This window comes from Mesorhizobium sp., from assembly GCF_004963255.1.
Classification (GTDB): domain Bacteria; phylum Pseudomonadota; class Alphaproteobacteria; order Rhizobiales; family Rhizobiaceae; genus Mesorhizobium.
Genome location: NZ_SUGA01000022.1, coordinates 1 through 55482, shown reverse-complemented (window position 1 = coordinate 55482; position 55482 = coordinate 1). Strand labels below are relative to the sequence as shown.

Here is a 55482-nt window from a genome sequence, read left to right as displayed (position 1 = left end):
GAAACAGGCGTTCGCCGGGTCGAAGGCGACGCCGATGCTTTCACCCACCACACCCCGGAATTCGCGGCCGGCCCGCACCGAGACGTTGCCGCCTTCCAGGCGGACATTGACCAGCGTCTCGTTGCCCATCGGTTCGACGACGTAGATTTCGCCGGGGAGCGCGTCGGGCGTGTCCGCCGCGGCAGCGCTGCAATCTTCTGGCCGCAGGCCAATTTCGGCGATCGAGGCGGCGCGGCAGGCGGCAAGCCGCGCGGCGTCCAGCGGAACGACCTTGCCGGCCACGATCACGCCTTGCTCGGAAAGCGCCGCCGGCAGGATGTTCATCGGCGGGTTGCCGACGAAGGTGGCGACGAAGCGGTTTGCCGGGCGGTCATATATCTCGATGGGCGGCGCCATCTGCTGCAGCTCGCCGCCATGCATGACGGCGACGAAGTCGGCCATCGTCAGGGCCTCGACCTGATCGTGGGTGACGTAGATGGTGGTGGCGCTGAGGCGCTGGCAGAGCCGCTTGATCTCGCCGCGCATGGTGAGCCTGAGCCTCGCGTCGAGATTGGAGAGCGGCTCGTCCATCAGGAAGGCCGCCGGGTCGCGCACGATGGCGCGGGCCAGCGCGACGCGCTGGCGCTGTCCACCCGAAAGCTGGCGCGGCCTGCGGTCGAGCAGGTGGCCGATTTCGAGAATGGCGGCCACCTCGCCGATCTTGGCCTTTCGCCCGGCATCCGGCGTGCCGCGGATCCACAGCGGATAGCCGATGTTCTCGGCGACCGTCATCTGCGGATAAAGCGCGTAGCTCTGGAAGACCATGGCGATGTCGCGATCGCGCGGCTGCAGCCGCGTGACGTCGCGCTCGCCGATAAAGACCTTGCCCGCGCTCGGCATGTCGAGCCCGGCCAGGATGCGCAGCGCCGTCGTCTTGCCGCAGCCCGACGGGCCGAGCAAAGCGAGGAATTTGTGATCGGGCACGGCAAGGTCGAGCGACCGCAGCACGTTAAGCGCGCCGAAGCTCTTGACCACCTTCTGGTACAGAACCGAACTCATCTCCCTCCCCGGCGCCCCATGCTTTCTTCAGCCCTTGCGCTCGTGGACGTAGAAGCCCGCGCCCTCGGCCAGCTTCTTGAGATTGCGATACCCCATCGTGGCATAGGTCAAGGGGTGCGCCTTGGCCGGGTCCTGCTCGGCCTCCACCACCAGCCAGCCGGAATAGCCGTGGTCGGCGAGGATCTTGAGCAGCGTCGGATAGTCGATCGCGCCGTCGCCAGGCACCGTGAAGATGCCTTCCATCACCGCGCCCATGAAGCTCATGTCGGCCTCGCGCGCCTTCTTCAGCATCGCCGGGCGCACATCCTTGCAATGCACATGCACGACGCGCTCCACATGCCGGCGCAGCAATTGCTCCGGGTCGCCGCCGGAAAAGGCGCAGTGCCCGGTGTCGTAAAGCAGCCCGACCGCCTCGCCGGTCGTATTCATCAGCCTGTCGATCTCGTGGTCGGTCTCGACGATCGTGCCCATGTGATGGTGGAAGGCCATGCCGACGCCGAAATCGGAAAAGCGCTCGGCAAGCCTGGTGATCTTTTCGCCATAGGCCTTCCATTCGCCGTCCATCAGCTTCGGCCGCTGCGAGATCGGGTCATGGATCGCGCCATGCCGGCCGCGCGAGGTGTCGGCATAGACGACACGTCTGGCGCCGAGATCGCGCAATAAAGTCAGATGCGGCCGGATCGCCTCGAACTCCTCGTCCACCTCCTTCTCGCAGATGCGCCCGTCATACCAGCCGGAGACCAGCGCCAGCCCGTAATGGTCGAGGATGGGCCGAAGCGTGCGGCTGTCGCGCGGGAACTTGCCGCCGAGCTCGGTGCCGGCATAGCCCGCTTCCGCGGTTTCGCCGAGGCAGGTCTCGAGCGGCGTGTCGCCGCCCAGTTCCGGCACGTCGTCATTGGTCCAGGTGATCGGGTTTATGCCAAGTCGAACTGTCGTCATTGCTCACTTTCCGCCCCGCAGCCGGGATGGCTGCGGAGTGTTCATTTCGGGAGGGAAATGGCTTCATGCCTGCGGCGGGCGATGCATCGCGCCCGCCTTGCCTGTCCGGCCGGCAGCCTCCCAGTTGCCTTGCCCTGACCTGTGTTCCCCGGTCTTGCGCCGACGTCTTTTCCCCAACGTCTGTGAGCGAAGTCTACGCCGCTCTGTCTCCATCGCGAGGGCCAGTTTTCCGGAAAATGAAGGAACCAGTTTGCGCGGGGAGGTGGGTATGGCAGGATGGGGGATGGGATGGAAGTCAGCAAAAATGTCGATCGTCGGCGGGACAGCGCCCCCCTCTGCCCTGCCGGGCATCTCCTCCACGAGGGGGGAGATCGATGTCGCGCCAGCTTTCGCCAATCAGCCTACGCTGCAGGACGAGCGGGGCGTCGGAACTGCTGATCTCCCCCCAAGTGGGGGAGATGTCCGGCAGGACAGAGGGGGGCGCGAAGGAACTCGACCTGGAAGGCTCGCACGCGGTAGTCGCGTCACCCACGGCGCGAGATAAACCCATGCGCCCGCACCCCAAGCCCCAGGCCTTCCCGCTCGACACGCTCGCCGTGAACCGCGCGAGCCCCGAGCATCTGTCGCGCCAGCTCTATCACGGCCTCGTCGCCATCATCCGCAGCCGCGCGCTTCCCCCCGGCTCGGAGCTGCCTTCGACCCGTGCTTTGGCCGCCGAGCTCGGCCTTGGGCGCAACACCATCGTCGCCGCTTACGACCAGCTCGTCACCGAAGGCTATCTCGCCAACCGCCAGGGCGCGCGGCCCGTGATCGTCGACCTGCCCGAAGGCCCGCGCGAGTCGCCGCGCGAGGAACCGCCCCTGCCGCTGCGCCAACCCTCGCTGCGCGGCCAGCAACTGCTCAGCCAGCCCTATCATCACGGCAGGCCGGGCCATGTCGCCTTCCACCCCGGCATGCCGGATGCGGGGAGCTTTCCCTTCGGCGTCTGGGGCCGTCTGGTGGCGCGCCGCGCCAGCCATGGCGGCGAGACGCTGTTCGGCACCTATGACGTCACCGGCCACCCGGCGCTGAAGGAGGCGATCGCCGGCTACCTCTTCTCCGCGCGCGGCGTGCGCTGCCGTCCCGAGCAGATCGTCGTCACCACCGGCGCGCAGGCCGCCTTCGACCTCCTGGCGCGCCTGCTGCTCGACCCCGACGACACGGTGTGGATGGAGGAGCCCGGCTATTACGGCGCCAAGGCCGCCTTCACCGTGGCCGGCGCAAGGGTCCTGCCCATCCCGGTCGACCAGGAGCGCGGCTGGTCTCTGGATCCGCCGGACCCGTTGCCCCGCCTCATCTATGTGACGCCCGCCTGCCAGCATCCGCTCGGCATCACCATGCGCATGGAGGAGCGGCTGCGCCTGCTCGACATTGCCGAGACCGCCAATTCATGGGTGATCGAGGACGATTTCGACGGCGAATACCGTTTTCAGGGCCGCCCCGTGCCGGCGATCCAGAGCATGGACCGCTCTGGCCGGGTCATCTATGTCGGCACCTTCGCCAAGCTCCTGTTCCCGGCGCTGCGCCTCGGCTTCATGGTGCTGCCGCCGGAGCTCGCCGGCCGCATCGTCAACGCGCTCTCCACCACCGGCCAGTTCGCGCCGCTGCTGCTGCAGGCCGCCTTGGCCGACTTCATCACCGAGGGCCATATGAGCCGGCACCTCAAGCGCATGCGCCGCATCTACGCCCAGCGCCGCCAGCTCTTCCGCGACATCGTCACCGAGCGCCTGCGCGACGAGATCACGCTCTCCCCCGCCGAAGCCGGCATCCAGGTGGTGGGCTATCTGAGGGACGGCATCGACGACATCAAGGTCAGCCAAGCGGCGGCCAAAAGGGCCATCAACGTCTCGCCGCTGTCGAAATATTTCCAGAACACGGCGCCGACCCAAGGTTTGGTGCTGGGCTATGCGGCGTGCGACGCGGCGCAGACGCGGGACGGGGTGGAGAGGTTGGCGCAGGCGATCGGGGAGGTGCTGGGGTGAGAGCGAACCACCACCACCATCTCTCTCGCCTCATGACTCGACCCGGTCAGTCGGGGCGATCTTCAAACGCTTGCGGAGGATAGCATCTGGCAAGGTATTTGCGGCCGAATTCGTCGGGGAGATACTTTAGTATCCGGAATTCTATGATCAATGTGGCGAGGTCCTTCGACACTGGATTGAGCCCATTGAACCCTGCAAGGGCAACCTCATGAGATGACAATTGACTACGAAAGAGATTAGCATATCGCCGTTTTTCGGTTGGTGTGAGAAAGTTATCGTCTCTTATGCGAAATAAAATTGTATAGAAAAGACGAAAATACGGCCCAGTCGAACTCTCGTACCTGTCAATGACTGCCGCCTCATAAACGTCACCTACGAATTGTGGTTTAATTTCATCGATAGGCATGTTTCCAAGGCGCCATAATATCTCAAAATTAGCGCGCCGTACCGCGTCAAGGCCGGACGTCAGCGAATTGAAAAGCGGCTTGATCTTTCCTGCATCAACATAGGCCTCACCGTATTTGTATTGGAAAGCTTCTCTGGCTTCGCGAAAAAGATGAAGAACTTCAAAATAAGTGCTTTCAAACCGTTGTATATGCTGATCGCGCTGGGCGTCGTTGATCTGACGTTGCTGAAGGCGCAGTGTGAAGAATACAGCGGCGAATGCGAGAGTCGACATTAAGGCATTGAGAGCGCCGAAGCTATCGCCCCATTGACCAACTGTCGGCGCATCCCATGGGATTAACATTCGCTTTGCAAGAAACGGATGAAGCGCCCAAACTAGCCACAGTATGAATGCGCCGATAGCGACCCGACGGACTATTCGATCTTCCAAAGTAGCCCCCGTTAGCCAATCATCGGCGTCTTATACAATTTGTCTGGTGGCATTGCGACAGGTTGCAGACCACTTTTTGGTACGAGAATGTAATGATGCTTTCAGGGAGAGGGGCCGCATGATGCCGGGGAATGACCATGAATTCGGTGGGCAGCATACCGAGATAAAGCTTGCAATTGTTGAAGCTTACCTGAAGCGGTACTCAGCTGCCCTACACACTTGGTGTGACCACGTCTGGTATATTGACGCTTTTGCGGGCACGGGTAAGCGGACTGTTCGGGTCAAAGCTCGGGCGGGAGACCTTTTGGAAGAGCCGGCACCGGAGCAAGTCGAACTGCGCAGAGGCTCTGCGCAAATAGCGGTTGATATCAAGCCGCCATTCGACCGCCTAATTTTCATGGACACCCGTCGAAAACATGTTGCGGCCCTTGAAGGTCTGAAGGCCGCAAACCCTCAACTCGACATCTCAGTTCTAAAGGGAAACGCAAACGAGTTGATACAACGCGAAATCGAATGGGACGGTTGGAAACGAACTAGGGCGGTAATGTTTCTCGATCCTTATGGGATGGAGGTTGAGTGGGAGACACTCGAAAAAATCGCCGCCACCAAGGCGATCGATGTTTGGTATCTATTTCCGTTGGCTGGCCTCTACCGACAGGCCGCCCGCGACATGTCCAAGATTGACGCGATCAAGGAAGGGGCCATAACTCGCATGCTTGGATCCGACGAATGGAAAGGCGAACTCTATTCGAAGGTCAAAACATCGCTGACTGCGGACCTGCTCGGCTATCTCGATGACACCGAAACGCTTCAACGCAATGCCGATGTTGGAGGTCTGGAGCGGTATGTTAAGAAACGGCTGAAAACTATTTTTGCAGAAGTCTTAGACCCATATCCGCTTCCGGTCGTTGAACGACCACAACGGTTTTCACTGTTCTGCGCGATATCGAATCCTTCGCCAAGAGCAATTGGTCTGGCCAAATCATTCGGCAACGACATCCTCAAATCGACAAGGCCGGCATCTCGTCGTACGTGCGGCCATTAAGGATTCTGCCAGTCGCCTTCTTGTTGCGTCCACCCCACTGCTTGAAGAAGAACGCAGTGCCACTGCGTCGGCACATGTTTTCGATCTCTTCGACCCACCGTGGATCCATAGCGCGCGCGCCTGGTCCGCTCTCACCTCCAACGATCGCCCAGTGAATATCTGCTAGATTGGCGCCCCACACCGAGCCGATCAGGGGCTCCAACGAGACAAAACGAACAGCCGCCGGCACCCTTCGAAGCTCATCCAGTCGGGCGAGCACTCGCCTGTCCTCGACGCTGGTTCCAAGCCAAACGTTTGGCAGGATGGGGAAATCACCACGCGAAAGGACTTCAGCCATTATCTCCGGCCGCTTAGTCAGGATCTGGTATGTGTGCCGTGGCGTCTGTTCCATCACAGCCCATACTTTGCGGATGAAATCAGTTGGCACATCCTCATGGAAAAGGTCAGACATTGAATTGACAAATACTCGGCGCGGCTTCGACCATGTTGCCGGGGTTTTGAGGGACTTTGCATCCGCGACGACTTTTCCGGTCCATTTTGCGCGACCGCCGCTCTTTCGGGTCAAACCTTGGTATTTCTCCGATCCCATGGCTTCGAGGCGCGCAGCCATCCGCATCGCATAGCAATTCGTGCACCCTGCTGTAACGATTGTACACCCCGCTATCGGGTTCCAAGTCGCATCTGTCCATTCAATCGAGGTCTCAGCCATAGGACAATTCTCCTAGTGTCTGATCATGGTTAATCGAAGGCTATGAAATTTCCGTTTCAACAAGAGGCGGCCACTCGATTCTTGGGAGCGAAAATCGTGGCGATCGATCGAACGTGGCGCACCCGACAAGATTCGAACTTGTGACCTCTGCCTTCGGAGGGCAGCGCTCTATCCAGCTGAGCTACGGGTGCTTCCCGGGGAACCGGAAAACGAACCGGCCGGTGAGCCGGCCAGCCACGGCTTCTTAGCGGAAGCCGCAGCATGCTTCAACGGGCAATTGAGCTGGCGGGGGCTGTAGCGGTTGATTGTCCGACTGAGGATCGTCGGATAGGGCGCTCCCCTCTCCGTCTCGGCTTCGCCGAGACACCTCTCCCCACATTCGTGGGGCGAGGAACCCAAGTCCTCACCCCTCCGCCCCCACCTTCGCCGTCTTCCGCCGTACCGCGCGTGTCGCGCGCTTCACCTTCTTCGCCGCAGTCAGCTCGTGCATGGCATCGAGCTGCATCTGCTGCATTTCGGCCAGGCGCTGCCATTGGCGCGAGATGAGGTAGTCGAGCTTTTCGTGCAGGTGGCGCACCTCCAGCTCGGCCTTGAGGTTCACCCGGTAGTCGTTGAAGGAGCGCAGCCGGTCCTTCGCTTCCTGGCGCTTCTGGCTCATCATGATCACCGGCGCCTGGATGGCGGCGATGCAGGACAGCACCAGGTTGAGCAGGATGAATGGGTAGGGGTCGAAGGCGTTGGTCGTGCCGGCGACCAGGTTGATGCCGATCCACAGCAAAAGCACCGCCGCGAAGGAGATCAGGAACCACCAGCTGCCGCCGAACTCGGCCATGGTGTCGGAGACGCGGTCGGGGAAGGAGCGGTGCTCCTCATATTCCTCTTCCGAGTTCTCCGAGATCGTGTCCTGCTTGGCGATCGATTCCACCACCTGGCGGTCGAGCTCGGAGAATTCGCCGTGCTCCTGCTGCAGCAACTCCTCCATGTAGCGCATGCGGTAGCGGCCGAGCTCCTCGCGGCTGATGCGGGCGCCGCGCGGCAGGTCGGGATGGTCGGAGCGGATGCGGTCGGCGAGGCTGGGCCTCAGATCGTCGATGCGCACCAGGTCGCGTTTGCGGAATTTGCGCCCCGAGATCGCCGAGGGTTTTTTCTTGGGCTTGATCCGGGCCGTGCCCGGAACATGCGGTTCGGCGTGCGGCTCGGAATCCGGCACCTCCGGCGCTTCGAGGATTTCGTCGGCGGCTGCCTGGGCATCCTCCGGCACGGTTTCCGCCTCGAGATATTCGCCGGCGACATCGTCCTCGTTGTCGGCTTGGATCTGCGCGGATGCCTTCGGGTCGCCTGCCATGGTCGGTGCTCCTGTTCGAGGCTTTGCGGATACGATACGCCAAGCCGGCGCGGCATATCCATGGTGAGTGTGAAGCTGGTGTGACCGAACAAGTTCTTGTGATGGGGTGGACGGGCTGTTGAGGCGCATAGGTCGGCGCCGCCGGCGATTTCGCGCCCACCTCCTGGCGCAATCGTCTCCGTCGCCTGGCCTTGATCCACATCAAACTGGCCCCTGTGGCGGGCCTGATAGGCTGACTATATCGACATCAGGCCGGAGCGTTCAGGCTCTCGCCATTGGGGCATCGCCCCGCAAAAGAGGGATCGCCACCATGTACAAGAAAATCCTCATCGCCACCGATGGCTCCGAGCTCGCCCAGAAGGGCGTCGCCCACGGGTTGGAGCTGGCCAAGGGGCTTGGCGCCACCGTCACCTTCGTCACTGTCTCCGAGCCGTTCCCGACGCTCGCCTGGGGCGGCGCCATGGCCGGTTATGTCGCCGCCGACGAGCTGGTCAATTACGAGGAGAGCGCGCGCAAATACGCGGGCGAGCTGCTTGGAAAATGCAAGGCCGAGGCGGATGCGAAGGGCGTCGGCGCGAAGACCCTGCCTATCGAGAACCGCACCCCCGCCGAGGCGATCCTGGAGGTCGCCGCCAGCGAGGGCAGCGACATCATCGTCATGGCCTCGCATGGCCGCCGCGGGCTGGGCCGCCTGGTGCTCGGCAGCCAGACGGCCGAGGTGGTGTCGCTGACAACGATCCCGGTGCTGGTGGTGAGATAGGGTCCAGCGATATTCAGGTGAAGCCGGCCTGACCTGAATCTGGGCAGACCCTTGCGGCAGCGAAAGGCGAGATAGGCAGCGATGCTTCGCGCCCCCTCTGTCCTGCCGGACTGCGCGGCCCTTCGCTGTCGCTCAGGGCTTTCGTCGCTCGGAAAGCCAAGCAATTGGCTTCCCGTCCGCTGCGCGGGCCGCTCCTCAACCCCCACAAGGGGGGAGATAGGCGGTTTCGGCGCCGCGCTCATTCCTGCAGCGTTCGCGATTGGCGAAAGCAGGCGCGACATCTGATCTCCCCCCAAGTGGGGGAGATGGCCGGCAGGCCAGAGGGGGGCGCTGTCCCGCCGGCGTCTCAGACTTTCCCGTCGGCCCCGCCCGCCCTACTGCGTCGGCAGCAGTGGCGCGCCGGGCGAGGCCAGATCCGGCGACGGGAAATCGGACGCCGGCGAACCCGGCACCGTCGATGCAGGCGTCGGCTGCGGCGGCAACCCTGGCAAAGCCGAGTCCGCCTGTGGCAGGCCGGGCGGCGGCGAGGCCGGCTGCTGCCCGGAATACATCAGCCTCGGCTGCCCCGCATCCGCGACCGTCGGTCCCAGGCTCCGCTGGATCAGCGCCTCGACATGGTCGTTGCGCTGGCGCGCGCTGTCGGCGCCCATCACCACCACGATCAGGTGCCGCCCGTCGGCATTGTAGGAGGTGACGATGTTGTAGCCGGAAGCCCTTATGTAGCCGGTCTTGATGCCGTCGACGCCGCGCACGCGGCCCAGCATGTCGTTGTGGCCGCGCACCAGCCTGCCGCGGAACATGAAGTCGCTTTCGGAGAAATAGTGGAAATGCTGCGGGAAGCGCTTTTCCAGCGCCATGCCCAGCACCGCCATGTCGCGCGCCGTGGTCACCTGGCCGTCGTCGGGCAGGCCGCAGGCGTTGCGGAAATTGGTGCCGCTCATGCCGAGCGAGCGCGCCTTGGCGGTCATCATCGCCGCGAACTGATCCTCCGAGCCGCCGCCCAGATACTCGCCCACCGCCACCGCAACGTCGTTTGCCGACTTCACCACCATGGCGCGGATGGCGGAATCGACATCGATCGTCTCGCCGCGCCTAAAGCGCAGCTTGGTCGGCGGCTGCGAGGCGGCGTGGTCGGAAACCGGGATCCGCGTTTCCTTGGTCACCCGGCCGCTCTCCAGCGCCTCGAACAGCATGTAGAGCGTCATCATCTTGGTCAGCGAGGCGGGATAGCGCTGCGACCTAGAATTGACTTCGAACAAGGTCTTGCCGGTCGAGGCATCGACCACAATCGCCGCATATTTCTGCGGCTGCGCCGGCACGGCAAGCACGCTCTCAGGCGGTGCCGCCGTCGTGCAGCCGGCGACCAGCGCGAGCAAGGCCAATAGGGCGATGAGTTTCTGGAGGAAAGGGAGGGGACGGGGCAAGACTGTTCTAAACTGTTGCTGAGATGCGGCGAAGCTAACGTAACGCATGTGCCGCGTCCAACTGGTTAACGCGCATCGCAAGGCATTTGCCCAGGTTTTGGGGGTGGAGAAGGTGGCTCTTTGTCCTTCGACGTTGGCGCCGCCCCTCATCCGGCCACTTCGCGGCCACCTTCCCCCGCCGGCGGTCCGAAGGACGGGCGAGAACCGTGGCTCGCCCCGGAATGGTCAGCCGAGCGAAGCGGAGGCTGGGTGAGAGGCCGTCCACCCCGGCTCGTCCCCTTTTGCCATTCCCGCCTCCTTTCCGCTAATATGTCGCGGCTTGGTTTTGGGGGGATCGGCATGTCGGAAATCGCCACGGGTACGACCTCGCTGCTCAGGGCCTCGCTCAGCCGCACCGGCAAATGGGCGGCGAGCTTTGCCTTCATCAGCGGCGCGGTCGGTGACGTGCTCAACCCGCTCGGACCCTTTGCCGCCTACATTGCCCTGGTCGCGGCCGTCGCGGCCATCATCATCGCCATCGCCATGGTGCTGCGGCTGGTGCTGGCCGCCAAGGCGATGCCGGCGCTGATCTTCGCCACCAGTGCCGCGGCCATCGCCGGCGGCGTCTACGGCATCCAGCAGGAAACGAGTTCGCAGAACGGCGTGATCGCCAACCTCGTGCCGGCGGTCGCCGAGCTGCAGCAGTCGCTGGGCATCGTCTCGCAGAAGGTGGCGAAGATCGAGCAGACGGTCACCGAAACGCAGAAAACGGTCGAGGAGGTCAAGAAGTCGACCGACACGGTCGCCAAGACCGCGCAGGAGATCGCTTCCACCCAGCAACAGCAGACCGCGCAGGGTGCCGAGACGCAGAAGACCGTCGAGGCGGTGAAGCAGACCACGGATACGGTGGCGCAGAAGACCGAGCAGATCGCTTCCGCCCAACAGCAGCAGACCGCGCAGGGCGCCGAGACGCAGAAGACCGTCGAGGCGGTCAAGCAGACGACCGACACCTTGGCCGCCGGCCAGCAAGAGCAGCAGGCGCAGGCTGAAAAGCTGCAGGCGACGACCGAGCAGATCGCCGCTTCGATCGACACGATCGCCAAGGGTTTTGCCCAGCTCTCGGCGCAGGGCGGCGCGATCGCCGATCCGAAGCGCCCGGACGAGTTCTACCACAACGCCCGCGTCTATGAGCTCGCCGGCGACATGCTCAACGCCCGCCGCTCCTATCTCGCCTTTGCCGGCTTCGACGTCGACGCCATCGATCCCTACACGCGCTTTGCCACGCTGCTCAGGGTCCAGGATGGCAAGGCCGGCGCCCGCGAAGTGTTCGGAACGCTGGCGGAAAAGGCCAAGGCGCCGTCGATCAAGCTCGTGCATCTGTTGCAGTTCGATGACGCGCAGCGGCTCGACAAGCTCAACGCCTTCATCGCGGCCAACCCCGATTACGCGCCGGCTTACTTTCTCCTGGCGCAGGAGTTTTCCGAGGACCGCCTCGGCAGCCAGACGCTCGCCGACAAGCGCAGCGAGGCCCAGGCGCTGAGCAAATTCGTCTCCTACGAGAGGGACGGCGGCCTGCTGAAATATTTCGTCGACCAGACGCAATTGGCCGACTGGCTCGACCGCAGCCGCAGCCGGCTGACGGCGTTGGGCGATGTGCTCGACCCGTCGCGCTTCGTGCCGACGCTGACGCCGATGCGCTCCAACGCCGGCTGGTCGATGACGATCTCGCTGCCCGAGCCGGCGACGGCGATCTCCTGGCGTCTGGGCGATTCCGGCCCGTTCACCGACACCGGGGTTATGGCGATGAACGACCAGCGCACCGGCAAGCCGATGCCCAATCCGAGCTTCGAATTGCCGGACAGCACCGCCGCCACCACCATCGCCATCAAATATCTCGACATCCGCGGCCGCGAGACCGGCCCGTTCGACATCCGCTTCGACCCCGACGGCGCGCTGCAGCAGGAGAACAAGCAGATCCTCGACCAGTTCTGGACGTCGTGGATCGCGTTCGATTCCGGCGGCAATCGCGGCCTGGTCTATTTCACCCAGATGCTCTCCTACCGCTGCGCCATCAGGGAGGTCCGTTACAGCCTCAACGGCTCGGCGCTCGACAAGGAGATCAAGATGCCGCCCTGCGACGCCAAGGACCCCTACGCCATTCCCTCCGACTACCAGCCCTATTTCAAGGTCAAGGACGACGTGAAATCGATGGCGGTGCAGGTGACTTATACGGATGGCACGAAGTCGCCGGTGCGGGAGTATAAAAGGCAGTAGGGCTCCACCCTCCCCCTTGTGGGGAGAGTCGATCCGCGCAGCGGATCGGGGTGGAGGTCGAAAGGACTCTTTTTGTCAGACCCCTCCCCGTCGACCGATCTCCGCTTTGCTCCGACCGCTCGCCGACCCTCCTCCCAAGGGTGAGGAACTGATGCAAAATGCCGATCGCGCTGCTTGCACAGGAGGCATTCGACGGGCTTTGCTCCCCGCGAGAAAAAGATTCGCGGGAGGCATTCATGGACACGGTCACGATTGGCGCAAAGGGCATCTCCGTCTCGCTCGATCTTGCCGTCGGCCATATCGCCGCCATGGAGGTCGAGGCCGACGGCCGCGTCCTGAAGCCGCTGCATCGCGCGCCCTGGGTCGGCGCGCCGCGCGAGACATTACCCGCGAACCTTCCCGAAGGCACAGTCCGGCTTTCCGGCGATTTCCTCTGCGCACCGTTCTCCACCAGCGATGTCGAACCCGCGCCCCTGCATGGCTGGCCTGCCAACAGCGAGTGGGATGTCGTCGAGAACGCCGCGATTGCCGGCGGCTGGCGCGCCGTCTTCCGGCTGCGCCGCAAGGTGATGGGCGCCGCTGTCGACAAGGTTTTTACCCTGCGCGACGGCCATCCTTTCCTTTACCAGGAGCACGTCTTCTCTGGCGGCTCCGGCGCCATCTCCGCCGCCCATCATCCGATGACGGTCATGCAAGGCGGCGGCCGGCTCGCCTTCTCGCCCAAGCGCGTCGCTGTCACGCTCCCAACGCCGCTGGAGCCCGATCCGGCGCGCGGCCGCTTCATGCTGGCCTATCCGGCCCGCGCCGCCGACCTCACACAGTTTCCGCGGGCAGTCGGCGGCACGACCGATCTCACCGACTATCGCGTCGAAGACAGGCGCGAGGATTTCATCACCCTGGTCGAGGCGGATCACGGCGGCCCGGGCTGGACGGCGATCGCGCGGCGCGCCGAGCAGGACCTGGTTCTGGTGCTGAAGAACCCGGCCGAACTGCCGGTCACCATGCTCTGGTTCTCCAATGGCGGCCGCGATTACTCGCCCTGGAGCGGCCGCCATCTCGGCGTGCTCGGCATCGAGGACGGCCGCAGCGCCATCGGCCACGCCGCCTCGCTCGGCGACAATTGGCTGAAGCATGAAGGCGTGGCCACGGCCTTCGCGCTGGCCGAAGGGCGGTCGGTGTCGTTTCGCCATGTCATCGGCGCGGTCCCGTTCGCCGAGGTGGATGCGCCTGCCGAGATCGAGGCGGTGACCGATCGTTTGCGCGTCCTTGCGCCGAACGGCGCGGTGAAGGAGGCGGCGTTCGACGGCGACTTCCTGCGCATCGGGCGTTCGGCTCCGGCGTAGGGGTTCAGGCGCGGCGCCTGGGAGTTCGTCATTCCAGAGCGGAGCCCGTGATGACGAAGGGGACAGGCGTTCCGGCCAATTTCGAAAGCGCGAGGCTGCCGGACAAGCGGTCGAGCCACAGTCACCAAGAGCAGGTTTGAAATTTCCACCGACACCCGCCAAAATGCCGGCCGCAACCTTACCGAAGAGGCGCCGATGTCCGAGATCGCCCATATCACAGCCGCCATCTTCAAGCGCGCTGGCAAGGCCAAGCGCTTCGTCGTCGCCATTGCCGGTCCGCCGGGCTCCGGCAAGTCGACGCTGTCGGCGAACCTGCATGAGCTTCTGCCCGAAGGGACATCAGAGGTCGTGCCGATGGACGGCTTCCATTATGATGACATCATCCTCAACCGCCGCGGCCTGCGTCCGCGCAAGGGCGCGCCGGAAACCTTCGACTTCGCCGGCTTCGAGACGCTGTTGAAGCGCATCCGCTCGGGCGAGCCCGATATCGCCATCCCGGTCTTCGACCGTGGCATCGAACTGTCGCGCGCGGCGGCCGAGATCGTGTCCGCCGACACCAAGTTCATCCTGGTCGAGGGCAACTACCTGCTGCTCGACGAGGAGCCATGGTCGCGGCTGGCGCCATTGTTCGATTTCACCATTTTCGTCGACGTGCCGCGCAACGAGCTCGAGCGCCGGCTGATGGAGCGCTGGCGCGAGCATGGCAAGTCGGATGAGGACGCCCGCGCCTGGATCGCCTCCAACGACATGCCCAACATCGAGCGCGTGCTGGCGCGGCGCCGGCCGGCCGACATGGTCATCGGTCAATGACGGGCCATTGATCAATGACGCTGGTGATTGGTTAACCTGCTCAATTTTCGATATTTTCGGACGGGAACTTTAAGGTTTTCACGCCGTTATCAGCCTATCCCGAATTGTAGGGCGCCGGAGCAATCCCAGGGAAGCGCACACCGCTTTCCGTCCGGATTGCGAAAGAAGCGAGCAGGATCTGTCAGATGGCAACCAACAGCAGAAAGCCCGTGGCCAAAAAAACCAGGGCCACCCAATCCAGGACGACGCAGGCCAAGGCGGGCGCCGGCCCGGCGATCGCCGAGCGGTCGAAAGACGCCAAGCCGGCTTTCGGCAAGGCGGCCCCGAAGAAAGTGACGCCAGGCGTGGCCCACAAGGCCGCGCCCAAGGCGCATAGGCCGCACAAGTCGGCAACGAAGACGTCGAGCCCGATCCGCACCGTTGCAAGCGTTGCGACCGGCGCGGTGGTAGCGACGGCAAGGCTGGCTGCGTCCGTGCTTGGCAGGAAGACCAGCGCCAAGTCGAAGTAACGGCCAGAGCGCGTTTCCGTTTTCGCAAACGGTGAAGCGCCTAAAGCATGTCTCCCGAAAGTGGGAACCGGTTTCGCGATAAAGACATGCGTAAAATCAAAAAACCTAAAGCGCGGGGAGCGAATCTGAAAGATCGCGACGCGCTTTAGCCCTTTGCCGGAATGGTAAGGCCCCGTTTCACCGCCGGCCGCGCCAGGCCGCGCTCCAGCCATTCGGCGACGGTCGGGAAATCATCGAAGCCGACCAGGTCGCGCGCTTCGTAGAAGCCGATCAGATTGCGCACCCAGCCCAGCATCGACACATCGGCGATCGTGTAGTCGTCATCCATGATCCACTTGCGGCCCTTCAGCCGCGTTTCGAGCACGCCTATCAGCCGCCGCGATTCGTCGCGGTAGCGTTCGAGCGGCCGCTTGTCGGCGATCTCGCGACCGGCGAATTTGTGGAAGAAGCCAACCTGCCCGAAGATCGGGCCGATCGCCGCCATCTGGAAGAACACCCACTGGATCGTCTCGTAGCGGCGCGCCGGATCCGCGGGAATGAGCTTGCCAGTCTTGTCCGCCAGATAGAGCAGGATGGCGCCCGATTCGAACAGGCCGATCGGCTTGCCGCCCGGACCGTCCGGATCGATGATGGCCGGTATCTTGCCGTTCGGATTGAGCGACAGGAACTCCGGCGTCCAGCTCTCATTCTTGCCGATATCGACATAATGCGGCTCGTAGGGCAGGCCGATCTCCTCCAGCGCGATCGAGACCTTCACGCCATTGGGCGTCGTGGCCGAATAGAGCTGCAGGCGCTCCGGATGCTTGGCCGGCCAGCGCTTGGCGATCGGAAAGGCGGACAGGTCGGTCATCGGAAACTCCGGATAGGGATTGGCGCCGGGCGGCGCTCACAACGGGTGGCAAAGAATACGGCGGGGTGAGGAAGAACTAGGTCCCCGGCCGGCCGGGATCAATACACCAGCCACCGACGGCCGATGCACATACAGTCAACCGGGATTGTGATCAGACCGCCTTGAAGGCCAGCACCGCGTTGGTTCCGCCAAAGGCGAAGCTGTTGCTGAGCGCCGCGCGCACCGTGCGCTCGCGCGCCGTGTTCGGCGTCACGTCGAGGTCGCATTCCGGGTCGGGCTCGCGATAGTTGGCGGTCGGCGGCACGATGCCGTCGCGGATCGCCATCACGCATGCGATCATCTCCAGCCCGCCCGAAGCGCCGAGGCAATGCGCATGCATCGACTTGGTCGAGGACACTGAGAGCGAAGGGGCGTGGTTGCCGAAGACGCGCTTGATCGCGGCGGTTTCGATCTGGTCATTGGCCTTGGTGCCGGTGCCATGCGCGTTGAGGTAGTCGACGTCTTCCGGATTGAGCCCGGCATCCGCCAGGCAGAAACGCATCGCCGCTTCCGGTCCCTCGACGGTCGGCGCGACGATGTCGGAGGCATCGGCGGAAAGCCCGACGCCGGCGATCTCCGCCAGAATGGTGGCGCCGCGCGCCATCGCGTGATCGTAGCTTTCCAGCACCGCCATGCCGGCGCCTTCGCCAAGCACAAGCCCCGCGCGGTCGGCCGAGAACGGCCGGCACGTGTCGGGCGAAAGCACCCTGAGCGCCTCCCAGCCCTTGAGCACGCCCCACACCAGCGGCGCTTCGGTGCCGCCGGCAACCATCACGTCGGCGCGGCCGAGCCTGATCTGGTCGACCGCCGTGGAAATTGCATGGTTGGCCGAGGAGCAGGCCGAGGTAGCCCCGAAGACAGGGCCGCGCAGTCCGAGCGCCATGCTCACCTGGCCGGCGGCCGCGCCCGGCATCACTTTCGGCACGGTGAAGATGGCGGCGCGATTGCGCCCTTCGAGCAGGATCGCGCGGTAATTCTCTTCGATGGTCTCGAAGCCCGCGACGCCGATGCCGACGATTGCGCCCATCCGGTAGGTGTTGTCGGCATGTGCCGTCAATCCGGACTGCCGCATGGCCTCGCGCGCGGCGATCACCGCCAGCAGACTGAAACGGTCCATCGACACGACCTGCTTGCGGTCGATGCCATGTTCGGGCAGTTCCTTGATTTCGCAGCCAGTCTTGACCTTGAGGTCATGCAGCGACGGATTGTCGATCGGGCCGATCGCCGAGCGGCCGGCGCGCATGGCGTCCCACATCGCCGGCGCATCGTTGCCGAGCCCGCAAATCCCGCCGATACCGGTGATGACGACGCGTTTTTGCATGCAGTCAGGCTTTTTTCGCGATCAGTTCGCGAACCGCCTCGACCATGTCGCCGACGTTCTTCAGGTTGCTCCAGGCATCGACCGTGTTCATCTCGATCTCGATGCCGTACTTCTCCTCGAGATCGAAGATGATCTCGGTCAATTCCAGCGAATGGATGCCGAGCGTTCCGAGATCGGTGCTGGCAGTGATTTCCTCACCACCGGTGTCGGCATGCGCTTTGATCTTTTCGATGATCTCGGTCGTCAGCTGGTCAGCCATTCGGTTCCTTCCCTGTCGTTTCCCGACGCCAACTGATCAGCGCCCCTTTTGGTCCCCGGATCCAACAACGCCGTTGCCCTTACCTCGCCAGGCACCGCGCGACCGCTCCAGGGTGGCTTCCCTCTATAGAAACCAAAACGATGTCAAGCAACAAGCGATATATCGACAAAGCCGCCGGAGTGCTTAACCTGGGAACGTGGACACGATCGACAACGCCCTGACACCCGCCCTGCCTTTGGCCGGCGCTGCTTCGCCTGCCGCGCAACGTGTTGCCGGGCGAGCCAGGCTTTTCTGCGGCAAGAGCGATGGCCGGACGCGCCTGCAGCGGCTCTACCAGGACGGATCGGCCAAGATCCGCCTGCCGGCGGTGCAGGGCGATCCGCTCGAGGCGGTGCTCATCAACACGGCCGGCGGAATGACCGGCGGCGACCGCCTCGGCTGGACGATCGAGGTCGGCGCCGAGGCCTCCGCCTCCATCACCAGCCAGGCCTGCGAGAAGGTCTATCGCGCCGCCGCCGACAGGGCCGAGACAAATGTCGGCCTGCGGGTCGGTCCGGGCGGGCGCCTCGCCTGGCTGCCGCAGGAAACCATCGTTTTCGATCGTGCCGCCTTCGCCCGCACGCTGGATGTCGATCTCGCGGAGGATGCCGAAGCGCTGGTGCTCGAAGCCACGCTGTTCGGCCGGCTGGCGATGGGCGAGCGGACGGTTCGAGGCAGCTTCCACGACCGCTGGCGGGTCCGCCAGGGCGGCACGCTGGTCCATGCGGAGGATTTCCGGATCGGTCCGGATATCGCGGCAACGTTGCGGCGGCCGGCGGCGACCGGCGGCGCGCTTGCCGTCGCGACGCTGCTGCTCGTTTCGCCGCAAGCGGAAAGCCTGCTCGAGGCGGCCCGCGCGATCATCGGCGACTCTGCCGCCGGCGGCGGCGCCAGCTTCTGGAGCGTCGGCCGATCTGGCAAGCTTCTTGCGAGGCTCACCGCCGGCGACGGCTACCAGCTCCGCAAGCGGTTGGTTCCGCTCGTCGAACTGCTCAACGGACGGGCGGGCCTGCCTAAATTGTGGTCACTCTGATCTGAAATACCGGGACATCGCATGAATCTTACGCCGCGTGAAAAAGACAAGCTGCTGATCGCCATGGCGGCGATGGTGGCGCGCAAGCGCCTGGAGCGCGGCGTCAAGCTCAACCACCCCGAAGCCATCGCCCTGATCACCGACTTCGTCGTCGAAGGCGCCCGCGACGGCCGTCCCGTCGCGGAACTCATGGAGGCCGGCGCCCATGTCGTCACCCGCGCCCAGGTCATGGACGGCATCGCCGAGATGATCCACGACGTCCAGGTCGAGGCGACGTTTCCCGACGGCACCAAGCTGGTGACCGTGCATGAGCCGATCAGGTAAGGATCGATCCGGTGAGGAGGAAGACCGATGCTGGAGCTTAGGCCAAATTGCGAATGCTGCGACAAGGATCTGCCGCCGGAGGCGACCGATGCGCTGATCTGCACCTTCGAATGCACCTTCTGCGCCGACTGCGTCGATACTGTGCTGGGCGGCGTCTGCCCGAATTGCGGCGGCAATTTCGCGCCGCGGCCGATCCGGCCGGCAGGCAAGCTGACGAAATATCCGCCATCGACCAGGCGCGTGCTCAAGGCCGAAGGCTGCGGCCCGCGCAAGGCCGCTTAACCGGTCAATTGGAAAGGGCAGAAAGATGATCCCCGCCTCGACGAAACGAACCGCACTTGCCGCGATCCTTTTCCTGGTGGCCGCCATCCCGGCTGAAGCCCATGTCGGCGCAGGCTCCACCTCTTCCTTCGCCGCCGGTTTCGCGCATCCGCTGTCCGGCCTCGACCACATCACGGCCATGGTCGCCGTCGGTCTGTGGGCGGCGATGAAGGGCGGCAAGGCGCTCTGGGCCTGGCCACTTGCCTTCCTCGGCGTGATGCTGGCCGGCGGCGCGCTCGGCATGCTGCATGTGCCGGTGCCTTTCGTCGAGCCGGGCATCCTCGCTTCCGTCGTGGCGCTCGGCCTGCTGGTGGCGCTGGCGATCGACCTGCCGGTCTCGGCCGGGGTCGCCATCATCGGCCTGCTCGCTCTCTTCCACGGTCACGCCCATGGCGCCGAGGTGCCGGAAAACGCTGCCGGCCTCGAATATATGGCTGGCTTTGCCGCCGTCACCGCGCTGCTCCACGGTGTCGGCATGGCGGCCGGCCTTCGGCTTGGGTGGCGCTTCCGCGGCCTGGCGCGCGCCGCCGGCGCCGCTTGCGCGGCGATCGGCGTCGGCCTTTCCTTCGGCATGGTGTGAGGGCGCGATGATCCCCGGTGAAGTTATTGCGGCCAAAGGCGAGATCGACCTCAACAAGGGCCGGCCGACCGTCACCCTCAAGGTCGCCAACAGCGGCGACCGGCCGATCCAGGTCGGCAGCCATTATCATTTCTTCGAGACCAATGAGGGCCTGAAATTCGACCGCGAGCCCGCGCGCGGCATGCGGCTGGACATCGCCGCCGGCACCGCCATGCGCTTTGAGCCGGGCCAGGAACGCGACGTCACGCTGGTGCCGCTGGGGGGAAAACGCGAGGTCTATGGCTTCCAGCAGAAGGTGATGGGCAAGCTGTGAGGTCCGCCGCCGCGCTCAAATCACTTCGGAGGCCATCACTTCGGGGGCTTGGCGGCCGCGTAGACGACGACCTTCCCCGGATTGTCGAACTCAACGGCGAGCACGTCCTCGGCCTGCACGCGCCGGGAATCGATCGCGTTGAAGAGCAGGGCGTTCGCCTCGATCTCCTGGCGCAGCTCGGCGACATCGTCCTGATGCTGCTTCATTTTGTTCTCGATGGCCGGCGGCGGCCCGCCTTCGCTGCGCGCCGCATCGGTCAGGAACACGATGTCGACCCTGTCGAGCTTGGTGATCTTGCGCACCGTGCCGATATTGTCGCGGGTCCGGTCAATGGCGGTGATGACTTTTCCGGCCTCCGTCCTGGAGAGCGCCTCTTCCTGGCGGACATCGGAATCGACAATCGCGGCGGCAGGCTTGTCGCTGCCCAACGGCTGGGCAGCGGACGCGGCATGGGGCGCGGCGACCGCGAAAAGCGATGCGGCAACCACGGAATTCCATCTTGCAAAACGCCGGCCATTCGCCATTGCTCGCTCCTGACTGACCTCGTGGCGGGGCGAAAACAGCGAAACGGTCCGGCCTGGCCGCAGGTTCCCTTCGAAGGCCTGACGGCGGCCCGCGAGGCGGCCCGCATTCTTTTCAAAATATGGGCGGCGGACCGCAAGACGGTCCGCCCGGGCGCGCGATCAGCTCGCCTTCTTGGTGATCAGCGTCAGCGCGCCATTGGGCTGCATGCTGGCGGCAATCACCTGCGCCGAGCTCATGCCCTTGGCTTCGAGCGCGGATTTCACCTTGGGCGTCGCGTCGATCGACTTGCGCAAGGTCTGCAGGCCGGCATCGCCGCGCTGCGCGACAATTTGGTTCACCTGCGTCTGCGCATCCTTGGGCAGTTCGGTGATGTCGACGACGTTGACGCTCTGGATCGCCGGCGCCGCGGACTGGGCTTTCGGCGCGGCGGGGGCGGTCGGTGCCGGGCTGGGTTGTTGCGTCGGCTGCTGTTGGGCGCCGGCACTACCCGCCATCATCAAGGTAGCGGCTGCGGCGACAAGGATCGCGTTGCGCATGGATGTTCCTTCCATCGGATTGGGAGTGATTCCGCCCGCCTCAACGGCCTGATGGGAACGCTGAAATGGGCGCTCAAAGTGTCGGCGAGCGGGTCATTGCGTGACCATTGGGTGGCGACAATGTGTGCCACGCGCACAAACAATTGGAATTCGGGAGCAATTGCTGATGGCCAGGATAAGCCGCGCCGCCTATGCGCAGATGTATGGACCGACGGTCGGCGACAAGGTGCGGCTTGCCGACACCGAGCTGTTCATCGAGGTCGAGAAGGACCTCACCGTCTACGGCGAGGAAGTGAAATTCGGTGGCGGCAAGGTCATCCGCGACGGCATGGGCCAGAGCCAGGTGACGCGGGCAGAGGGCGCCGTCGACACCGTCATCACCAATGCGCTGGTCGTCGACGCGCTTGCCGGCATCGTCAAGGCCGATATCGGCCTGAAGGATGGCCGCATCGCCGCGATCGGCAAGGCCGGTAATCCGGATACGCAGGATGGCGTCACCATCACTATCGGCCCCGGCACCGAGATCATCGCCGGCGAGGGCAAGATCCTCACCGCCGGCGGCTTCGATGCGCATATCCATTTCATCTGCCCGCAGCAGATCGAGGAGGCGCTGATGAGCGGTATCACGACCATGCTCGGCGGCGGCACCGGTCCGGCGCATGGCACCTTGGCGACCACCTGCACGCCCGGCCCCTGGCACATGGCGCGCATGATCCAGTCCTTCGACGCCTTCCCGATGAATATCGGCCTGTCGGGCAAGGGCAACGCGTCAAAGCCGGCGGCGCTGGAAGAGATGGTGCTGGCCGGCGCCTGCTCGCTGAAGCTGCATGAGGATTGGGGCACGACGCCGGCCGCCATCGATTGCTGCCTGTCGGTCGCCGACGCCTACGACGTGCAGGTGATGATCCACACCGACACGCTGAACGAATCGGGCTTCGTCGAGAACACGGTGGCGGCCATCAAGGGCCGCACCATCCACGCCTTCCATACCGAAGGGGCCGGCGGCGGCCATGCGCCCGACATCATCAAGGTCTGCGGCCTGCCCAACGTCATCCCGTCCTCTACCAACCCGACCCGGCCTTATACGGTCAACACGCTGGCCGAACATCTCGACATGCTGATGGTCTGCCACCATCTGTCGCCGTCGATCCCCGAGGACATCGCCTTCGCCGAAAGCCGCATCCGCAAGGAGACGATCGCGGCGGAGGACATCCTGCACGACATCGGCGCCTTCTCGATCATCTCCTCCGACAGTCAGGCCATGGGCCGCGTCGGCGAGGTGGCGATCCGCTGCTGGCAGACCGCCGACAAGATGAAACGCCAGCGCGGCGCGCTGCCCGACGAAACCGGCGACAACGACAATTTCCGCGTCCGCCGCTACATCGCCAAATACACGATCAATCCGGCCATCGCGCACGGCCTGTCGAAGGAGATCGGCTCGATCACCGTCGGCAAGCGCGCCGATCTCGTGCTGTGGAATCCGGCCTTTTTCGGCGTCAAGCCGGAGATGGTGCTGGTCGGCGGCTCGATCGCCGCTGCCCCCATGGGCGATCCGAACGCCTCGATCCCGACGCCGCAGCCGATGCACTATCGGCCGATGTTCGGCGCCTATGGCAAGGCGCTGACCAACTCCTCGGTGACCTTCGTCTCGAAGGCGGCGCTCGACGCCGGCCTGCAGGGCAGGCTTGGCGTCGACAAAGCGATGGTTGCGGTCGAGAACACGCGCGGCGGCATCGGCAAGCATTCCATGGTGCTCAACGCCGCCACGCCGCATGTCGAGGTCGATCCCGAGACTTATGAGGTGCGTGCCGACGGCGAGCTCTTGACCTGCGAGCCCGCGACCGTGCTGCCAATGGCGCAGCGGTATTTCCTGTTTTGACAGGCGGCTGGTCCGATTAGCTGGCAAATGTCGTTGCGGCTCGGGCGCGCAGATCGCAATATGCTGCCAAGCAGCAGCATTGTGATCAGGCATGCCCACCGAAATCGCCTCCCAGCACGACATATTCCCGCATATCCGCATCGTCATGGGCATGGTGATCGGCCTCGGCGTCACCCGGCTGCTTTCGGGAACCGCCCGCATCGTCCAGCATCCCGGCCAGTACCGGCTCTATGCGGTGCATCTCGCCTGGGTCGCCTCGGTGCTGTTGATGCTGGTGCATTTCTGGTGGTGGGAGTTCGGCCTCTACGCCATCGAGAACTGGACCTTCGGCAAATATCTTTTCATCATCTTCTACGCCATCACGCTGTTCCTGCTCTGCGCATTGCTGTTTCCGGATTCGATGCTCGATTACACCAGCTACGAGGACTATTTCTATTCGCGCCGCGCCTGGTTCTTCGGCCTGCTCGGCTTCACCTATCTGCTCGATGTGATCGACACGCTGCTCAAGGGGCCGGAGCATTTCGCCCGCTTCGGCAACGAATATCTGTTCCGCACGCCGGTCTTCGTGGCGCTTTGCATCGTCGCGATCCTGGTGCGCGACAAACGCTTCCACATCGCCTTCGTCGCGGCTGCGCTGATCTATCAGATATCATTCATCCTGCGGCTGTTCGACACCATCGTCTGAGCGTTCGCGATGCGCTAGGGTTCTCGGAAAGGCAAGGGTTCAACCATGTACAAGGCTGTCGGATCGCGCGGCTCCCGCGTCAGCCGGGTGCTCTGGATGCTCGAGGAACTCGGACAGCCCTATGAGTTCGTCGAGGTAAAATTGCGCTCGCCGGAAGCCTACGCGCTCAACCCTTCAGGCAAGGTGCCGATCCTGATCGACGACGACCTGAAAATCACGGATTCGGCGGCGATCTGCGTCTATCTGGCCGACAAGCATGCCGATAGAGGCATGGGCGCCAATCCGGGCGTTGCCGGGCGCGCCGAGATGGATTCATGGATGCATTTCGCCCAGAGTGAGTTGGAAGCCCCGCTATGGAACAAGCTGCGTCACCGCTTCCTGCTGCCGAAGGATGTTCGCGTCGATGTCGGCCCGGCCGCGGCCTATGATTTCGCATCCGAAATAAAAGCGCTGGATCGCCGGCTTGGCGACAATCCCTATGCCTTGGGCGACCGCTTCTCGGCCGTTGACGTCTTGCTTGGCGATATGGGCGGCTGGGCGCGTGCCGGCCGCTTCCCGATCGAATCCGACCGGGTGAATGCCTATTTCGACCGTGTCCTCGAACGGCCCGCCCGTGCAAGGGCGCAAGCCAATGGCGGAGCCATGAAATGAAGCTCAACATCACCACCGATTTCACCAAGTTTCCACGCGCTGTCTCGGTGCTTGTCGCCGGTGATCCCGGACTGGCGACGCCCTATGACAAGGCCGTGCTGCCGCATGACGAGCGCCATCTGCGCCGCCGCGCCATCGAGACGGCGGCCGGCGACAGGGTGCTGGTCGACCTGCCCGAGCCGGTGGCGCTGAACAATGGCGACCGGCTGGTGCTGGAAGACGGCCGCCAGCTCGAAATCGTCGCGGCGCCCGAGGAGGTCTACGACATCCGCGCCCGCGATGCCGTTCATCTCACCGAGCTTGCCTGGCACATCGGCAACCGCCACCTCGCGGCGGCGATCGAGACTGACCGCATCCTCATCCTGCGCGACCATGTCATCAAGGCGATGCTCGAAGGTCTCGGCGCCACGGTGAAAGAGGTTTCGCAGCCGTTCAGCCCGGTGCGCGGCGCCTATTCCGGCCACGATCACGGCCATTCGCATGACCACCATGATCATGATCATCATGGCCATGACCACGACCACCATGGCCACGATCATGACCATCACCACCATGATCACGGCCACCATCACCACCATGACTGACCAGCCGTCGACGATAGCGCTGCTGCGGCTGATGGCCTGGCTGTCGCCGGCCTTTCCGGTCGGCGGCTTCTCCTACAGCCACGGGCTCGAGCGCGCCGCGCATGACGGGCTGATCGCAAATCGCGACGATCTCGCCGGCTGGCTCGAGACGCTGGTCGAGATCGGCTCGGGCTGGAACGACGCCGTGCTGTTCGCCGAAGCCTGGCGCCGCGCGCGCGATGACGGCGATCTCAACGAAGTCGCAGCACTTGCCGAGGCGCTTGCCGGATCGCGGGAGCGTCATATGGAGACAACGCTCCAAGGCGCGGCCTTCCTCAAAGCGGCATCTGCCTGGCCGTCTCCGGTGCTTGAACGACTGCCGGCTGATTGCCCCTATTGCGTTGCGGTCGGCGCCGTTGCCGGCAGCAGCGGCATCGGCCTTTCGGATGCGCTTTCCGCCTTCCTGCAGGCTTTCTTCTCCAATCTTGCGCAAGCGGCGATCAGGCTCGGCGTCGTCGGCCAGGTCGATGCCGTCGAATTGTTAGCCGGCTTCGAACCGCTGGCGCTGACGACCGCATCGCGCGCCGCCGCTTCCAGCCTGGACGATCTGGGGGGCACGGCCTTCATATCCGACATAGCGGCGATGAACCACGAAACGCAATATTCGCGGCTGTTCCGCTCATGATCGTGCTTGCCGTCATCCTTTCCTTCGTTCTGCTGGTTATCACCACGCTGCATGTCTATTGGGGCATAGGCGGCATCTGGCCGGGCACGGATCAGGCCTCCTGCGCACGCGCCGTCGTCGGCTTCCACGGCATCGATGAGATGCCGTCCTCATTCGCGAGTTTTGCTGTCGCCGCGTGCCTCGCGCTCGCGACGCTCTGGCCGCTGGCGCTGGCCGGCGTCTTTGCGACGCCCTTTCCACGGGAGGGCCTTGCGGCCACCGCGTTGATGATCGGCCTCGTCTTCCTCGGCCGCGGCATAGCCGGCTTCACGTCCTGGTGGCGCAGGCTTACGCCGGAGCAACCTTTCGCGCGGCTCGACCAAAGTCTCTATTCGCCGCTCTGCCTGTTGATCGGGCTGGGCTTTGTCATTCTCTCTATCTGGGAGTTCCCGGCATGACGTCGAAAAACGGTCCTCTTCGCATTGGCATTGGTGGCCCCGTCGGCTCGGGCAAGACGACGCTCACCGAAAAGCTCTGCAAGGCATTGCGCGACGATTTTTCGATCGCCGTCGTCACCAACGACATCTACACCAAGGAAGACGCGATGATGCTCGCGCGGCTACAAGCATTGCCGGAGGAGCGCATCGTCGGCGTCGAGACCGGCGGCTGTCCGCATACGGCCATCCGCGAAGACGCCTCGATCAACCTGCGGGCGATCGCCGAGCTGAACAAGAAATTCCCCGACCTCGACATCATCTTCATCGAATCCGGCGGCGACAACCTCGCCGCCACCTTCTCGCCGGACCTTGCCGACCTGACGCTTTATGTCATCTCGGTCTGCCAGGGCGAGGAGATTCCGAGGAAAGGCGGCCCGGCCATCACCCGCTCGGATTTCCTCATCATCAACAAGAGCGATCTGGCGCCCTATGTGAACGTCAACCTCGACGTGATGGAAAGCGACGCCGGCCGCATGCGTGGCAAGCGGCCCTTCGGCTTCACCGATCTGTCGCGAGGCAAAGGGTTGCAGGACGTAATCGACTTCATCGTCGAGCAGGGCGGGCTGCAGTCGGCGCGCCCGGCGGCTTGATCCGCTGAGCCATCGATTATCGGTTGCTGGCAGCGGCGTCGCACGGCATTCTCGTCCAAACAGGAGGATTTCCGATGAGCCTTGCACGCCTGCACAAGGAACCGCTGAGCAACCTGCCCTATTACGAGGAGCGGGTCGATCTCGCCGCCGCCTTCCGCTGGACCGCCCGGCTCAACATGCATGAGGCGGTGGCCAACCACTTCTCGCTGTCGGTCAACGAGGACGGCACGAAATTCCTGATGAACCCGAACCAGGTGCATTTCTCGCGCATCAAGGCGAGCGACCTGCTCCTGATCGACGCCAACGATCCCGAAACGCTCTCCGGTCCCAATGCGCCCGACCCGACCGCCTGGGGCCTGCACGGCGCCATCCATCGCAACGTCCCGCATGCGCGCTGCGCCATGCATGTCCATTCGATCCACGCCACCGTGCTTGCCTCGCTGGCGGACTCGACGTTGCCGCCGGTCGACCAGAACTCGGCCATGTTCTTCAACCGCCATGTCGTCGACGCCAATTACGGCGGGCTGGCCTTCGAGGAGGAGGGCGAGCGCTGCTCGCAGCTTCTCACCGACCCCAAGGTCAAAGTGATGGTCATGGGCAATCATGGCGTCATGGTCATCGGCGACACCGTCGCCGACACCTTCAACCGCATGTTCTACTTCGAGCGCGCCGCCGAGACCTACATCAAGGCGCTGTGGACCGGCCGCCCGCTGCGCACGCTCTCCGACGAGATCGCCGAGAAGACCGCGCGCGAGATGGACGACTACCCCGGCCAGGCAGAGCGCCATCTGGCCGAGCTGAAAGCGATCCTCGACGAGGAAGAGCCGGTTTATCGGAATTGATGCCGGACTCCTTCTCCCGGTTACGCCACGCCTGTGACTGGCGTGACTGATCAGGCCTCGGCTTGATTGCCACGTGGTTCCCCCAAACCGTCGCTGCCTCGCAGCGCCACCTTTCCCCCTCCGGAGGGAAAGGAATGGAGCGTTGCTGGACGAGCGTTGGCGGGCAAGAAGCTTGGCCCCTTTCCTCTGCCCCGTCGATCGGGGGAGAGGTGGCTCGGCGAAGCCGAGACGGAGTGGGGGGTCGACCAGCGCCTCGGTTGGCTATTTTCTCAGAGCCCCAACTGCGCCCGCAATTCCTCGGCGCTGTTGATCACAATCGCCCCGGCCGGGCCCTCCATCGGCGCTTCCGGCCAGAAGAGCGTCTTCATGCCGGCAGCCAGTCCGGCCATGGCGCCCGTCAGGCTGTCGTCGACGGCGAAAGCATCCGCCGGGTCGACGCCGGCGAGGTAAGCGGCGCGCAGGAAGGGTTCGGGCAGCGGCTTGCCGTCGATCACGTCGTTGCGGCTGACCGTCATCATGCCCGGATAGGTGAGGCCGACGGCGCGCAGATTGGCGTCGACGATCAGCCGGTCGGAATTGGACACCACCGCCTGCTCGACACCGAGCGCGCGCAATTCGGTGAACACCTCGATCGCGCCGGGGCGCGGCTTCAGCGTTTCGGCCAGCGGCAGGTAGTGATCGTATTTGCGCACGATCCAGTCGTCGAAGGGCAGGTCGAGGCCGAATTCGTCGCGCAGCATCTCGTAGACCGGCCATGCCGCGATGCCCAGCACCCGCTCGTGCAGATCGTGCGGCGGGGCGATGCCGACGCTGCGCAGCGCCGCCACAAGCGCTGCCTCATGCAACGGCTCGCTGTCGACCAGCGTCCCGTCCATATCCCAGAAAACGGCTTTCGGCGTCATGCGCGGCTCCCTTCGGCGATCCCCTTAATCGGTTTCCAGCCCGAGATAAACCGTCCCGTCGGCAAATGGTTCGGCGCGAGACGGCAGACCTGTTGGAGGCCTGTAGGGCGCCCAAGCAATTGCTCTTTCGATAGACAATTGCGCGCCGGCATATTCGCTGTAAGCTATGGCGCCCGTTTCAGCATTCTTGCGGGCGGGGAGGCAGGACGTGAGTTTGCGACAGGAAACCGGCAGCACCAGGTTGGATGACGCTGCGCGCGCCGGCTGGCTTTATTATGTTGCCGGCAACACGCAGGACCAGATCGCCGCCAAGCTCGGCATCTCCAGGCAGACGGCGCAGCGGCTGGTGTCGCTGGCGATGTCCGAAGGGCTGATCAAGGTGCGGGTCGACCACCCGATCGCCAACTGCCTCGACCTCGCCGCGCGGCTGAAATCACGTTTCGCGCTCGACCTTGTCGAGGTGGTGCCGAGCGACCCGACCTCGAATTCGACGACCATCGGCATCGCCGAGGCGGCCGCCGCCGAGATCGAGCGCCGGCTGCGCTCCGAAGCCCCCATCGTCATGGCGATCGGCACCGGGCGCACGCTGAAGGCGGCGATCGAGCAGCTGCCGCCGATGGACTGCCCGCAGCACAAGGTCGTGTCCCTGACCGGCAACATCTCGCCCGACGGCTCGGCCGCCTTCTACAACGTCATCTTCACCATGGCCGACCGCGTCAAGGCGCGGTCCTTCCCGATGCCGCTGCCGGTCATCGCCTCCTCGCCGGAAGAGCGCGAGATGCTGCTCAACCAGCCGATGATCCAGCCGACGCTGGCGCTGGCCGCGGAAGCCGATGTCACCTTTGTCGGCATCGGCGATCTCGGACCCAAGGCGCCGCTCTATGAGGACGGCTTCATTTCCGAAAGCGAGCTGAAGGCGCTGCAGAAGGCCGGCGGCATCGCCGAGATCGTCGGCTGGGTGTTTGACCGCGAAGGCCGCATGATCGAGGGCATCACCAACGACCGCGTGTCGTCCGCCGCGCTGCCATCGCGGGAAAAATCGCTGGTCATCGCCTTGGCCATGGGCGACCGCAAGCTGCCGGGCATTTTGGCCGCCGTCAACCGCCGGCTGGTCAATGGCCTCGTCACAGACGAGCGGACGGCCGAAGCCCTGCTTGCCGGCTGATGGCCCATAAAAGAAGCCGGCTATTGCGAGGGGCCGCGCGGGTCGTTGCCGTCGAGAAAACCCATGTCGCGCTGCAGATGCTCGGATAGTTCGCGAACGTCGATGTAGCCGCGCCTGCGGCCCGAAACCCTTGCAAATTCCCGTACCAGCGTGAAAAACCAGCCGCGTGCGGGAGTGGAAACGAGTTTTTCCTGTACCGTGACCATGATCGTCAGCCTTGAACTGGATTGATCGTTGATCCCAAATATCGGTCTGGCGGGTTCGTGCTTCCAATTAAACCTCGATCATGACCCATAAGGAGGCCTTATGCCCGATCTGACCCCTCCGCAGCTTGCGCCGCTGCCGCCGCTGCAGGCGATCCGGGTGTTCGAAGCGGTGGCTAGGCACCTGTCCTTCACCAAGGCGGCGCAGGAATTGGGCATGACCCAGGCGGCCGCGAGCTACCAGATCAAGCTGCTGGAGGAGCGCATCGGCGCGCCGCTGTTCCTGCGTCGGCCGAAGCAGATCGAGTTGACCGGACCCGGCCAGCGCCTGGCGCCCGCCGTCAGCGAAGCCTTTTCCATCCTGGGTCAGGCCTATGCCGCGGCGCGCGGCGGCGCCGACGGACTGCTCTGCGTCACCACCGTGCTGACCTTCGCCTCGAACTGGCTGGCCCAGCATCTGGGCTCATTCCAGATTGCCCATCCGGCCCTTGCCGTGCGGCTCGACACGTCGAGCCGCCTGACCGATTTCGCGCGCGAGGATGTCGACCTCGCCATCCGTTCCGGCGGCGGCAAATGGCCGGGCCTGGAGGCGCACAAACTGCTCGACGCCGACTTCACGCCGATGCTGAGCCCCAAGCTCGCGGCGAGCATAGGCGGCGTCAAAGAACCGGCGGATCTGTTGCGCCTGCCGATCCTCGACCCCGGCGACGTCTGGTGGTCGCAATGGTTCGAGGCCGCCGGCGTGACCGGCCATGATCTCGCCAAGCGGCCGGGCTCCAGCATGGGCGCGCAGGCCTATGAGGCGAACGCGGCAATGGCCGGCCATGGCGTGGCGATCCTGACCAGGGCGCTGTTCAAGAGCGAGATCGCCGACGGCCGCCTGATCCAGCCTTTCGATCTCGTGGGTGATGACGGACACGCCTACTGGCTGGTCTATCCGACGGCGCGCCGCAACGTGCCGAAGATCCGCGCCTTCCGCGACTGGATCCTCGCCGAGATCGCCTGCGCGTAAGCGAGTCCACCTCTAGCTTCCCTTCCAGCATGCCCGGTCATGTCGCCGGCTGGCGTCACGTGCCGTCATTTCTGCTGCGCTGCAGCATCGAATCCGCCTTGACATAAATCACTCCAAGTGAGTAATTGCTCAAAGCCAAGGCAAATGCTCATCTTGGTTTATGGGAGGAATTTGATGAAACTTCGCACGCTCACCCTGGGCTTGTTGTCGGCCAGCGCCCTCGCTTTCGCCGCGCATGCCGAATCCATCACCATCGCCACCGTCAACAATGGCGATATGGTCCGCATGCAGAAGCTGACGGACGACTTCACCAAGGCCAACCCCGACATCCAGCTCAACTGGGTCACGCTTGAAGAGAATGTGCTGCGCGAGCGGGTGACCACCGACATCGCCACCAAGGGCGGCCAGTACGACGTCATGACCATCGGCACCTACGAGGTTCCGATCTGGGCCAAGCAGAGCTGGCTGCTGCCGCTCGACAAGCTCGGCGACGACTATGACGTCAAGGACATCATCCCGGCCATCGCCGGCGGCCTGTCGGTCGACGGCAAGCTCTATGCCGCGCCCTTCTATGGCGAAAGCTCCTTCGTCATGTACCGCAAGGACCTGATGGAGAAGGCGGGCCTGAAGATGCCCGACGCGCCGACCTGGGAATTCATCAAGCAGGCCGCCGACAAGATGACCGACCGCGCCAATGGCGTGAACGGCGTCTGCCTGCGCGGCAAGGCCGGCTGGGGCGAGAACATGGCCTTCCTCACCGCCATGTCGAACTCCTTCGGCGCCCGCTGGTTCGACGAGAACTGGAAGCCGCAGTTCGATCAGCCCGAGTGGAAGAACACGTTGCAGTTCTATGTCGACCTGATGAAGGCCGACGGCCCGGAAGGCGCTTCGTCAAATGGCTTCAACGAGAACCTGGCGCTGTTCCAGCAGGGCAAGTGCGGCATGTGGATCGACGCCACCGTCGCGGCGTCCTTCGTCTCCGATCCGAAGGCCTCGCAGGTCGCCGACAAGGTCGGCTATGCGCTGGCGCCCGACAACGGCCTAGGCAAGCGCGGCAACTGGCTGTGGGCCTGGTCGCTGGCGATCCCCGCCGGCACCCAGAAGGCCGATGCCGCCGAGAAGTTCGTCTCCTGGGCAACCAGCAAGCACTATGCCGAGCTGGTCGCCTCGAAGGAAGGCTGGGCCAATGTTCCGCCTGGAACGCGCTCCTCGCTCTACGCCAATCCGGAGTACCAGAAGGCGGCGCCCTTTGCGAAGATGACGCTGGACTCCATCAACGCCGCCGACCCGACGCATCCGACCGTCAAGCCGGTGCCCTATGTCGGCGTGCAGTTCGTTGCCATTCCTGAATTCCAGGGTCTCGGCACCACCGTCGGCCAGCTCTTCTCGGCCGCCCTTGCCGGCCAGTCGAGCGTCGACGACGCCCTCAAGCAGGCCCAGGACGCAGCCACCGCGGCGATGACCGAAGGCGGCTACATCAAGTAAGGCTCCTCCCGGTGCCGAACGCCGGTCGCCCATCATGGCCGGCAAGGGGCCGCCCGAAACCCAGTTCGGGCGGCCACTCTTCAAAACCGGGAAGGTTCTGGGCGCAACTCTGAAAATCCGGCTGACTTTGGGAGGGTGACCGTCATGGCTACTCAACAAACCCGTTCGCTTGCCCGCTTCATGATGGCGCCATCGGTGATCCTGCTGTTCGTCTGGATGATCGTGCCGCTGCTGTTCACGCTCTGGTTCTCGTTTCAGCAATACAATCCGCTGAACCCGATGCGTGACGGCTTCGTCGGCTTCTCCAATTACGCGCTGTTCTATTCCAATCCGGCCTTCCTCTATTCGATCCTCAACACGCTCACCATCGTCGTCAGCGTGCTGGTCATCACCGTGGTCGGCGGCATCCTTCTGGCGATGCTGCTCGATCAGCCGATCTGGGGCCAGGGCATCGTGCGCATCCTGGTCATCTCGCCGTTCTTCGTCATGCCGCCGGTCGCGGCGCTTGTCTGGAAGAACATGATCATGCACCCGCAATACGGCGTCTTCGCCGACATTGCGCGCTTCTTCGGCGCCCAGCCGATCGACTGGTTCGGCCAGCATCCGCTGACCGCCGTCATCCTGATCGTCGCCTGGCAGTGGCTGCCCTTCGCCACGCTGATCCTGCTCACCTCCTTGCAGTCGCTCGACGGCGAGCAGAAGGAGGCGGCCGAGATGGACGGCGCCGGCTTCCTCAGCCGGTTCTGGTATCTGACGCTGCCGCACATGTCGCGCGCCATCACCGTGGTCATCCTGATCCAGACGATCTTCCTGCTCTCGATCTATGCCGAGATCCTGGTCACCACCAATGGCGGCCCGGGCTACGCCTCCACCAACCTGCCTTTCCTCGTCTACCAGAAGGCGCTGCTGGAGTTCAAAATCGGCCAGGCCTCCGCCGGTGGCGTGATCGCCGTCATTCTCGCCAACATCGTTGCCTTCTTCGCTATGCGCGCCGTCGGCAAGAACCTCGACAAATAAGGGAGGATAAGATGGCCCGCGCAGTCACCACCCAGCACAAGACAATCGCCACGGCCGCGGCCTGGATCGTCGCCCTGCTGATCTTCTTTCCGATCCTCTATACGATCATAACTTCCTTCAAGTCGGAGCAGGAGGCGATCCAGGGCTTCAACCTGATCCCGTCCGGAACCTTCGAGAGCTATTCGGAGGTCCAGCAGCAGAGCGGCTACTTCAAGTTCTTCTTCAATTCGGTGCTGCTGTCGGTCGGCTCGACCATTCTCGCGCTCATCGTCGCCGTCCCGGCGGCCTGGTCGATGGCGTTTTCGCCGAGCAAGCGCACCAAGGACATCCTGATGTGGATGCTCTCCACCAAGATGATGCCGGCCGTCGCGGTGCTGTTCCCGATCTACCTGATCTTCCGAGACTCAGGGCTTCTCGACAGCCGCATCGGCCTCACCGTCATGCTGATGCTGATCAACCTGCCGATCGTGGTCTGGATGCTCTACACCTATTTCCGCGAGATCCCAGGCGAGATCCTGGAGGCGGCGCGCATGGACGGCGCCTCGCTGTGGAACGAGATCATCTATGTGCTGACGCCGATGGCTGTTCCCGGCATTGCCTCGACCATGCTCTTGAACATCATCCTCGCCTGGAACGAGGCGTTCTGGACCATCCGGCTCACCACCACCAACGCCGCGCCGCTGACGGCCTTCATCAGCTCCTTCTCCAGTCCTCAAGGGTTGTTTTGGGCGAAGCTCTCGGCGGCCTCGACGCTGGCGATCGCACCGATCCTGATCATGGGCTGGTTCAGCCAGAAGCAGCTGGTGCGCGGCCTGACCTTTGGTGCCGTGAAGTAGAACGCCCACGCGGCGGACGACCAAGACCATCCCCGGGAGGAAACCATGGGAAACATCACGCTCAAGAACGTCTCCAAGTCCTTCGGGTCGACGACGATCATTCCGAACATCGACCTCAACATCGAGGACGGCGAGTTCGTGGTGTTCGTCGGCCCCTCGGGTTGCGGCAAGTCCACGCTGCTCAGGCTGATCGCCGGGCTGGAGGACACCAGCGGCGGCACCATCTCGATCGATGGCCGCGACGTCACCCGCGAGGCTCCGGCCAAGCGCAAGCTCGCCATGGTCTTCCAGTCCTATGCGCTCTACCCGCATATGACGGTCGCCAAGAACATCGCCTTCCCGCTGAAGATGGCCGGCGAGGACCAGGCGACGATCGACAAGAAGGTGAAGGACGCCGCGCGCGTGCTCAACCTCACCAACTATCTCGAGCGCCGCCCGGGCCAGCTCTCCGGCGGCCAGCGCCAGCGCGTCGCCATCGGCCGCGCCATCGTGCGCCAGCCCTCGGCCTTCCTGTTCGACGAGCCGCTGTCCAACCTCGACGCCGCGCTTCGCGGCACCATGCGGCTGGAGATCAGCGAGCTGCATCAGCAACTGAAGACGACGATGATCTACGTCACCCACGACCAAGTCGAGGCCATGACCATGGCCGACAAGATCGTCGTGCTCAACGCCGGTAACATCGAGCAGGTCGGCTCGCCGATGGAGCTCTACAAGACGCCGAAGAACCTCTTCGTCGCCGGCTTCATCGGCTCGCCCAAGATGAACATGATCGAAGGCGCGCCGGCGGAGAAATACGGCGCCAAGACCATCGGCATCCGGCCCGAGCATCTCAACATCTCGACCTCGTCAGGCGACTGGAAGGCGACGGTTGGCGTTGCCGAGCATCTCGGCTCCGACACCTTCCTGCATGTCCAGGCGGACGACATCGGCACCATCAACGTCCGCGCCGACGGCGAGGTCGCGGTCAAGCATGGCGACACCGTCTACCTGACCCCCGACAAGACCAAGCTTCACCGCTTCGGCGCCGATGGCAATTCGCTGGCCGCGTGAGGACGGGACAGTGAGGCTGAAAGGCAAATCGGCGCTGATCACCGGATCGGCGCGCGGCATCGGCAAGGCCTTCGCCGAAGCCTATGCGCGCGAAGGCGCGACGGTGGCGATTGCCGATATCGACCTCGACGCGGCGCAAGCGACGGCGAAAGCGATCGGCTCCGCCGCTTACGCGCTGCGGCTCGACGTGACCGACCAGACCTCGATCGAGGCGGCGGTGAAGGCGGTCGAGGCGAAGACCGGCGGGCTGGACGTGCTGATCAACAATGCCGCGATCTTCGACCTGGCGCCGATCGTCGAGATCACCAGGGCGAGCTACGAAAAATTGTTCGCGGTCAATGTCGCCGGCACGCTGTTCATGCTGCAGGCCGCCGCCCGCTCGATGATCGCGCGTGGCAAGGGCGGCAGGATCATCAACATGGCAAGCCAGGCAGGCCGGCGCGGCGAGCCGCTGGTCGCGGTCTATTGCGCCACCAAGGCCGCCGTCATCTCGCTGACGCAATCGGCGGGGCTCGACCTCATCAAGCACCGCATCAACGTCAACGGCATCGCGCCGGGCGTCGTCGACAGCGACATGTGGGACCAGGTCGACGCGCTGTTCGCCAAATATGAGAACCGGCCGAAAGGCGAGAAGAAGCGGCTGGTCGGCGAAGGCGTTCCCTATGGCCGCATGGGCAAGCCGGGGGACCTCGCCGGCATGGCGGTTTTCCTCGCCAGCGACGAGGCCGAATACATCGTCGCCCAGACCTACAATGTCGACGGCGGTCAATGGATGAGCTGACGGGATGAGTTGAGGGGGAGGCGCTTCACTCTTTTCCTCCGGAGCAAGCGTCGCGGGGCAGGTGAGGGGCAGCATGCTGGAACACCAGATGTTGCCCCTCATCCTCGCCCTCCTCAGGAGGCGTAAACAGTCGGGCTGCAGATCGGCCAAAGGGTAAAATGAGATGACCGTGAAACTCTCTTCCTCCAACCTCGCCAGCCTGCCGGCCAAGGTCGCCGGTCCGAAATATGACCGCTCGGCCCTGAAGGCCGGCATCGTCCATTTCGGCGTCGGCAACTTCCACCGCTCGCACCAGGCGGTTTATCTTGACGATCTGTTCGCCACCGGTGAAGGCCATGACTGGGCGCTGATCGGCGCCGGCGTGTTCGAGGGCGAGAAGATCGGCCGTTCCAAGCTACAGGAACAGGACTGGCTGACCACCGTCGTCGAGCAGGACCAGGGCCATATGAGCGCCCGCGTTACCGGCGCCATGATCGATTTCCTGACGCCTGGCGATGCGGCGGCGATCATTGAGCGGCTTGCCGATCCGGCGATCAAGATCGTCTCGCTGACCATCACCGAAGGCGGCTATTTCATCGACCCGGCCTCCGGCAAGTTCAACCCGGCCCATCCCGACATCGTCGCCGACGCGCAACCGGGCGCCGTACCGAAAACCGTGTTCGGCATCATCCTTGCCGGCCTGCTGCGCCGGCGCGCCGACGGCATCGTGCCCTTCACCGTCATGTCCTGCGACAACATCCCCCATAACGGCCATGTCACCTCGGACGGCGTCATCGGCCTTGCCCGGCTGATCGACGAGGACCTGGCGACATGGGTGGAGGACAAGGTCGCCTTTCCGAACGGCATGGTCGATCGCATCACGCCGGCCACGACCGACCGCGAGCGCCGGATCCTCGCCGACGATTTCGGCCTGGAGGACAATTGGCCGGTGTTCTGCGAGCCGTTCAAGCAATGGGTGCTGGAGGACCATTTCACCGCCGGCCGTCCGGCGCTGGAAAAAGTCGGCGTGCAGTTCGTCAAGGATGTCTCGCCCTACGAGCTGATGAAGATCCGCATCCTCAATGGCGGCCACGCGACAATAGCCTATCCGGCCGGCCTGATGGACATCCATTTCGTCCATGAAGGCATGCAGGAGCCGCTGGTGCGCGCCTTCCTGTCGAAGCTCGAGCATGACGAGATCATTCCGACCGTGCCGCCGGTGCCCGACACCGATCTGGAGGACTATTACCAGCTCATCGAGCGCCGCTTCTCCAATCCCAAGATCGGCGACACCATCCGCCGGCTTTGCCTCGATGGCTCGAACCGCCAGCCGAAATTCATCATCCCGACCATTGCCGACCGGCTGAAGGCGGGCGAGGGCGTCGCCGGCCTTGCACTGGAATCGGCCTTGTGGTGCCGTTACTGCTTCGGCACCACCGACAGCGGCGCCGTCATCGAGCCGAACGATCCCAATTGGGATCGCATGCAGGCCACCGCCAAAGCGGCGAAGGACGATCCGAAGGCCTGGCTGGCAATGGAGGACATCTATGGCGATGTCGGCCGCTCGCCCGTCTTCGCCGAGGCCTTCGCCCACGCTTTGAAGGTGCTGTGGGCGAACGGCGCGCGCGAGACCCTGGCGCGCTATCTCGCCGACAAGCTCTGAGGCTAGCGGAAGCCTGCCCGATGACGCCTGAGCTGGTCATCTTCGACTGTGACGGCGTGCTGGTCGACAGCGAGGCGCTTTCGGTCTCGGCGCTGCTCGGCATGATCGAGCTCGCCGGCGGCACGGTCAGCGAGGACGCCGCCTACGAGCATTTCCTCGGCAAGAGCATGAAAAGCGTGCGCGAGATCCTCGGCCAACAGTTCGGGCTGGAGATCAGCGACCAGCACCTGACCGCCATGCGCGTCGACCTGATGCGCAAGTTCCGTGAGGAATTGAAGCCGATCCCTGGCATCAAAGAGGTGCTGCCGAAGCTCGGTCTGCCTTGCTGCGTCGCCTCTTCCGGCACGCTGGAGCGTATCCGCTACGCTCTCGATGTCACCGGCCTGCTGCCGCTGCTGGAGCCGCACCTGTTCAGCGCCACCATGGTCAAGCGCGGCAAGCCGGCGCCCGACCTTTTCCTTCATGCCGCCGCCTCCATGCGGGCGCATCCGCGCAATTGCCTGGTCGTCGAGGACAGTCCGGCCGGTGTTGCCGGGGCGCGCGCGGCGGGCATGCACGTCTTTGCTTTCACCGGCGGCTCGCATGCCGGAAATCCCGGCTTGAAAGCCCGGCTTGCGTCGACCGAACCGGACTCTATATTCGCTGACATGCTGCAATTGCCCGATCTGATTGCAGGCCTGGGAGCGAGAGTAAAAGCATCTTGACGAAGAGTTTCGTTTGCGCGGTCGATGTCGGCACCGGGAGCGCTCGCGCGGGCATTCTCGACGCGCGCGGCAACCTGCTCGCCCGCGCCGATCATCCGATCGCCATGCACCAGCCCAAGCCCGATCATGCCGAGCATGATTCGGAAGACATCTGGTCGGCGGTCTGCAAATCCGTGCGGTCCGCCCTTGAGAATTCCGGCGTTGCAGCCGCGGATATCGCCGGCATCTCTTTCGACGCGACCTGCTCGCTGGTGGCGCGCGACAGGCAGGGCGGCCAGATCAGCGTCTCGGTCACCGGCGAGAAGCGCTGGGACACGATGGTCTGGCTCGATCATCGCGCCATCGCCGAGGCCGATGAATGCACGGCGAGCGGCCACGCCGTGCTCGATTACATAGGCGGTGTGATGTCGCCGGAAATGGAAACGCCGAAGCTGATGTGGCTGAGGCGTCATCTGCCGAAGACATGGAATGAAGCCGGCTATCTGTTCGACCTTGCCGATTTCCTGACCTGGAAGGCGTCAGGCTCGCTCGCCCGCTCGCAATGCACGCTGACGGCCAAATGGACCTATCTCGCGCATGAGGAAGAAAGCTGGCGGCGCGACTTCTTCGAGCTCGTCGGCCTCGGCGACCTGTTCGAGCACGGCAATCTGCCGGAAAAGGCGAGCCCAGTCGGCACGGATATCGGTCCGCTGACGGCGAAGGCCGCCGCCGAGCTCGGCCTGACTGAAAAATGCCGGGTTGGCGCCGGCGTCATCGACGCCTATGCCGGCGCGCTGGGTGTCCTGGGCGGCTTTGCCGGCGACGAGGAGAACATCAGCCGGCACCTGGCGCTGATTGCCGGCACATCGTCCTGCGTCATGGCGATGTCGCATGACCCGCAGCCTTTCGCCGGCGTCTGGGGTCCCTATTTCGGCGCGGCCCTGCCGACGCTGTGGCTGTCGGAAGGCGGCCAGTCGGCCACCGGCGCGCTGCTCGACCACATCATCCGCTGGCATGGCGCCGGCGGCGAGCCGGACGCGGCCATGCACATGAAGATCGCCCGGCGCGTCGCCGAGCTGCGCGCCGAGGACGGCTACGCGCTGGCCGCAAGGCTGCATGTGCTGCCGGATTTCCACGGCAACCGTTCGCCGCTCGCCGACCCGCACGCGGTCGGCGTCATCAGCGGCCTGACGCTCGATTCCTCCTTCGACAGCCTGTGCAAGCTCTACTGGCGCACTGCCGTCGGCATCGCGCTCGGCGTGCGCCATGTGCTCGAGGCGCTGAACGAGAACGGCTATCTGATCGACACGCTGCATGTCACCGGCGGCCACACCAAGAACCCGCTTTTGATGGAGCTCTATGCCGACGCCACCGGCTGCACTGTGGTCGAGCCGCTGGCCGACGAGGCCGTGCTGCTCGGCACCGGCATGGTGGCGGCAACCGCCGCCGGGCTCTACCCCGACCTCAACGCGGCCTGCGTCGCCATGCAGCAGGGCGGCAGGACGCGCCCGCCCAACAAGGAAGCCGGCGCCCGCTTCGACCGCGACTACCGCATCTTCCTCGAAATGCACCGCCAGCGGCAGATGCTCGACGAAATCAGCTAACCTGTTGCCTACGCAGCGACTTACCGGTCTCTGCGTCGAACAGATGGATGCTCTCTTCATCGAAGCTGTAGCGCACGGGCGCGCGCAACTCCGGGCATTCGCGAGCCGGCACCAGCGCGCTGATCTCCTTGCCGCCCGAGCCGAACGTCACCAGCGCGTCATTGCCATGGAATTCGATGAGGTCGGCGGTGCCTTGCAGGATGTTGCCTGCGCCTCCGTTCGCCGTCTTGAGATCCGGGGGCCGGATGCCGAGTACTACCCGATCGCCATGCTGCAGATGGAAGCCGCCGCCTTCAAGCGATAGCACCGTCCCCGCGCCGGTCAGCGTCCAGCCATCGCCGTTGCGGCCGACCATCGCCTCGATGAAATTCATGTTCGGCGTGCCGATGAAGCCGGCTACGAACTGGTTGCCGGGACGGCGATAGATCTCCGCCGGCGAGCCGATCTGCTCGATCACGCCGTCCTTCAGAAGCACGATGCGGTCGGCCAGCGTCATCGCCTCGAGCTGGTCATGCGTGACATAGACTGTGGTGGTCTTCAGCGACTGGTGCAGCCTGGCGATCTCGACGCGCATATGGTTGCGCAGCTTGGCGTCGAGATTGGAGAGCGGCTCGTCGAACAGGAACACTTTCGGCGTCTTGATCATGGCGCGCGCGATCGCCACGCGCTGCTGCTGGCCGCCGGAAAGCTCGGTCGGCTTTCGGCCGAGATAGGGCTCCAGCCCGAGCGTCTTCGAGACCGCCTCGACCCGCTTCTTGATCTCGGCCGCTGGCACCTTCTGCCGCTTGAGCCCGAAGGCGATGTTGTCGAAGATCGTCATATGCGGATAGAGCGCATAATTCTGGAAGACCATGGCGATGCCGCGGTCGCCCGGCTCGAGATCGTTGACCACCTTGCCGCCGATCGACACCTCGCCGCCGCTGATGTCTTCCAGCCCGGCCAGCATCCTGAGAAGCGTGGACTTGCCGCAGCCGGAAGGCCCCAGGAACACGACGAATTCATGCTCCTCGATCGCGAGGTTGAGATCGCGGATGACGGTCGTGGCGCCATAGGCCTTGTCGACATGGGAGCAAACGATGGCGGACATGCCTTATCCCTTCTCGCCGGTCAGCAGGATCTGCAGCTTGACGTCCTGAGGCCTGCCTTGCGCCGCGCGCTCGAACGCCTTGATGCTCTCGGAGAAATCATAGGTGCCGGTGATCAGCGGCTTGAGGTCGACCTTGCCGGAGGCGATCAGCTGCAAGGCGCGGTCGAAAATGTTGGCATAGCGGAACACGGTCTCGATGCGCACTTCCTTGGAGATCGCCGCCGGCACATTGAGCTCGACCGTCTCCACCGGCAGCCCGACCAGCACCACCGCGCCGCCCGGCCGCACGATGTCGAACAAATTGGCGAAGGCCTTCGGGCTGCCGCTCGCCTCGAATACGATATCGGCGCCCCAATTGTCCGTCGCGCTCCGCACCGCGTCGACCAGCGACTGCTCGCCGACATTGACCGGCACGATGCCCGGATACTGGCCGGCGATCTCCAGCTTCGGCGCGGAGAAGTCCGAGATCAGCACCTTGGAACAGCCGCCCGCCAGCGCGGCGAGCGCGATCATGATGCCGATCGGGCCGCAGCCGACGACCACGGCTACGTCGCCCGGCACGATGCGGGCGCGGGCCGCCGCCTGCATGCCGATGGCGAAGGGCTCGACCATCGCGCCCTCGGCGAAGGAGACATTGTCCGGCAGCTTGTAGGTGAAGGCCGCCGGATGGACGGCGTAAGGCGCAAGCACGCCATGCACCGGCGGCGTTGCCCAGAAGCGCACGTCCGGGTCGACATTGTAGATGCCGAGCTTCGTCGCGCGCGACGCAAGGTTCGGCACGCCCGGCTCCATGCAGACGCGGTCGCCGACCTTCAGGTTCGTGACATTGGCGCCGACCTCGACGATCGTTCCCGAGGCTTCATGGCCGAGCACCATGGGCTGGCGCACGATGTAGCTGCCGATGGCGCCATGCGTGTAGTAATGCACGTCGCTGCCGCAGACGCCGACCGTGTGGATGGCGATCCTTACATCGTCCGGTCCGACGTCTTGCGGCAACGCGATCTCGCGCAGCGACAGTTCGCCTTTTTTCTCAAGCACCAGTGCCCGCATCGGGTGTCCTCACTTCAACTTTTCTTTTGCCGGAAAACGGAATTCAGGAAGCCGCTCAAAACACCGAGGAAGAGCAGCGGCGGCAGCGACAGAAGCACCACCGAGGCATTGAGGATGCCCCAAGGCACGTTCATGCCTTGCTGCGACAGTTCGGACGCCACGATCGGCAGCGTCTTGGCGTTGGAACTCGACAGCATCAGCGCGATCAGGAACTCGTTCCAAACCAGCACGAAGCTGAAGGCGATGGCGCCGATCAGCGAGCGCGCCGCGACAGGAAGCGCGATCCGCCAGAACACCGAATAGGCGCCGTAGCCATCGACGAAGGCCGCCTCCTCGATCTCCTTCGGCACGCCCTGGAAGGCCGGGATGGCGAGCCACATGATGACGGAGATGGTCAGCAGCGAGTAGGTGACGATCAGCGCCGGCAAAGTGTCGTAGAGGCCGATCTGCAGCCAGATCACCATCAGCGGGATGGCGACCGCTACCGGCGGCAGGAAGCGCAACGAAAGCACGAAGAACTGGATGTCGCCGGCGAAGCGGTTGGGATAGCGCGCCACCGAATAGGCTGCCGGCAGGCCGAGCACGATGCCAATCAGCACCGCCGCGCCGCAGGCGACTGCGGAATTGTAGAGCCCGGTCAGCACGCTGTCACGGCCGAGGATGTAGCTGATATTGGCAAGCGTCGGCGTGAAGACCACCTTCGGCACGCGCGTGATGATGTCGACATTGTTCTTCAGCGCGTTGAGAGCCGTCCAGAGAAGCGGGAACACGGCCAGGAACCCGGCCAGCGCCAGGACGGTTTTCGCGATCAGGCGGCCTGGTCTCATCCGATATTGCTTCATGCCTGCACCCGCTTCCACAGCATGGTGAAGGTGATGACGGTCGCGATCATCATCAGCACCGCCATGGCCGAAGCGTAGGAGACCTTGCCGGACTCTATGAAGCCTTGCGAGAAGGCGTACATGTCGAGCGTCTCGGTCGCGACGCCGGGCCCGCCGCGCGTCATCACATAGATCAGGTCGAAGGAGCGCAGCGACTCGATCATCTTGACGAACATCAGGCTGATCAGCGGCGCCTTCAGCATCGGTAGCGTCACATAGGCATGGATCTGCCAGCGCTTGGCGTGGTCGAGCCTGGCCGCCTCGATCGGCTGCGGCGGCAAGGTTTCGAGCAGCTTCAGCACGATGACGGCGAAGAACAGCCCCCATTGCCAGACATCCACCGAAGCGACGGCGAACAATGCGGTGCCCGGCTTGGACAGCGGATCGAAGATCAGCCCGCCGGTGATCAGCCGGTAGGGATAGGTGGCGATGCCGTAGAGCGGGTGATAGGCGAACTTCCAGACGAAGGCGGCCGAGACGCGCGGCAAAAGCACCGGGATGATGAACAACAGGCAGTAGAAATTGCGCAGGCGCGGGCCGGCGACCTCGAACATCAGCACGCCGAGCCCGATCGCCACCACCATCGTCGCCACCACGGTGACGATCTCCCATTTCACCGACACCCAGACCGCGTTGAGGAAGCGGCGGTCGCTGAAGAGATCGGCGAAGTTCGAGAACCAGACCCAGGAATAGCCCGGCGCGCTCAGCTCGCGGTTCTGCAGCGCGATCACGATGGCGTAGAGCGTCGGCACCATCGACAGCACCAGCAGGATGGCGAGGGTGGGAACCAGAAATGTGACCGGCAGGGAAGAGCGTCGCCGCATTGCCTCTCCTCGGGTTTGTCGCGGTGCCTTGGATCGAGGGTGAACCCGCGGCGCGGATCCCGGCATTCCTTCGAATGCCGTGGACCGCGCGCCGCGGGCGGGAGGATTACTTCTTCTTCACCAGATCGTTGGCATAGGCCTCGAGCTCGTTGAGCCCACCCTTAATGTCGGTGCGCGTGCCGGTGACCAGTTCTTCCAGGATGATGCCCCAGCGGTCACCGAGGTCGGGCCAGCGCGGGTCCTGCCAGAAGTTCACCGCCGTCACCTTACCCGTTTCGGCCAGCGCCTGGCCGAGATCGGCGCCGTAGATGTCGGCGAATTCCTTGCTGGAGAGCACGCTGGTGCGGTTGAGCTCGCCGAACTGATGCGCGTCGAGACGGCGCTTCTCGTTCTCCTTCGACGTCGCCCAGGCGATGAACAGCCCGGCGCATTTCTTCGCCGCGTCATCCGCATTGGCCTTGGTGCCGATGGCAAGTCCGTGGCCATAACCGCCGCCGGGCAGCGGCGACGGCGGCGGCAGGAAGCCGACCTTGCCAACCACCTGCGAGGTCTTCGGGTCGACCGCCATGCCCGACAGCGGCGTCGATTCGACGAGGATGGCGACCTGGCCGGAGAGGAAGGCGCCGGTCGATTCATCCCAGCTGCCGGTCTGCGTGCCGGGCGCCGAGTCCTTGAACAGCTTCAGATAGGTTTCCGTCGCCTTCACGGCGGCGTCCGAATTGAAAGCCGGCTTGTCGCCGTCGAACCACTTGCCGCCGTAGGCCTTGAAGAACGGCATCCAGCGCCAGACATTGGCGCCCGAGCCGCGCGCGCCGCGCAGCGCGATGCCGTATATGCCCTTGTCGGCATTGGTCAGCTTCGGCACGTCGGCGATCAGCTCGTCCAGCGTCTTCGGCGGCTGGATGCCGGCGGCCTCCAGCACGTCCTTGCGATAGACCATCAGGTCGCCGCCGCCGGTCAGCGGTGCGAACCAGACCTTGCCGTCATAGGTGGCGACCTTCTGGCGGCCCGGATCGAAATCGGCATAGTCGTAGTCAGCCGGGTAATAATCGGTCAGCGGCACGATCCAGCCCGAGGACGCGAACAGCGCCACATTGGCCTCGTCGACATAGTAGACGTTGTAATTGCCGACGGTGGAAGCATCGGCGCGTGACTTGGCGCGGCGGTCGTTCTCGTTGAGGTAGTCGATCTGGAACGAGGCGCCGGAGAGCTTCTTGAACTCGTCCTTCGAGTCTTCCAGAAGCGTCAGCCCGTCGCGCGGCTGCGCCAGCACCTTGACCGGCGCCGAGCACACCGGTGCCTGGGCAAGTGCTGCGGTTGATACGGAAGCGGTAAGCACGAACGCTGCGCCGAGGCTGGCAGCGAGCCGATATGATTTCATTGATTTTCTCCTCCAGGAACAACTCGCGGAAGCGGCAGATCCTTGGTCAAGCGACCCTCACCGTCGCCCGTCTGACCTGTCACCCGTCGCCAAAATGAGCAGTTGAAGAAGGCGAGACTAGAAGCCTCGTTGCAGCAGACCTGTACTTTTATGCATTGTGCGACGCAAAAAATGTCACCGGCAGAGTCTGCCCGTCACACGAGTATCAGTGCAATCGGAAGTGGGCAGATATCGGCTGTATCACGCCCTTAGTGTCAGCCGTTGACGCGACAGTTTGCGGTAGGAAGACGGCGTCATCTTGTGCTTGCGCAGGAAGGCGCGGTTGAAGTTCGAGATGTTCATGTAGCCGACCTGGAAGCAGATATCGGTGATCGGGATCTCGGTATCGGCGAGCAGCTTGCAGGCCTGCCAGAGCCTCAGTTTGGCGACATGGTCGCTGAAGGAGTTGCCGGTGTTCTTCTGGAAGAAGCGCGAGAACGTGCTTTCGCTCATGCCTGCCAAGGCTGCCACGTCCGGCAGCTTCAGATCCTCGGCGAAATGCTGGAACAGATAGGTCAGCGAGCGCTGGATAATATCCAGCGACTCCGCATCGAGCAGCGGCGAAAAGTCCGGCGACGACAACAGCGCGTATTCATCGGTGGTAGCCAGCAGGTCCAACAGTTCGAGGAACATGCGGAACCGCGCCAGGCCATGCACTTCGCCCATTCTCTCCATCAGATCGGCGCCGTCGAGCGCCGTCTGGCCATGGAAGACCATGCCGCGCAGCGAGCGCTCCAGGAACGGCTCCAGCTCGCGCAGCTCCGGCAGCAGCCCCGAAGAGCCGCGCAGCCGCTCGGCGTCGAACTGCAGCACGATATCGCGGCCCTCGATCAGCTCGCCCGGCTGCACCGCCGTCACCCAGTCATGCGGCAGCCCGCCGCCGACGATGGTCAGATAGCCCGGCCCGAACTCGCCGATATGGTCGCCGACCAGCACCACGCCGGACGATTTGCGCAGAAGATGGATTTCGTATTCCGGATGGAAATTCCAGACGTTGCGCTCCCACGGATAATCGTCCAGCCGCCACAGGAAACTCTCGCTCGCCTCCGTCACGATATGCTCGAAGGCGGGGGCCGTGCGCGGAATCGCGGCCGTGTTCTTTCTGCGCCTGAACGGCATCCATTCCTCCCAGCATGGCGCGCCGGCTGCGCATGCCTGGGGCATCCGTAGCAGCCTACGGCCGGCAAATGAAGGAGGCGCGGGGAATCGCAGCTCCGCCTGGATCAATCGCTAACGCGGCCTCCTCCCTTGCCAACATGTCGCGTTTCGTTCACAAGGCGACGCAAATGGCGCCATTTTGCGCCATTGTGTACGGCTTCCGGCCCTTTTTGCCGACGCGCCGTGTTCTGAAAGAGCGGAACAATGTCTGCGATCGAAACCGGCGCCCTCGCGCCGGAAAACCTTTGGCGTCAGGAAATCAGGGCGACGATCGCGCTCGCCTGGCCGATGGTGCTGACCAATCTCGGCCAGACCGCCATGACCGCGACTGATGTTATGATGATGGGCCGCCTGGGACCCGATACGCTGGCCGCCGGCGCGCTCGGCTCCAACCTCTATTTCATGCCGCTGATCTTCGGCCTCGGCCTGATGCTGGCGACCTCGCCGATGATGGCGACCGAGCTCGGCCGCCGTCGCCATTCGGTGCGCGATCTGCGCCGCACCGTGCGCCAGGGCCTGTGGCTGGCCATCCTGATCTCGATCCCGATCTGGTTATTCCTCTCGCATGGCGAAGAGGTGCTGCTCGCCATGGGCCAGAAGCCGGAGCTCGCGCATGAGGCCGGCATCTATCTGCACTGGCTGCAATGGGCGGTGCTGCCCTTCTATGGCTATATCGTGCTGCGCTCCTTCATCTCGGCGCTGGAGCGGCCGGGCTGGGCGCTGATCATCGTTTTCGTCGCGGTCGCCTGCAACGCCTTCTTCAACTGGGTGTTCATGTTCGGCAATCTCGGCGTCAAACCGATGGGCATCGCCGGCTCCGGCCTCGCCACCACCCTGTCCAGCACGCTGATGTTCATCGGCCTGGCGGCGGTGGTGATGCTCGAGAAGAAATACCGCCGTTATCGTCTGTTCGGCCGCTTCTGGCGCTCCGACTGGCCGCGTTTCCGCGGGTTGCTGCGGCTCGGCCTGCCGATCGCCGGCATCCTCGCCTTCGAGGTGACGATCTTCAACGCGGCGGCGCTGCTCATGGGCCTGATCGATGCGGACTCGCTCGCAGCCCACGCCATCGCTATACAGATAGCGTCGATCTCCTTCATGGTGCCGCTCGGTCTCAACCAGGCGGTCACGGTCCGCGTAGGCCTGGCGCATGGCGCCGGCAATTCCGAAGGGGTTTCGCGCGCCGGCTGGACAGCCTTTGTCATCGGCGTGTCCTTCATGGCGCTGATGGGCCTCGTGATGATCCTCTGGCCGCATGCGCTGATCAGCGCCTTCATCGATCTTGCCGATCCGGCCAATGCCAGGGTGATCACGCTTGCCGTATCGTTCCTGGTGTTCGCGGCGCTGTTCCAGATCTTCGACGGCGCCCAGGCGGTTGCCGCCGGCATGCTGCGCGGCCTGCACGACACCAAGGTGCCGATGATCTATGCCGCGATCGGCTATTGGGGCGTCGGCCTGCCGCTCGGCGTGCTGCTTGCCTTCCATTTCGGCCTGAACGGCGTCGGCATCTGGATCGGCCTGGCCTCCGGGCTGGCCGTGGTGGCGGCGCTGCTGCTCGCGCGCTGGCTCAGGCGCGACCGCATCGCGCCGGCGCTGTCCTTCGGGCACTGAGGCGGACGCCGATCGCCAGCAGCCATTATGTCCAGACATTGTGGCTGACGGTGGCGCCTTCAGATCGAAAAAACGCCCGCCAAGCGCACATAGTGGCCATTGCCGCAGATACTTTATTGTCGCCGTTGGGCCGGAAGCGGAACGTCCCCTTCCGGACGGTTAAGATAGCTGGAAAGCCGAGGGCACCCGAGCACAAGGCCGTCGTTCAAGATTATGCGTGAACTTGGTTTCCACACTGGGGCTTCGTGAGGTAAGCCCGCGTGCTCAGGTCAGCCCCGTCGTGACGATCTGCGTTGTCGTCCACATATGCGATGCTATCGTCGCGCATGCGCTGACACGTCGCGGGCAATCGGTGCATCTGCCCGACTGTAGGTGCAATACCTCAGAAAAGGCCCGCCAAGCCTTCGCAAGCGGGCCAATGCGCCAATCTAACGGGACGCACTCAGTTATCCGTCACCTGTGGCACGGCAGATGAGTCATCGGATCCGTCGGTCTCGGTATCGGAACCTGCGCCAGTGCCTGTCGTGCCGGAGCCATCCGTGTTGTCCTCGCCCTGGTCGTCAGCAGATTCCGGACCACCATCATGGCTGCTAGAGTTCCCGCTGCTGCTGTGGCTATCGCCGCTATCGTGCTCGCCGCCGTCGTGACCGCCGTCGCTACCGCCACCGCCGTTGCCGCCACCGCCGCCGTCGTGACCGCCGTCGCCACCGCCACCCCCCTCGGACTCTGCGTGGGCAGCGGCCGGCACAAGCTTGGCAGCACCGTGAAGCGCCAAGTGGTAGGGCGCAATGGTGAGCATCAGCGCCGTCGACGCGCGCAGCGTGAGCCAGACAAGTCGTTTGAAGGGAATTTTGGTCATCTTATCCTCCTCGTGAAGTGCTGTTAGTAATCCAGTTCGGCCGAAGATGTCGCAGCCGTGCCGCAGTCGCCAGCAGCCGGAACGCCCCTGGACTACAACGGTTTGCGACCGTCACTAGTACTGGATAGCGAATCCAACCTGACAACCGGCTGACAGCCATTTTGGGTGTCGCCGGCCAACCTTTGGCTAGCCGGACTTGTCGACCACAGGCGTGCTCTTTTCAGATGCTTGCATAACTTCTGATTTGCACACGGTCTCCTCGAAGGAGTTCGCCGAGGTGCGATAGCCGCTGCCCAGGTTATACAGGACTGCTCGAGCGTCGCTTGAATGTCCGCTTGCGGCAACGGTTGACCTCGCCTCGTACGCCTGACAAGGGGCGCAAAGCGGGCATGTACGCTTTCACCTCCGCCTTGGTCAAAAGCGACGCACCCACCGTCATCAAATGATCCAAAGGAGGCGTTCGAGCGCTCTCTAGTTTTGGGTCGCGTCGAACTTCGTCAACACAGCATGCTCTCCATTCAATGGGCGGCGCGCCGCTCCAGCCGGCGCGCATATTGCGTCAGCGGGAAGCACATGACGAAGAAGATCAGCGCCACCAGCCCGTAGACCTTGAACGGCTCGAAGGTGGCATTGTTGATGGCGTTGGAGGTCCTGACCAGTTCCTCGAAGCCGATGATCGAGGTCAGCGCCGTCGATTTGATGAGCTGCACTAGGAAGCCGACGGTCGGCGCGCGGGTGATGGCGAAGGCCTGCGGCAGGATGATCAGCCTGAGTTCCTGCAGATAGTGCAAGCCGAGGCTGGCGCCGGCGTCCCATTGGCCACGCGGCAGCGCGTCGACGCCGCTGCGCCAGATTTCGGCGAGATAGGCGCTGGCGAAGAAGGTGAGCCCGAGCACCGCCGCCGTCCACGGCTCGATGCGCAGTCCAAGCATCGGCAGGCCGAAGAACATCAGGAAGAGCTGCATCAGGAGCGGCGTGCCCTGGAACAGCGCGATATAGCCCGAGGCTATCCGCTTCACCCATTTGTTTTTGGCGATGCGGAAGAACAAAACGATCAGTCCAACCAGCGCGCCGCCGATGAAGGCGGCGAGCGACAACAGCACCGTCCAGCGCGCGGCGAGCAAGAGGTTGCGGACGATGTCCCAGAAAGTGAACTCGATCATGACACGCCGGCTCCGAGAACGCGGCGGCCGCCACTGACCAGAAGCCGGCGCAGCCCCATCGACAACCCGAGATAGACCATCGTCACCACGAAATAGGTCTCGAAGGCGCGGAAAGTGCGGGCCTGCAGCATGTCGGCCTCATAGGTCAGTTCGCGTACCGCGATCTGCGAGACAACGGCTGATTCCAGCATCATGATGACGATCTGGCTGGTCAGCGCCGGGTAGATCACTTTCAGCGCCTGCGGCAGCACGATCTTGACGAACACCTGGCGCGGCCTCAGCCCTAGCGCGAGTGCTGCCTCCGTCTGTCCGCGCGGTACAGCGTCGAGGCCGGCGCCGACGATCTCGATCGTATAGGCTGCCATGTTGAGCGTCATCGCCAGCATCGCGGCCAGGATCGGGTCGAGCCTGACACCCAGGCTGGGCAGGCCGAAGAAGATGAAGAACAGCTGCACCAGGAACGGCGTGTTGCGCATCACCTCGACATAAACGCCGATCGCCACCTGCAGGGGCTTGGGGCCGTTTCTTTTGCCGGCGGCGCCCAGGATGCTGAGGAAGGTGCCGGCGAGCGTGGTGACGGCGATCAGAAGCAGCGTCATCGCCGCGCCGCGCGCGATCACGCCCGCCGCACCCGCAAGCCAGCCGAAGTCGAGGCTGTAGCCCATGGCGATCGACCTTGTTGGAGCAGGCGGAACGGCTCAGCCCTTCATTGCAGGCTGAGCCGCGCCGGAGATCAATCCTTGAGATTGGCGGGATTGAGCGGCGTCTTCAGCCAGGCCTTAGAGCTTTCGTCCAGCTTGCCGTCGGCGAGCATCTTGGCCACCGCGTCGTTGACAGCCTTCTTCAGCCGGTCCTCGTTCTTGTTGAGGCCGATATGCGAGGGCGAGGTCAAGAGCTGGAATTTCTGCTCCGGCTGCAGCGCGTCCTGCTTGGCCAGCACCTGCGCGCCGACATCGTTGCCGACCACCATCAGCTGCGTCTGGCCGGAGATGAAGGCCTGGATGACGGAGTTGTAGTTGTCGAAGCGGCGGATGTCGGCGGACGACGGCGCCGCCTCGGTCAGCGACGTGTCCTCAAGCGTGCCGCGGTTGACGGCGATCGACTTGTCGGCAAGGTCTTCCTTGCCTTTCACCGCCGTTGCTTTCGGCCCGATGACGGCGATGTAGTAGGGCGCGTAGGCGGCGGCGAAGTCGATCACCTGCTCGCGCTCCTTGGAGTAGCCGACGCTCATCAATATATCGACGCGCTTGTCGGTGAGATAAGGGATGCGGTTCTGGCCGGTGACGCTGACCAGGTTGAGCTTCACCTTGAGCGAATCGGCGATCGCCTGCGCCACGTCGATGTCATAGCCCTTGATGCTCATGTCGGCGCTGGCCGAGGAGAAGGGCGGGAAGTCCGAGAAGATGCCGACATTGATGGCGCCGGCCTTGGTGATGTCGTCGACGGCGTCAGCCTTGGCCTGCGTGGCCAGGCCTGCGGCGCCGAGCATCATGGTCGCCGCGATGGCGGATTTCAGTGCGTTGCGAAGAGTCATGGTTATTCCCCTGCTGGAAGCTTGTTGTTGAAACCGGCCGCCGGCTCCAGCGCGGCGGCCGTATTGGCTAAGCAATTCCAGGAAAAGTGTGACGCGGTTTTCCGTCCGGAATTGCGTGAAATTAAGATGTCTCAGCCTTTCCTGATCGCCGGGCTGAACACCATCAGGCTGAGAATCTCGAAAAGCACCTGCGCGCCGACATGGGCGGTGTTGGTGGTCGAGTCGTATTGCGGCGCCACCTCGACGACGTCGCCGCCGACGATGTTGAGGCCCTTCAGGCCGCGCAGCAGCTCCAGCACCTCGCGCGTCGTCAGCCCGCCGACTTCCGGCGTGCCGGTGCCCGGCGCGAAGGCCGGATCGATGCTGTCGACGTCGAAGGAGATGTAGGTCGGACCGTCGCCGACGATTTTGCGCGCCTTCTCGATGATGGCAGGGATGCCCAGGCCGGTCACCTCCTCGGCATGCACGACGGTCATGCCGGATTCATAGGTGAACTCCCACAGATATTCGGCCGAGCCGCGAATGCCGATCTGGATGGTGCGCGACGGATCGAGCACGCCATCCAGCACCGCGTTGCGGAACGGCCCGCCATGGTGGAACTTGGTCATGTCGAACAGCCCGCTGGTGTCGCAATGGGCGTCGATATGGATCATGCCGACCGGCGCCTGTCTGCCGACCGCCTTCAGGATCGGATGGCTGATCGAATGGTCGCCGCCGACCGAGAGCGGCAGCACGCCGGCATCGACGATCTGGTTGGTGCGCTTTTCGATGTCCTCGTGGCTGATCTCCAGCCGGTAGCGGCTGCGGAACGGCGTGTCGCCGATGTCGGCGACGCGAAGCTCATGCGTCGGTGCGCATTCCAGCACGTGGTTGTAGGGCCCGATGCGTTCGATGGCCCGCAGCGCGCGCGGCCCGAAGCGGGAGCCGGGCCGATTGGTGACGCCGAGATCCATCGGCACGCCGATCATCGCCACCTGCAGGTCGCCGAAATCCGGATTCTCGGCGGCGATCTCGCGGTAGGGAGCGGCGAGGAAGGTCGGGATGCCGGAATAGGGGGCAAGGCGTGTGCCCGACTTGTTGAAGATCTTGTCGGCGACCTTGCGGAATTTCGGGTCGAACATCTCGCCGCCATGGCTCTCGCCATATTTGCGGCGCAACGCTTCGAGCTTGCCGCGATCGTAACCCATATCCGGTCCTCCTGTGCTTGCCGCCCGCACGGACGATTTGCCAAGCCAGCCACAGATCCAGCCCCTTCTCCGGCTGGATCGTTGCTCGCTGTCCTTGCGGATTTCACGTCTCTTGAAGCTGTTCCGGGCAAAAGTGTCGGGCAGGGACATTGAAAAATCAATTGATATTGTTAGGGTCTTCATTGTGAGAAAATCTCACAAAGTAGGAGCCCTTCATGGCCAAGCGCCTGCCGCCGCTGAACCCGCTGCGCGCCTTCGAGGCCACGGCGCGGCACGGCTCGCTGACCAAGGCGGCGGGTGAGCTGAATGTCACGCATGGCGCCGTCAGCCACCAGATCAAGGCGCTCGAGCAGTCGCTCGGCGTGAAACTCTTCGAACGCACCGGCCAGCGGGTGAAGCTGACGCCGCACGGCGCGGAGTTCCTGCCGGCGGTTTCGACTGCCTTTGAAGGCATCGCCGCCGCCACGCAACGCATGACGCGGCCGGCGAGCGCCGGCACGCTGTCGGTGTCCTGCGTGCCGGCGCTGCTCTTGCTCTGGATGACGCCGCGGCTCGGCTCCTTCACGGCGCAATATCCCGACATCCAGCTGACTCTGATCCCGTCCAACGATCCCAGGGACATCCGCGCCGCGGACATCGACGTCTGCGTGCATTATGGCGACGGCGGCTGGAGCGACTGCTGGATACGCAAATGGTCCGGGCTGGAGCTGTTTCCCGTGGTCAGCCCGACGCTGATCAACAACCGGCCGATCCGCAGTGTCCGCGACCTCGCCGATCATGTGTTCCTGCATGGCGACGATGGCCGTGAATGGCACACCTGGCTGGCCGCCACGGACGCGCTCGATCTCGAGCGCGGCCGACGCCATCGTCTGGGCGATGCGCGCATGGCGACGGAGGCCGCCGTGCACGGCCATGGCGTGGCGCTCGGCGACTCGGTAACGGCACGCGCCTTGCTGGCCAGGGGCATGCTCGTCGCGCCGTTCACCCTGTCGGTGCCGGCGGTCGACGATTTCTACGTCGTTTGCCGCAACGAGATGCGCTCGGCGCCGATCGTTCAGCTCTTCATCGACTGGCTGTTCGCGGAGAAAGAGCAGGACGAGGGGCGCGCCGATGCGCCGGTGGCAGGCCGCGTGCCGAGCCGCAGGAAACGCCCGGCCCTCAAAGTGATAGGCGCCAGGACAGCGCCCTGACGGCTGGACTTGCATAGCTGCTTTTTGTCGGGCCAGCTTGCAAAGCGGGGAGCGCGTTCGAAAATACAATGCTAAGAGGCAAGTTGGCTGAGGCAATTCCAGGAGAACCGCGTGACAGTCTCCCATCGGATTTGCTCGAACAAGGACTTGAAGCGTGGCGCCCGCGTTTGAGTGGGTCGTGTTTCATGGGTGAGGAAGCATGGCAAAGACCGATATAGCGCGGCGCGTCTACAACCACACCTGGAAGCTGGACCCGATCGTCCGCAGCCTGCTGGACACCGATTTCTACAAGCTCCTGATGCTGCAGATGATCTGGGGCATGTATCCCAAGGTCCATGCCACCTTCACCTTGATCAACCGCACAACCTCGGTTCGCCTCGCCGATGAGATCGACGAAGGGGAATTGCGCGAGCAGCTCGACCACGCCCGCACCTTGCGTTTCTCCAAGAAGGAGATGATCTGGCTGGGCGGCAACACCTTCTACGGCCGCAAGCAGATCTTCGAGCCGGAATTCCTGGCATGGCTGGAGGATTTCCGCTTGCCGGCATACGAGCTTTCCAGGCGCGACGGCCAGTACGTGCTCTCCTTCCCTGGCCCCTGGATGTACACGACGCTCTGGGAAATCCCGGCTTTGGCCATCATTAACGAGCTTCGTTCCCGCGCGGCGATGCGCTCCTATGGGCCTTTCGCGCTCGATGTCCTCTATGCTCGCGCCAAGGCCAAGATGTGGGCCAAGACCGAGCGACTGAAGGCGCTGCCCGGCATCCGCATTTCCGACTTCGGCACAAGGCGCCGCCACTCGTTCCTCTGGCAGCGCTGGTGCGTCGAGGCGCTGAAGGAAGGCATCGGCGACGCCTTCACCGGCACCTCCAACGTGCTTCTGGCCATGGACAACGACCTCGAGGCTTTGGGCACCAATGCGCATGAACTGCCGATGGTGTTCGGGGCTCTTGCCAATTCCGAGGAGGAGTTGCGGCAGTCGCCCTACAAGGTGCTGCAGGACTGGCAGCGCTATTATGGCGGCAACCTTCTGATCGTGCTGCCCGACGCCTTCGGCACGGATTCCTTCCTGCGTGATGCGCCGGACTGGGTCGCCGACTGGACAGGCTTCCGCCCCGACAGCGCGCCGCCGATCGAGGGCGGCGAGAGGATCATCGACTGGTGGCGCAAGAAGGGCAAGGACCCCAAGCAGAAGCTGCTCATCTTCTCCGACGGGCTGGAGGTCGAGACCATCGAGGAGACCTACAGACACTTCCGCGGCAAGGTGCGCATGTCCTTCGGCTGGGGCACCAATCTCACCAATGATTTCGAAGGTTGCGCGCCGACGGAGACCGACAGCCTCGACGCCATCTCGCTGGTCTGCAAGGTGACGGAAGCCAATGGGCGGCCGGCGGTGAAGCTGTCGGACAACCCCGCCAAGGCGACAGGGGATGAGAAGGAGATCAAGCGGTATCTCAGGATCTTCGGCGAGAAGGGAAGGGTGGAGCATCTGGTGAAGGTGTGAGGCTTAAGGCCCAGACGAATGGAATTCCTGCATAAGCCGAGTTCCTTCGCGCCCCCCTCTGTCCTGCCGGACATCTCCCCCACAAGGGGGGAGAT

At 64.1% G+C, this 55482-nt stretch carries 57 protein-coding genes and 1 tRNA gene (1 of these 58 only partly in view); 33 read left to right on the top strand and 25 right to left on the bottom strand.

The genetic code is table 11. From position 1 onward, the window contains the following. Both E5X34_RS21245 and iolE read right to left on the bottom strand, forming a co-directional pair. Positions 1 to 1038, bottom strand: partial view of an ABC transporter ATP-binding protein gene (locus E5X34_RS21245; RefSeq protein ID WP_292568578.1) — the 5' portion only. Its footprint begins 60 nt before the window's first position; only the first 1038 of its 1098 coding nucleotides appear in the window; its start codon is at positions 1036 to 1038; its stop codon lies beyond the left edge, outside the window. 27 nt (positions 1039 to 1065) lie between these two features. Continuing rightward, positions 1066 to 1977 carry a myo-inosose-2 dehydratase gene (gene iolE / locus E5X34_RS21240; RefSeq protein ID WP_292568577.1) on the bottom strand — a complete coding sequence of 304 codons (912 nt, stop codon included), beginning with the start codon at positions 1975 to 1977 and terminating at the stop codon, positions 1066 to 1068. 548 nt (positions 1978 to 2525) lie between these two features. Between iolE and E5X34_RS21235 the strand changes: the two genes are divergently transcribed. Continuing rightward, on the top strand, positions 2526 to 3998 hold the full coding sequence (locus E5X34_RS21235; RefSeq protein ID WP_292568576.1) for a PLP-dependent aminotransferase family protein: 1473 nt from the start codon (positions 2526 to 2528) through the stop codon (positions 3996 to 3998). Between the two features lie 46 nt (positions 3999 to 4044). Here the strand turns inward: E5X34_RS21235 and E5X34_RS21230 are convergent, their stop codons facing one another. Beyond that, complete coding sequence (locus E5X34_RS21230) at positions 4045 to 4746, bottom strand: putative phage abortive infection protein (protein ID WP_292568575.1); 702 nt, start codon at positions 4744 to 4746, stop codon at positions 4045 to 4047. Positions 4747 to 4951: 205 nt separating this feature from the next. Here E5X34_RS21230 and tcmP point away from each other — a divergent pair, with 205 nt between their 5' ends. Next, on the top strand, positions 4952 to 5878 hold the full coding sequence (tcmP, locus tag E5X34_RS21225; RefSeq protein ID WP_292568574.1) for a three-Cys-motif partner protein TcmP: 927 nt from the start codon (positions 4952 to 4954) through the stop codon (positions 5876 to 5878). On the opposite strand, the gene E5X34_RS21220 is transcribed toward tcmP, so the two are convergent. The 3 genes from E5X34_RS21220 to E5X34_RS21210 form a co-directional block, all read right to left on the bottom strand. After that, complete coding sequence (locus tag E5X34_RS21220; RefSeq protein ID WP_292568572.1) at positions 5835 to 6587, bottom strand: DUF5131 family protein; 753 nt, start codon at positions 6585 to 6587, stop codon at positions 5835 to 5837. The two genes, tcmP and E5X34_RS21220, sit on opposite strands and share 44 nt — an antisense overlap. A 114-nt stretch (positions 6588 to 6701) precedes the next feature. Next, positions 6702 to 6778 (bottom strand) — tRNA-Arg (locus tag E5X34_RS21215). A 212-nt stretch (positions 6779 to 6990) separates the two neighbouring features. Continuing rightward, positions 6991 to 7932 (bottom strand): DUF1003 domain-containing protein, encoded by a 942-nt coding sequence (locus E5X34_RS21210; RefSeq protein WP_292568570.1) that lies wholly within the window; start codon positions 7930 to 7932, stop codon positions 6991 to 6993. Between the two features lie 310 nt (positions 7933 to 8242). Between E5X34_RS21210 and E5X34_RS21205 the strand changes: the two genes are divergently transcribed. Next, entirely contained in the window at positions 8243 to 8692 is a 450-nt protein-coding gene (locus E5X34_RS21205) for a universal stress protein (RefSeq protein WP_292568568.1), read from the top strand. A 374-nt stretch (positions 8693 to 9066) separates the two neighbouring features. On the opposite strand, the gene E5X34_RS21200 is transcribed toward E5X34_RS21205, so the two are convergent. After that, the gene (locus E5X34_RS21200; protein WP_292568566.1) at positions 9067 to 10164 is read right to left on the bottom strand and encodes a D-alanyl-D-alanine carboxypeptidase family protein; all 1098 of its coding nucleotides are present in this window, start codon (positions 10162 to 10164) and stop codon (positions 9067 to 9069) included. Positions 10165 to 10455: 291 nt separating this feature from the next. Between E5X34_RS21200 and E5X34_RS21195 the strand changes: the two genes are divergently transcribed. The 4 genes from E5X34_RS21195 (at position 10456) to E5X34_RS21180 (ending at position 15031) form a co-directional block, all read left to right on the top strand. Beyond that, positions 10456 to 12369: a methyl-accepting chemotaxis protein gene (locus tag E5X34_RS21195; protein ID WP_292568564.1), complete on the top strand. Its 1914-nt coding sequence runs from the start codon at positions 10456 to 10458 to the stop codon at positions 12367 to 12369. A 236-nt stretch (positions 12370 to 12605) separates the two neighbouring features. Further along, on the top strand, positions 12606 to 13712 hold the full coding sequence (locus E5X34_RS21190; RefSeq protein WP_292568562.1) for a hypothetical protein: 1107 nt from the start codon (positions 12606 to 12608) through the stop codon (positions 13710 to 13712). Between the two features lie 195 nt (positions 13713 to 13907). After that, on the top strand, positions 13908 to 14522 hold the full coding sequence (locus E5X34_RS21185) for a nucleoside triphosphate hydrolase (protein ID WP_292568560.1): 615 nt from the start codon (positions 13908 to 13910) through the stop codon (positions 14520 to 14522). Positions 14523 to 14731: 209 nt separating this feature from the next. Then, positions 14732 to 15031: a hypothetical protein gene (locus E5X34_RS21180; RefSeq protein ID WP_366664898.1), complete on the top strand. Its 300-nt coding sequence runs from the start codon at positions 14732 to 14734 to the stop codon at positions 15029 to 15031. 145 nt (positions 15032 to 15176) lie between these two features. Here E5X34_RS21180 and E5X34_RS21175 read toward each other — a convergent pair whose 3' ends face one another. The 3 genes from E5X34_RS21175 to E5X34_RS21165 all read right to left on the bottom strand — a co-directional run bounded on the left by E5X34_RS21175 (position 15177) and on the right by E5X34_RS21165 (position 17500). After that, positions 15177 to 15881, bottom strand: coding sequence for a glutathione S-transferase N-terminal domain-containing protein (locus tag E5X34_RS21175; RefSeq protein WP_292568556.1), 705 nt, complete (start codon positions 15879 to 15881; stop codon positions 15177 to 15179). 151 nt (positions 15882 to 16032) lie between these two features. Then, positions 16033 to 17241, bottom strand: coding sequence for a beta-ketoacyl-[acyl-carrier-protein] synthase family protein (locus tag E5X34_RS21170; RefSeq protein WP_042637488.1), 1209 nt, complete (start codon positions 17239 to 17241; stop codon positions 16033 to 16035). A gap of 4 nt (positions 17242 to 17245) precedes the next feature. Further along, a complete protein-coding gene (locus E5X34_RS21165) occupies positions 17246 to 17500 on the bottom strand; it encodes an acyl carrier protein (RefSeq protein ID WP_041003067.1) in 255 nt (84 codons plus the stop codon). A gap of 319 nt (positions 17501 to 17819) precedes the next feature. Here E5X34_RS21165 and E5X34_RS21160 point away from each other — a divergent pair, with 319 nt between their 5' ends. From E5X34_RS21160 to E5X34_RS21140, 5 genes are read left to right on the top strand one after another with little or no spacing between them, the layout of a single operon-like run. Beyond that, positions 17820 to 18572: an urease accessory protein UreD gene (locus E5X34_RS21160; RefSeq protein ID WP_292568657.1), complete on the top strand. Its 753-nt coding sequence runs from the start codon at positions 17820 to 17822 to the stop codon at positions 18570 to 18572. A gap of 21 nt (positions 18573 to 18593) precedes the next feature. Further along, positions 18594 to 18896, top strand: coding sequence for an urease subunit gamma (locus E5X34_RS21155; protein WP_041003069.1), 303 nt, complete (start codon positions 18594 to 18596; stop codon positions 18894 to 18896). 27 nt (positions 18897 to 18923) lie between these two features. Beyond that, on the top strand, positions 18924 to 19178 hold the full coding sequence (locus E5X34_RS21150; protein ID WP_292568553.1) for a DUF1272 domain-containing protein: 255 nt from the start codon (positions 18924 to 18926) through the stop codon (positions 19176 to 19178). 25 nt (positions 19179 to 19203) lie between these two features. Further along, positions 19204 to 19797: a HupE/UreJ family protein gene (locus tag E5X34_RS21145; protein WP_292568551.1), complete on the top strand. Its 594-nt coding sequence runs from the start codon at positions 19204 to 19206 to the stop codon at positions 19795 to 19797. Positions 19798 to 19804: 7 nt separating this feature from the next. Beyond that, on the top strand, positions 19805 to 20110 hold the full coding sequence (locus E5X34_RS21140; RefSeq protein WP_292568549.1) for an urease subunit beta: 306 nt from the start codon (positions 19805 to 19807) through the stop codon (positions 20108 to 20110). A gap of 35 nt (positions 20111 to 20145) precedes the next feature. On the opposite strand, the gene E5X34_RS21135 is transcribed toward E5X34_RS21140, so the two are convergent. Together E5X34_RS21135 and E5X34_RS21130 are read right to left on the bottom strand one after the other, a co-directional pair. After that, entirely contained in the window at positions 20146 to 20634 is a 489-nt protein-coding gene (locus E5X34_RS21135; protein ID WP_292568547.1) for a hypothetical protein, read from the bottom strand. A gap of 159 nt (positions 20635 to 20793) precedes the next feature. Continuing rightward, positions 20794 to 21171 carry a hypothetical protein gene (locus E5X34_RS21130; RefSeq protein WP_127883342.1) on the bottom strand — a complete coding sequence of 126 codons (378 nt, stop codon included), beginning with the start codon at positions 21169 to 21171 and terminating at the stop codon, positions 20794 to 20796. A gap of 163 nt (positions 21172 to 21334) precedes the next feature. On the opposite strand from E5X34_RS21130, the gene ureC reads away from it, so the two are divergent. The 8 genes from ureC to E5X34_RS21090 all read left to right on the top strand — a co-directional run bounded on the left by ureC (position 21335) and on the right by E5X34_RS21090 (position 27542). Further along, entirely contained in the window at positions 21335 to 23050 is a 1716-nt protein-coding gene (ureC, locus tag E5X34_RS21125) for an urease subunit alpha (protein WP_292568655.1), read from the top strand. Positions 23051 to 23141: 91 nt separating this feature from the next. After that, positions 23142 to 23735: a hypothetical protein gene (locus E5X34_RS21120; RefSeq protein WP_292568545.1), complete on the top strand. Its 594-nt coding sequence runs from the start codon at positions 23142 to 23144 to the stop codon at positions 23733 to 23735. 45 nt (positions 23736 to 23780) lie between these two features. Next, a complete protein-coding gene (locus tag E5X34_RS21115) occupies positions 23781 to 24386 on the top strand; it encodes a glutathione S-transferase family protein (RefSeq protein ID WP_292568543.1) in 606 nt (201 codons plus the stop codon). Further along, positions 24383 to 24970: an urease accessory protein UreE gene (locus E5X34_RS21110; RefSeq protein ID WP_292568540.1), complete on the top strand. Its 588-nt coding sequence runs from the start codon at positions 24383 to 24385 to the stop codon at positions 24968 to 24970. The genes E5X34_RS21115 and E5X34_RS21110 overlap by 4 nt, the downstream gene beginning before the upstream one ends. Continuing rightward, on the top strand, positions 24912 to 25634 hold the full coding sequence (locus E5X34_RS21105; protein WP_292568653.1) for an urease accessory protein UreF: 723 nt from the start codon (positions 24912 to 24914) through the stop codon (positions 25632 to 25634). The genes E5X34_RS21110 and E5X34_RS21105 overlap by 59 nt, the downstream gene beginning before the upstream one ends. Beyond that, entirely contained in the window at positions 25631 to 26071 is a 441-nt protein-coding gene (locus E5X34_RS21100; RefSeq protein WP_292568538.1) for a DUF3995 domain-containing protein, read from the top strand. The genes E5X34_RS21105 and E5X34_RS21100 overlap by 4 nt, the downstream gene beginning before the upstream one ends. Continuing rightward, positions 26068 to 26700 carry an urease accessory protein UreG gene (gene ureG / locus E5X34_RS21095; RefSeq protein WP_042637471.1) on the top strand — a complete coding sequence of 211 codons (633 nt, stop codon included), beginning with the start codon at positions 26068 to 26070 and terminating at the stop codon, positions 26698 to 26700. The genes E5X34_RS21100 and ureG overlap by 4 nt, the downstream gene beginning before the upstream one ends. 74 nt (positions 26701 to 26774) lie before the next feature. Then, positions 26775 to 27542, top strand: a complete 768-nt coding sequence (locus tag E5X34_RS21090) for a class II aldolase and adducin N-terminal domain-containing protein (protein WP_042637470.1) — start codon at positions 26775 to 26777, stop codon at positions 27540 to 27542. A 269-nt stretch (positions 27543 to 27811) separates the two neighbouring features. On the opposite strand, the gene E5X34_RS21085 is transcribed toward E5X34_RS21090, so the two are convergent. Next, on the bottom strand, positions 27812 to 28444 hold the full coding sequence (locus E5X34_RS21085; RefSeq protein WP_292568535.1) for an HAD family phosphatase: 633 nt from the start codon (positions 28442 to 28444) through the stop codon (positions 27812 to 27814). A gap of 208 nt (positions 28445 to 28652) precedes the next feature. Here E5X34_RS21085 and E5X34_RS21080 point away from each other — a divergent pair, with 208 nt between their 5' ends. Beyond that, positions 28653 to 29609, top strand: a complete 957-nt coding sequence (locus tag E5X34_RS21080) for a sugar-binding transcriptional regulator (RefSeq protein ID WP_292568533.1) — start codon at positions 28653 to 28655, stop codon at positions 29607 to 29609. A gap of 20 nt (positions 29610 to 29629) precedes the next feature. On the opposite strand, the gene E5X34_RS21075 is transcribed toward E5X34_RS21080, so the two are convergent. After that, positions 29630 to 29815, bottom strand: a complete 186-nt coding sequence (locus E5X34_RS21075) for a hypothetical protein (RefSeq protein WP_292568531.1) — start codon at positions 29813 to 29815, stop codon at positions 29630 to 29632. Positions 29816 to 29915: 100 nt separating this feature from the next. Between E5X34_RS21075 and E5X34_RS21070 the strand changes: the two genes are divergently transcribed. The 9 genes from E5X34_RS21070 to E5X34_RS21030 all read left to right on the top strand — a co-directional run bounded on the left by E5X34_RS21070 (position 29916) and on the right by E5X34_RS21030 (position 39922). Then, positions 29916 to 30824, top strand: coding sequence for a LysR substrate-binding domain-containing protein (locus tag E5X34_RS21070; protein WP_292568529.1), 909 nt, complete (start codon positions 29916 to 29918; stop codon positions 30822 to 30824). A 174-nt stretch (positions 30825 to 30998) separates the two neighbouring features. Continuing rightward, positions 30999 to 32309, top strand: coding sequence for a sugar ABC transporter substrate-binding protein (locus E5X34_RS21065; RefSeq protein ID WP_042637462.1), 1311 nt, complete (start codon positions 30999 to 31001; stop codon positions 32307 to 32309). 144 nt (positions 32310 to 32453) lie between these two features. Next, on the top strand, positions 32454 to 33326 hold the full coding sequence (locus tag E5X34_RS21060) for a sugar ABC transporter permease (RefSeq protein ID WP_042637461.1): 873 nt from the start codon (positions 32454 to 32456) through the stop codon (positions 33324 to 33326). Positions 33327 to 33337: 11 nt separating this feature from the next. After that, positions 33338 to 34162 carry a carbohydrate ABC transporter permease gene (locus tag E5X34_RS21055; RefSeq protein WP_292568527.1) on the top strand — a complete coding sequence of 275 codons (825 nt, stop codon included), beginning with the start codon at positions 33338 to 33340 and terminating at the stop codon, positions 34160 to 34162. A 45-nt stretch (positions 34163 to 34207) separates the two neighbouring features. Next, a complete protein-coding gene (locus E5X34_RS21050) occupies positions 34208 to 35212 on the top strand; it encodes an ABC transporter ATP-binding protein (RefSeq protein ID WP_292568525.1) in 1005 nt (334 codons plus the stop codon). After that, positions 35190 to 35993, top strand: coding sequence for an L-iditol 2-dehydrogenase (locus E5X34_RS21045; protein WP_292568523.1), 804 nt, complete (start codon positions 35190 to 35192; stop codon positions 35991 to 35993). Before E5X34_RS21050 ends, E5X34_RS21045 begins: the two co-directional genes overlap by 23 nt. A gap of 163 nt (positions 35994 to 36156) precedes the next feature. Next, entirely contained in the window at positions 36157 to 37635 is a 1479-nt protein-coding gene (locus tag E5X34_RS21040; RefSeq protein ID WP_292568521.1) for a mannitol dehydrogenase family protein, read from the top strand. Between the two features lie 20 nt (positions 37636 to 37655). Continuing rightward, on the top strand, positions 37656 to 38339 hold the full coding sequence (locus tag E5X34_RS21035; protein WP_292568519.1) for an HAD family hydrolase: 684 nt from the start codon (positions 37656 to 37658) through the stop codon (positions 38337 to 38339). Further along, positions 38336 to 39922: an FGGY-family carbohydrate kinase gene (locus E5X34_RS21030; protein WP_292568517.1), complete on the top strand. Its 1587-nt coding sequence runs from the start codon at positions 38336 to 38338 to the stop codon at positions 39920 to 39922. The genes E5X34_RS21035 and E5X34_RS21030 overlap by 4 nt, the downstream gene beginning before the upstream one ends. On the opposite strand, the gene ugpC is transcribed toward E5X34_RS21030, so the two are convergent. From ugpC to E5X34_RS21000, 6 genes are all read right to left on the bottom strand, one after another. Then, positions 39915 to 41009, bottom strand: a complete 1095-nt coding sequence (gene ugpC, locus E5X34_RS21025; protein WP_292568516.1) for a sn-glycerol-3-phosphate ABC transporter ATP-binding protein UgpC — start codon at positions 41007 to 41009, stop codon at positions 39915 to 39917. The genes E5X34_RS21030 and ugpC overlap by 8 nt on opposite strands. Positions 41010 to 41012: 3 nt before the next feature. Beyond that, entirely contained in the window at positions 41013 to 42059 is a 1047-nt protein-coding gene (locus tag E5X34_RS21020) for an NAD(P)-dependent alcohol dehydrogenase (RefSeq protein WP_292568515.1), read from the bottom strand. A 14-nt stretch (positions 42060 to 42073) separates the two neighbouring features. Then, positions 42074 to 42886, bottom strand: a complete 813-nt coding sequence (locus E5X34_RS21015) for a carbohydrate ABC transporter permease (RefSeq protein WP_292568513.1) — start codon at positions 42884 to 42886, stop codon at positions 42074 to 42076. 11 nt (positions 42887 to 42897) lie between these two features. Then, a complete protein-coding gene (locus tag E5X34_RS21010; protein ID WP_292568511.1) occupies positions 42898 to 43764 on the bottom strand; it encodes a sugar ABC transporter permease in 867 nt (288 codons plus the stop codon). Between the two features lie 106 nt (positions 43765 to 43870). After that, positions 43871 to 45145: an extracellular solute-binding protein gene (locus tag E5X34_RS21005; RefSeq protein ID WP_127883358.1), complete on the bottom strand. Its 1275-nt coding sequence runs from the start codon at positions 45143 to 45145 to the stop codon at positions 43871 to 43873. Between the two features lie 240 nt (positions 45146 to 45385). Beyond that, positions 45386 to 46303 (bottom strand): AraC family transcriptional regulator, encoded by a 918-nt coding sequence (locus E5X34_RS21000; protein WP_292568509.1) that lies wholly within the window; start codon positions 46301 to 46303, stop codon positions 45386 to 45388. A gap of 243 nt (positions 46304 to 46546) precedes the next feature. Here E5X34_RS21000 and E5X34_RS20995 point away from each other — a divergent pair, with 243 nt between their 5' ends. Further along, positions 46547 to 47950, top strand: a complete 1404-nt coding sequence (locus E5X34_RS20995; protein ID WP_292568507.1) for an MATE family efflux transporter — start codon at positions 46547 to 46549, stop codon at positions 47948 to 47950. Between the two features lie 442 nt (positions 47951 to 48392). Here the strand turns inward: E5X34_RS20995 and E5X34_RS20990 are convergent, their stop codons facing one another. The 5 genes from E5X34_RS20990 to speB form a co-directional block, all read right to left on the bottom strand. Further along, entirely contained in the window at positions 48393 to 48809 is a 417-nt protein-coding gene (locus E5X34_RS20990; RefSeq protein WP_127878437.1) for a hypothetical protein, read from the bottom strand. A 518-nt stretch (positions 48810 to 49327) separates the two neighbouring features. Beyond that, on the bottom strand, positions 49328 to 49972 hold the full coding sequence (locus E5X34_RS20985) for an amino acid ABC transporter permease (protein WP_292568504.1): 645 nt from the start codon (positions 49970 to 49972) through the stop codon (positions 49328 to 49330). After that, on the bottom strand, positions 49969 to 50637 hold the full coding sequence (locus E5X34_RS20980; RefSeq protein ID WP_292568502.1) for an amino acid ABC transporter permease: 669 nt from the start codon (positions 50635 to 50637) through the stop codon (positions 49969 to 49971). The genes E5X34_RS20985 and E5X34_RS20980 overlap by 4 nt, the downstream gene beginning before the upstream one ends. A 68-nt stretch (positions 50638 to 50705) precedes the next feature. Then, complete coding sequence (locus E5X34_RS20975; protein ID WP_292568500.1) at positions 50706 to 51506, bottom strand: transporter substrate-binding domain-containing protein; 801 nt, start codon at positions 51504 to 51506, stop codon at positions 50706 to 50708. Between the two features lie 131 nt (positions 51507 to 51637). Continuing rightward, positions 51638 to 52693, bottom strand: coding sequence for an agmatinase (gene speB / locus E5X34_RS20970; protein WP_292568498.1), 1056 nt, complete (start codon positions 52691 to 52693; stop codon positions 51638 to 51640). Between the two features lie 215 nt (positions 52694 to 52908). Here speB and gcvA point away from each other — a divergent pair, with 215 nt between their 5' ends. Both gcvA and pncB read left to right on the top strand, forming a co-directional pair. Beyond that, positions 52909 to 53883 carry a transcriptional regulator GcvA gene (gene gcvA, locus E5X34_RS20965; protein WP_292568496.1) on the top strand — a complete coding sequence of 325 codons (975 nt, stop codon included), beginning with the start codon at positions 52909 to 52911 and terminating at the stop codon, positions 53881 to 53883. A gap of 199 nt (positions 53884 to 54082) precedes the next feature. Further along, positions 54083 to 55387 carry a nicotinate phosphoribosyltransferase gene (pncB, locus tag E5X34_RS20960; protein WP_292568494.1) on the top strand — a complete coding sequence of 435 codons (1305 nt, stop codon included), beginning with the start codon at positions 54083 to 54085 and terminating at the stop codon, positions 55385 to 55387. Positions 55388 to 55482: the final 95 nt, after the last annotated feature.

Bases quoted from the DNA above. Each gene is read 5' to 3' on its own strand.
- E5X34_RS21165 (WP_041003067.1), bottom strand. From the start codon at position 17,500: ATGGCTGACCAGCTGACGACCGAGATCATCGAAAAGATCAAAGCGCAT.
- E5X34_RS21065 (WP_042637462.1), top strand. From the start codon at position 30,999: ATGAAACTTCGCACGCTCACCCTGGGCTTGTTGTCGGCCAGCGCCCTC.
- pncB (WP_292568494.1), top strand. From the start codon at position 54,083: ATGGCAAAGACCGATATAGCGCGGCGCGTCTACAACCACACCTGGAAG.
- E5X34_RS21060 (WP_042637461.1), top strand. From the start codon at position 32,454: ATGGCTACTCAACAAACCCGTTCGCTTGCCCGCTTCATGATGGCGCCA.
- E5X34_RS21185 (WP_292568560.1), top strand. From the start codon at position 13,908: ATGTCCGAGATCGCCCATATCACAGCCGCCATCTTCAAGCGCGCTGGC.
- E5X34_RS21040 (WP_292568521.1), top strand. From the start codon at position 36,157: ATGACCGTGAAACTCTCTTCCTCCAACCTCGCCAGCCTGCCGGCCAAG.
- E5X34_RS20990 (WP_127878437.1), bottom strand. From the start codon at position 48,809: ATGACCAAAATTCCCTTCAAACGACTTGTCTGGCTCACGCTGCGCGCG.
- E5X34_RS21205 (WP_292568568.1), top strand. From the start codon at position 8,243: ATGTACAAGAAAATCCTCATCGCCACCGATGGCTCCGAGCTCGCCCAG.
- E5X34_RS21155 (WP_041003069.1), top strand. From the start codon at position 18,594: ATGAATCTTACGCCGCGTGAAAAAGACAAGCTGCTGATCGCCATGGCG.
- tcmP (WP_292568574.1), top strand. From the start codon at position 4,952: ATGATGCCGGGGAATGACCATGAATTCGGTGGGCAGCATACCGAGATA.
- E5X34_RS21045 (WP_292568523.1), top strand. From the start codon at position 35,190: ATGGCAATTCGCTGGCCGCGTGAGGACGGGACAGTGAGGCTGAAAGGC.
- E5X34_RS21100 (WP_292568538.1), top strand. From the start codon at position 25,631: ATGATCGTGCTTGCCGTCATCCTTTCCTTCGTTCTGCTGGTTATCACC.
- E5X34_RS21090 (WP_042637470.1), top strand. From the start codon at position 26,775: ATGAGCCTTGCACGCCTGCACAAGGAACCGCTGAGCAACCTGCCCTAT.
- E5X34_RS21035 (WP_292568519.1), top strand. From the start codon at position 37,656: ATGACGCCTGAGCTGGTCATCTTCGACTGTGACGGCGTGCTGGTCGAC.
- E5X34_RS20975 (WP_292568500.1), bottom strand. From the start codon at position 51,506: ATGACTCTTCGCAACGCACTGAAATCCGCCATCGCGGCGACCATGATG.
- gcvA (WP_292568496.1), top strand. From the start codon at position 52,909: ATGGCCAAGCGCCTGCCGCCGCTGAACCCGCTGCGCGCCTTCGAGGCC.
- E5X34_RS21020 (WP_292568515.1), bottom strand. From the start codon at position 42,059: ATGCGGGCACTGGTGCTTGAGAAAAAAGGCGAACTGTCGCTGCGCGAG.
- ureG (WP_042637471.1), top strand. From the start codon at position 26,068: ATGACGTCGAAAAACGGTCCTCTTCGCATTGGCATTGGTGGCCCCGTC.
- E5X34_RS21050 (WP_292568525.1), top strand. From the start codon at position 34,208: ATGGGAAACATCACGCTCAAGAACGTCTCCAAGTCCTTCGGGTCGACG.
- E5X34_RS21210 (WP_292568570.1), bottom strand. From the start codon at position 7,932: ATGGCAGGCGACCCGAAGGCATCCGCGCAGATCCAAGCCGACAACGAG.
- E5X34_RS21075 (WP_292568531.1), bottom strand. From the start codon at position 29,815: ATGGTCACGGTACAGGAAAAACTCGTTTCCACTCCCGCACGCGGCTGG.
- E5X34_RS21140 (WP_292568549.1), top strand. From the start codon at position 19,805: ATGATCCCCGGTGAAGTTATTGCGGCCAAAGGCGAGATCGACCTCAAC.
- E5X34_RS21220 (WP_292568572.1), bottom strand. From the start codon at position 6,587: ATGGCTGAGACCTCGATTGAATGGACAGATGCGACTTGGAACCCGATA.
- E5X34_RS21170 (WP_042637488.1), bottom strand. From the start codon at position 17,241: ATGCAAAAACGCGTCGTCATCACCGGTATCGGCGGGATTTGCGGGCTC.
- E5X34_RS21120 (WP_292568545.1), top strand. From the start codon at position 23,142: ATGCCCACCGAAATCGCCTCCCAGCACGACATATTCCCGCATATCCGC.
- E5X34_RS21190 (WP_292568562.1), top strand. From the start codon at position 12,606: ATGGACACGGTCACGATTGGCGCAAAGGGCATCTCCGTCTCGCTCGAT.
- E5X34_RS21195 (WP_292568564.1), top strand. From the start codon at position 10,456: ATGTCGGAAATCGCCACGGGTACGACCTCGCTGCTCAGGGCCTCGCTC.
- E5X34_RS21230 (WP_292568575.1), bottom strand. From the start codon at position 4,746: ATGTTAATCCCATGGGATGCGCCGACAGTTGGTCAATGGGGCGATAGC.
- E5X34_RS21070 (WP_292568529.1), top strand. From the start codon at position 29,916: ATGCCCGATCTGACCCCTCCGCAGCTTGCGCCGCTGCCGCCGCTGCAG.
- E5X34_RS21085 (WP_292568535.1), bottom strand. From the start codon at position 28,444: ATGACGCCGAAAGCCGTTTTCTGGGATATGGACGGGACGCTGGTCGAC.
- E5X34_RS21200 (WP_292568566.1), bottom strand. From the start codon at position 10,164: ATGCGTTACGTTAGCTTCGCCGCATCTCAGCAACAGTTTAGAACAGTC.
- iolE (WP_292568577.1), bottom strand. From the start codon at position 1,977: ATGACGACAGTTCGACTTGGCATAAACCCGATCACCTGGACCAATGAC.
- E5X34_RS21115 (WP_292568543.1), top strand. From the start codon at position 23,781: ATGTACAAGGCTGTCGGATCGCGCGGCTCCCGCGTCAGCCGGGTGCTC.
- E5X34_RS21010 (WP_292568511.1), bottom strand. From the start codon at position 43,764: ATGCGGCGACGCTCTTCCCTGCCGGTCACATTTCTGGTTCCCACCCTC.
- E5X34_RS21015 (WP_292568513.1), bottom strand. From the start codon at position 42,886: ATGAGACCAGGCCGCCTGATCGCGAAAACCGTCCTGGCGCTGGCCGGG.
- E5X34_RS21005 (WP_127883358.1), bottom strand. From the start codon at position 45,145: ATGAAATCATATCGGCTCGCTGCCAGCCTCGGCGCAGCGTTCGTGCTT.
- E5X34_RS21130 (WP_127883342.1), bottom strand. From the start codon at position 21,171: ATGCGCAACGCGATCCTTGTCGCCGCAGCCGCTACCTTGATGATGGCG.
- E5X34_RS21000 (WP_292568509.1), bottom strand. From the start codon at position 46,303: ATGCCGTTCAGGCGCAGAAAGAACACGGCCGCGATTCCGCGCACGGCC.
- E5X34_RS21105 (WP_292568653.1), top strand. From the start codon at position 24,912: ATGGCCACGATCATGACCATCACCACCATGATCACGGCCACCATCACC.
- E5X34_RS21175 (WP_292568556.1), bottom strand. From the start codon at position 15,881: ATGACCGACCTGTCCGCCTTTCCGATCGCCAAGCGCTGGCCGGCCAAG.
- E5X34_RS21055 (WP_292568527.1), top strand. From the start codon at position 33,338: ATGGCCCGCGCAGTCACCACCCAGCACAAGACAATCGCCACGGCCGCG.
- E5X34_RS20995 (WP_292568507.1), top strand. From the start codon at position 46,547: ATGTCTGCGATCGAAACCGGCGCCCTCGCGCCGGAAAACCTTTGGCGT.
- E5X34_RS21145 (WP_292568551.1), top strand. From the start codon at position 19,204: ATGATCCCCGCCTCGACGAAACGAACCGCACTTGCCGCGATCCTTTTC.
- E5X34_RS20980 (WP_292568502.1), bottom strand. From the start codon at position 50,637: ATGGGCTACAGCCTCGACTTCGGCTGGCTTGCGGGTGCGGCGGGCGTG.
- E5X34_RS21135 (WP_292568547.1), bottom strand. From the start codon at position 20,634: ATGGCGAATGGCCGGCGTTTTGCAAGATGGAATTCCGTGGTTGCCGCA.
- E5X34_RS21150 (WP_292568553.1), top strand. From the start codon at position 18,924: ATGCTGGAGCTTAGGCCAAATTGCGAATGCTGCGACAAGGATCTGCCG.
- E5X34_RS20985 (WP_292568504.1), bottom strand. From the start codon at position 49,972: ATGATCGAGTTCACTTTCTGGGACATCGTCCGCAACCTCTTGCTCGCC.
- ugpC (WP_292568516.1), bottom strand. From the start codon at position 41,009: ATGTCCGCCATCGTTTGCTCCCATGTCGACAAGGCCTATGGCGCCACG.
- E5X34_RS21110 (WP_292568540.1), top strand. From the start codon at position 24,383: ATGAAGCTCAACATCACCACCGATTTCACCAAGTTTCCACGCGCTGTC.
- E5X34_RS21235 (WP_292568576.1), top strand. From the start codon at position 2,526: ATGCGCCCGCACCCCAAGCCCCAGGCCTTCCCGCTCGACACGCTCGCC.
- speB (WP_292568498.1), bottom strand. From the start codon at position 52,693: ATGGGTTACGATCGCGGCAAGCTCGAAGCGTTGCGCCGCAAATATGGC.